The sequence below is a fragment of the Frateuria terrea genome, assembly GCF_900115705.1.
GTDB lineage: Bacteria > Pseudomonadota > Gammaproteobacteria > Xanthomonadales > Rhodanobacteraceae > Frateuria_A > Frateuria_A terrea.
This window is the reverse complement of sequence record NZ_FOXL01000004.1, coordinates 400472-455303: the sequence shown is the minus strand read 5'-3', so window position 1 is coordinate 455303 and position 54832 is coordinate 400472. Positions and strand designations below refer to the sequence as shown.

Genomic DNA, 54832 nt, shown 5'->3' with positions numbered 1-54832 from the left:
CCCCTGGCCGGGTCGATGGCGAGCGATATCCAGTGTTCCTCCCACTGCTCCGGTTCCTGTTGCTTCGGAGCCTGCTCACTGCCAGGAATGGGGGAACATCCCTGTGGGCCTTGCTGGCCGGCTGGCGCGCCGATCGGGACATAGCCATCCGGGCAACCGTCTTCGGCATGTGCAGCACTGAGCGGAAACAAGAGGGCACCGAGCGCGAGGCAGAGGAAGACCAGGGGCGGTGGCAAGGTCATGCCCTTGCACCTTTGATGGTGTCAGCAATGCCTGCGGGTTGGCCCCCCATTGCACCCATCCTTACCGGCATTGGCTGCGCACGTTCGTTGGCCTGCGTCAGGGCGGGTTGATAGCCATAGGAACCTGGCGGCTGTCCCTGCGGCCCAGGCGCATTGCCTCTCTGGTGTGCAAAAGCCGAGTAAGTAAGAAAGTTGCCCAGCGTGCCCTGGAAGAACATGGCCGCCATGGGCGGTATGGATACGATCAATACTGTCAGCAACAGGCCGATGCCGCCCTGCTGCAGCGCTTGGCTCGAAATACCCTCAGCGTCGCTAAGCAGGAAATGGTTGATGATCCGTGCTCCCCACACGGCTTCAGCGATCCGGATCGTCAGTTGGAGAACGATGGACGAGACCGCGGCAAGTGTGGCCATGGAGAAGAGCGTTCCCACTCCGTAGAACAGCCATTTGCGGAACAGATCGCGGGTCTGGTCGAACATCAGGCACAGGATGAAAAGCGGTCCCAGCCCGATGAAAAGGGCCATGGCGAACTGGTAAAGCAAAAGCATGGCGCCCGCCGCCATGGGTGGGCTGGCCGTGCCGAAGCCGGCCAACAACAGCGCCCGCTCTTTCTGCTCGCGGATCTCGGCGTCCTGGAACGGGATCTGGACAGCGTCGATGACGCCCAGCGCCGCCTGGGTCCACGCAAGGTTGCGGTCGATGACGTCCGCCGGCGCATGGTCGCTGCCTGTGAGCACCTGGTTGATCTCCTTGCCGAGATCAACGGTAAGAAACCGATGCAGGTCACTGCCGAAAATTGACATAGTGGTGGCCGCGGTGACGATGATCACCACACGAGTCATATTCGTGACCATGGCCATCATCGATTCACGGGACTGGCCGGTGAGGATGCGGTAGCCCTGGACCATGATCCAGAGGGTGACCAGGGCCAGGGCGATGCCGCTGGCCCAGGCCATTGCCCGACCCATGAGGTCCATCCCGAATCCACTGATCTTGTCTTCCAGATAGTCGTAAACCAGCTTGAAGTAGACAAAGTCCCCAATGGTTGTCGGCATTGCACTGCTTCCTTTGTGTCGCCTGACCGTCAGCGGCCCGTGGGTTACTGGAAGGCCGCCTTGAGCGCGAAGGCATCCACGACCTGTCCCAGCACGTCATGGCTTCCGTTCATCGCGCGATGAGCCAGCGCGCCTTGCATGTTTTGCAGCATGGCAATCTGCGCGTCGGACTGGACCATGTTCGACTGCCATTTCTGCTGCGCGTCGGTGACACGGTTCTGGAAGCGCTCGGCCTCGTTGTCGTTGGCCGCCAGCTTGCCCTGCTCGGTGCCGACCGTGGCACGCTCGCTTTCGATGGCCTCGAGCTCGCTGCTGGCTTTCGACAGTTGCCCGATGTAGTCGACGGTGTCGTTGTACTTCCTGTTCTGCAGCATGACGATCGAGCGGCAGATCTTGAGCTGTTGCTGCGTGGCGCTGCCGCTCAGATCCAGTGCGAGCGACTGCAGTACGTTGGACAGTGAGCCCCCTCCGCCGGACGCACCTGGGCACGCATCGGCGACGTTGTAATCGGCTGGCACCTTCTGGAAGGTGTTCTGCATGGCGAACAATGACGCGTTCAGCTGCTTGAAGCTGATGAGCTGCTGACGGTAGTGCTCCACCGTGTTCCGGTACTGCTGGACGGTTGCAGCCCAGCGCTTGGCCTGTTCTGCGTACTCCTGCACCGCCTTGGCCATGCTCTGCCAGTCGTTGACCAGCCAGTCAGCCCGAGCGGTACTGCATAGGAATCCGCAGCCGAGCGTCAGCACCAGTCCGGTCAGGATGGTGCGTGAACGCACATATCGGGTCTGTCGGCGGATGGCCTTGGTACCCATGAGGTTCTCCCTGGATTGCCTTGCGATTACGGCGACACCGTGCGCGCCAGTTGCGCGGGCGCCGGCGACAAGGCGGCCTTGGCCTTGCCGCTGCCTTTGCGATTGCGATAGAAGCGGTCGAGCCATTGCTCGGGCCGGAGTGCATCCATGTCGGTTCCCTCGCTCGAGGCACAATCACGCAAGACCTGATGCATGATTTCGATGTTGTCCGTGGAGGCGGAGATGACCGCGAGCTCATCGTCCATGCCGCGCAGGTTGAGCTGGCAGACCGCACTGGCGTGGCCCTGCTTGACCAGGAAGAAGCGGGAGCGTTCGTCCAGGCTGACGACTACCTGAAACTCGGCCTCAGTCAGCTTGAGGCCGTTGATGTAGTCATCACGGCTAGCGTTGGGATTGGGCAGCAGGACCATCGTAGCGGTCTGTTCGATGAGTGCTGCGGCGATGTCGCTGGCCAGCGCATCTTCGGGACTCTGCGTGGCGAAGATGCCCAGTCCGTTCTGTTTGCGGATGGTCTTTTGCTTGTTCTTGGCGAATTCCTTGAGTCCGCCCTTGCCATCGAGGATCTTCCAGAACTCGTCCATCACGTAGATCAGAGGGCGTCCGTCGATCAAGGCCTCGAGCCGGTGCAGCAGATAGTTGATTACTGGCACGCGGACTTCCGGGTTGTCGATGATGTCGGTGTAGTCGAAGCCGATGATGTTGGCTTTTTTCAGGTCGATGGTGTCGACCGGGTTGTCGAACACCCAGCCAAGCGAGTGGCCGGCAGTCCACTTGCGCATGCGGATGAACAAGCCGTCGTCGCCCAGGTTGGGCAGGCTCTTCTGGAAGTTGGTCATGTTGCGCAGGCGTACGGGCGTGTCGAGCATGTTCTCGACGGCTCGAAAGATGTCCTCCTCCTCGCGTGAGCTGTAGACGCTCTTGCCGGCCAGCACCTTGACGAGGTCGGCCAGGAAATGCACGTTGGCTTCGGTGCGATCGCAGTGGAACGGGTTGAAGCCGGTCGGCCGACCGTTTTCCAACGCGAGGTAGTTGCCGCCGCAGGCGCGCACGAAGATCTCGGCGCCGCGGTCCTTGTCGAAGAAGAAGACGGTGGGGGCGGGGGTGAATTTCTGCACCTGGCTGAGCAGGAAATTGATCAGCGCGGTCTTGCCGGTTCCGGACTTGCCGATCACCATCGTGTTGGCGATCGCCTTCTCGCCCAGCGAGTTCTCCGCAGGGTGGGTGGCGTGGAAGTTGAAATAATAGGGCTGGCCGTTGGCGCTCTGCAGGGTGGTCACGCAATCGCCCCAGGGGTTGTTCTCCTTCTTGCCCGTGGCGAAGTTGTGCAGAGGGCAAAGGCCAAGGAAGTTCAGTGAGCTGAGGTTGGCCAGGCGGGTGCGGTATTTCCAGTTGCCGGGCAGCTGAGCGTAAAAGGCGGCGGTGACGGCCAGGTCTTCCTTGACCGAGACAAAGCCCGCGTTGGAGAGTTCGGCGCGAGTGGCGGCGATCTGTTGTGAGAGCGCCTCCTGGCTGGGCGCATAGACGGCGATGGAGAAGTGGTACTCGCCAAGCACGAAGTTGCCCGAGGCCAGTTGGTCCATTGCTCGGTCCAGTTCGGCGATCTGGCTGAAAGCCTTGTCGCCGGAGGACACCATCATGCCCTTGGTGCGGTCCAGCACCTTGAGCGCGTCCTGGCGGCCCATCGGGCTAAAGGAGTGCGTGATGACGTATTCGAAATCAAGATACTTCAGTCCGTTGAGGATGCCTGGGTAGGTGCCGTCGGTGTACTCCTTGATGTTGAGGATGGCGCCGAAGTGGTTGGCGCCGTCTGGAGCGGTGACGACGAAATCTCCGGTCTTGGCCGAGAAGCGCTGCTTGCTCACCGGTAGGTAGCGGCAGACTGGGGCGGAAAGCACGGGGACCGGTTCGTCCAGGCGATTGAGCAGGTAGCCGTAGAATTCCAGCGCTTCGGAGAACACCACGCCGTTGGCTGCTTCGTACATGCCAAGGCGGTAGGGTGCGTAATCCTTGAGGACCTCCTCCAGATTGCCGCCCAGCTCAAGCATCGTGCCGACGGCCTGCTGCTGTTCCGCCTCCAGGCGAACGGCGTCTCTGGACTTTTCGGCGAGTTTTTTTCCGCTCACGAGCGGGCGATAGATCATCGTGAGGTAGAGCTCGTTCTGCATCAGCTTCTGGCTGGAAAGCGCGTCGTAGTAAGCATCGGACAACGTCTGGTTGAATGTCTGCGCGAAGCGGCTTTCGTCGATGATGCGCCGGCGGCGACGCACGTCGTGCACCCAGAAAGCCAGGTTGACGAAGTCGGGAGCGCGCAGGGTCTGCAGCATTCGATTGAACGTGGCGTGGCGGTGTTCCAGGTCCCATTCCTCACGCCCGACAAACGGCACGCCGCCCAGCCGCCACACCATCAGGAAATCGCCGCCGGTGGTCTTGAGCACAGTCGGAGAGACGTGGGTGGACAGCGGGACGAGCTCGCTGATGGGGGCATCGGGCAGAAAGGCAGGCTTGGACATGCGCAAGTTCCGGAATGCCTCCCCTGCCGTGGTGGCACGGGCGGCTGTGGCGTTACGGATTGGCCTTGGACTGGCCGCGGTGGATGTTTGGTGTGAAGACCCACATCCCATCGTTCTCCCCCAGGTTCCTGACGCGCGTACGGAACTGCAGGCGCAGACCGAGCAGGCGGAAGATCATCTCGTCGCGCCGGGCCATCTGGCGCATCGCGAAGATCACCGGCGGGATCAGCAACAGGAAGAACAAGTTGAAGTACATCGCCAGCAGCATGCATCCGCCCGCACACATGAAGAACGGGACGTAAGGCACGCCCACGAACATGGCAGGGCGGGTGCAGCCGCGGAACAATGGATCTTTATGCATAGTGGTTGAGCAGGTGGGCCACCAGGCTCGCCGTGCACGCAGTGGCCCCGGATGCGCTGGTGCTTCCGGCCAAGAACATCTTGGCGATCTGGCCCGCGGCGCCGATCAGGACGGCGCCGATCAGTGCCGGCGAGACGTCGGAGATCCGCTTGTGCGCAAAAGCGATCTGATAGCCGGAGAAGACGATCGCGATGGTTACGACGATGATCGAGATCGCGTTTAGGATCTTGTTGATGTTGCTGGCGAAGCCACAAGTGGTGGCAATGGTGTCGGTCGCGTCCTGGCCGAGTGCGATGCTGGGAAGCGCAAGTGCCCCGAACATCGCCAGGCACATGAGAAGCGCAGTGCGACTACGGGCAGCGTGGAGCGAGTTTTGGTTCGCGGACATGTGCATAGCCATCTTCGATTTCCTTACTGGGATGGTTGAAAAGCAGCGGCCATCTGACAATGGACGCGCCAAGGTTGGCTGCAGGACAGTCAGCCGGGTTCGGAGCCGGAAGGGCGGTGGGCCTGGTCGCAATCAGAAAACGAATGCGGCATCGCCCATCTCCTGCGCAGCAGTAGAGGTTTGGCTGGCGGGAACGAAAATGGCAGAGCTGCCTGAAGGCACGGACTGGGCAACGGCAGCCTTGGCGACCACTCGATCCTCCGGTCGGCTCACACGCGGCTCGAAGACCGGCCGTACGCGGTGATCCGGCGTATCGGGTATTTCGGCTCGGGCTATCGACTTGCTGGCGAGCGCTACTTTCGATCCAGTAGGCGAAGCCGCCGCATGCGTGGCGTCGGAAGCCAATGGATCGACGTCCGGATCGAGAGCTACAGACGGGATCGAAACGCGGTATGTAGGAGTATCTGGCGTCGCAGATCGTGGCGCAGCTATGAGAGTGCCGCTAGGCCGTTTTCGGGCCTGCGAGTAGACGACGGGCTTGGAATTCTCAGGAACACCGGCGTCGATTGCAGCGTAGACGCGTTGTACGTAGCCATCTCGGTAGCCTGCAGTGAAGTTTCCCGTGTAGTAGCAGCTGAGCGCCTTGCCCCAGTCGCCTCCGGAGCGGACATAACATTCGGCGAGAATGCGTGAACCCACGGCGAGATTGGCACAGCCATCGAAGGCCTTCGGAAAGGTGTCGAGGCCGTAGCGGACCAGGTTGTTACGGTTGACCTGGGCGATGCCTAGCGAATAGTCGTACCCCTTCGATTCGAGCATGTGCGCGGTGGCAACGGCCTCGCCCAGGTTGCGCGGCTGACGCTCCAGTCGTCCTCCGACCACGCCGATGGCGAATGGGTTGGCACCGGACTCGACCTGTACGACGCGCTGCATCACCACGGCGGGAACCGCAAGGTTGCGGCAGGTCATCGGGTTGAACGTGGGGATCATCCTGTGGCTCCTTCGCTGTCAGCGCGCGGACGCGGTCGATTCCTGCAGGAAAATGCGCGTCGGGTCGAAATCGATCCCGGTGATGTAGCGCTGGCCCGCGTGCGCCTTGATGTGCACGACGACGTCGATGGTCAGCCGCAGCAGGCGCTTGATGGTGGAAAACTCCAAGCCGGCACCCTCGGACGAGGCCTTCACCATCAAGGCAAGCTGGTCCCATGTCTGCTCGGTGCTGCCGGCGTGACAGCTGGTGATCGAACCGGGATGGCCGGATGCGCAGTTGCGAATGAAGTAGAACGCCTCGTCGCCGCGCAATTCGGCCAGGATGATGCGGTCCGGCTTCATGCGCAGGCAGGCTTCCATGCAGCTTTTGGCGGAGACGTTGCTGGCGCTCTGGCCGCCTTTGGAATAAAGCAGGTGTACGACGTTGGACTGGTCGATGAACAGTTCGCGGGCGTCCTCGATGGTTACCAGCCGTTCCTGCGCCGGGATGTGGTGCACCAGAGACTTCATGAAGGTGGTCTTGCCGCTGCCGGTGGCGCCGGATACAACAATGTTTTTCTTGCCGTGCACGGCCGCCTTGAAGAACTCGCCGTAACGACGCGCCGTGCGCAGATCGAGCAGTTCCCGATCCTGCTCGCTGAGCTCGTGTGCGCCCTCCAGGATATGGTCGAAGAATCCTTCGGCCTGATACTGATCGAGCGTGCGGGTCTGCTTGGAGGGAAGGCGAATGGTGATCGACACGTTGCCTGCCTCGCAGGCAGGCGGGATCACGAACTGGGCGCGCTGGCCCGTGGGGAAAGTCAGCGAGACTACCGGGTCGACGTCGGTGATGCGCTGGCCGGTGTTGCTTTCGTTGACCACGGCCGTGCAGAACTGGCGTGCCCGCTCGAACGTCAATGTCGGCACTTCCAGCCGCTGCCAGCCGCCGCGACTTTCGAGGTAGAGCTCGCCGGGGCGGTTGATGCAGATCTCGGTGACTTCGGGCGAGGCCATGAATCCGCTCACGCCCAGAACCTCATACTGGTAGTCGAGGAATTCGTTTGAGACTAGCGCGAGAGTGTCTTCCATGGGTTTCTGCGTTCAGGAGCGCGCGACGACGTCGCTGAAGTCGACGTCGCGGGCGACGTACACGTAGATGACGGTGCCCTGGTTGATGGTGATTGTGGGCGGTCGGTTGGCCGCCTCGCGCACTGCCATGTCCGCCAGGTTCTGGACCGTCCGGGCGGTGTTGCTCTCGAACGGTTCCTGCACCACCACGCCGTTGGCGGCTATCGCCGAGGTCTTCGGACCGTGTTCGGCTGCCTCGTACTTGAAGGCGTCGCTCAGCATGCTTACGAGCAGCGCGGCGCTGATGCGGCTTCGCCAATGGGCGTCGTAGTGGCCGGGCAGGCCGGCGCCGCCCAGGTTGTCGATACCGGGACTGGGCTTGCTGCTCATGTCCACGTCGATGCCCGCCGGAGTGATGATGCGATCCCACACCACGGCGACTCGGCGACCCTTGGGGCCGTTCGAGTACGCGCCAAGCACCTTGGAGCCCTTCGGCAACAGCAGTTTGCGTCCGTTGAACGAATAGACCGGCTCGGTGACCAGGCAGGAGGCGTATCCGGGCACGTCCGTGACGATCCGGGTCTCCAGTACGCAGCGGATGTAGGTTCCCCGCTGCATCAGCGTATCGGCCTGTTCGAGCGGTTTCGCTTTCGCCATCGCAGCATGCCCGGATAACGACGCGCCGGCACCTTGCGGTGCGGCGGCCGGCGGAGGGGAGGACGGCAGGTCGGTTGCAGGATCGGATGCGCCGGCGATTCGTCGTTCGACCAGCGAGGGCTCGTTCCGGGCGTAGCCCTGCGAATCCCGTAGTGGCTGGCTGGCCGCTTGCGGGAGCGGCAAGGTTGGTATGGGATTCCGGGGAGCCAGTGGGATGGACTGGGCCTCGCGCGTGCGGGCGGGCGGCATGAATAGCGGCGGTGGTGCCTCGGCCACCGTGACCTTTTCTTCGCGCGGCTTGTGCGGTTGCTTGCGCGATGTCGCGCCGCTGATCATCCAGTAGGAAACGAACAGCAGCATGGCGGCTGCGACCCCGAGCATGATCAGCGCGCGACGATTCATGCGACGCAGCTCATTGGATTTCAGCACTGGGGCATGACCATCAAGTTCCGGCACCGCAGCTTGTCGGTAGTGCGTGGAATAGGGATTGTGTGCCAGCGCTTCGCCATGACCGGCGTCCGCGTCGTCGGCGGCGGCCGGGTAGGGTGTTTGCGTGCTCACTTGGGGGCGTTCCTTCGCAGGCCGACGACGTTGCCGCCAAGGCGGATGACGAGGTAGGGGTACGTTCCGTGGACGATGATGGTGTTGCCCTCGACGGTGCTGTTGACGAGGGAGTCCTCCCCGTGTTCGGTCTCTCGCATGAAGACCGCGGGGAAGTCGCCAGTGGGGAAACGTTTCAGATCGCTCATCCTGATGTAGGTGAAGCGACCGTCGTCATAGACATGCGCCGGCACCAACCATGGCGCTTTCCTGCTGTGCACCGCATAGTCGTAGTCGAAGTTGTAGCTGCGCCCCGGAACTAGATGCGTATCCAGCGGCGGCGTTTGTTCCACTTTCTTCTTTTCCTTCGAGAAGCTGGAGTCGGCCGGATAGGCGAACGTGATCTTGTACTGCACGCCCTCGCGCTTGGCCTGGTCCAACGCCTTCCAGTCTGTGGCAACCACCTTCAGCTCGAAGATGTACGAGTGGGTAGCGGTGCGCACTATCATGTTGGTGTCCACGTCCACGTTCTTCGGCTTCAGGTAGAACACGTTGTCGCGGCGGGTCAGTTGCCAGCCGCTGCTGAAGCCGGTGCTGTAATCCAGAATTTCCTCGTTGGGGCTGAGCTCGATCTGCGTCGTGATGCCCAGGCCGGTGCGTACCGGGTAAATGTGGTCCGGCTGGTATTTGTATTGCTGCACGACCTGGGCATCTGCGAGAGTGGTCGAACAGAGCAGGATCGCCGCAAGTCCAAGGTGGCACCTGATCACTGCGCTGCTCCGCTGGCCTGCATGCTAGATGCCGCCGCCCCTGTCGCTACGCCTGGCTGCAGATCGGGTGGAGCGGCAGTCGGAATCAAACCCGCTGGGTGGGACATCGCCTGTGCGTTGAACGTGCCTGGGATCTCGGCTGGCGCGGGCGTGGCGTAATCGTTATCCACGCGATAGCTGGTGACCCAGAAGCCCAGCGGATTTTCGATCCGGTTGCGGTCGTCCATTTCCAGGTTTGTCTTGTAGGTGAATTCCATGGTGGCGATCTTGCTGTCCAGCGGTTGCGTGACACCGCTCTGCTTGTCATAGAGGCTTCGCTGGAAGCGCACGGTGGCGCCGCTTGGCGTCCTGCCCCGGCCTCCGCCGAGCAGCACAATGCTCAGCAGCTTGATGCGGATGGCCTTGTCCTTGCCGTAGGTCTTGTAAAGGCCGTCCGGATTCAGCGGCGAGTAGAGCCGCGTGTAATCGGCCTTCACCCCGGGGGAGGCCATGGTTTGAACGGTGGTCCAGTCGCCCAGGTTGAGCAGCGCCAGGTCGTAGGATTCGCGCGCCATCACGAAATGCGCCACGTTGCTGCGGTTGATTGCCTCGCTGGCGCTGATCCTGCGATGGGTAAGGTCTTCGGTCAGGCGAGCCACGGTGCTCGTGCCCGTATAGGCATCGGCCATCACTAGGTAGGGCACTTTCTGTTTCAACGGCAGCATGCAGAAATAGCCGCCGGCCAGAACGACCGACATACCGATGGCAGAGAACGCCACCCACCACGCACGGCGCTCGCTGCGGCGGGCAATATCAGCGATCGAGAGCTCGTAATTGATGGCTCGGGAAACCACTTCGTCGAGCTTAGGGGAGCTGTCTCTCCTGGCGAGCATCAGCGGGCTCTCCCGGTGGTGTCGGACTTCTCGGTGGAGTGCAGTGGGGGCGATTCGGGCGGGTGGCTGGGCGCAGTGTCCGGCCCGACGGATCCCGCGCGGCCGACTCGCAATTTGTTGCCCTCGACGGTTACCCGGACACCTTGGGCGGCGTAGACCGAACTCAGTTCCTGCGCCGCCTGTCTGACGTCCACCGTGCGCACCTTGGTGACGGGCTCGAACAGGGTGAAATCCGAGGGCAGGTGGTAGACCAAAGTCATGCCGGTGTCGGTCGTCCAGCGGACCAGCATGGCCCGCAGCGTTTCGTCTGTCGGCGAGGCGTAATAGGTGTACGGCCGGTTCAGCGGTATCTCGGTAGTAGCAGCCTGGAAGCGGTTGACGGGCTTCCAGTGCCCGCCGAAGTCCTTGGCAGGCGGTGTTCCGCAGCCCGCTAGCAAGAGTGCCGGCAGCAGCGTTCCCAGGACTCTGTTCGAAGGAACCTTGTTCACGTGGTGCTCGCAGGATGAGGGCGGCGTCGGCCGCAGACGAAGGGCTTTGGGCAGCGCGCCGGCGGGCATGACAAGGCGCCCCAGAGCCGACGCTTGCAGCTCACAAGAAGCGGGAGATGGGAATGGGCAGATGCGCCGGCCCGCCGACAGATCGGTGTGCGTGTACGTGGGCGACGGATTCAGCCCTGGGTGGCCGCTCCGTTGCGGCGGCCGCGTGCGGCACGGGTTCCGACGCTGCGCGAGGTAGCGATTCCATTCCGACTCCCCTGTCTGATCCGTCCTTCAAGCGGGTCCCCGGTGTGTGGCCCGGGCCCGTTGGTGGGCTCATATCGATTGAGCGCTTGGCTATTACAGCCATGCCCGCTTGGCGCCACAAGCCTGAAGCGCCGGCTTGCGGCGTAATCCGCATGACCTTCGCGGCGTGGGTCAAAACCTACGGATGAATAGGAGGGGCTGGCGGGTCAGGCCTCTCTCTGCTTTCCCATCATGTCGCTGATGCGAGCGCGGCCTGCGCACGGTTGTCTCATTGGTCGGTTGCGTGTAGAGTTCGCAACCTCATGTAATAGCGCACTAGTACAATATGAAGCGACGAGCGATCGACCCCGAGACCCCGAACGAGTCGGTGGAGCGCAGCCTGTGCGAGGCGCTGGCGGCGCTGCGCGACGTGGACGAGATGCAGGCGTTCCTGCATGACCTGTGCACGCCGGCGGAGCTGGAGGCGCTGGTGGATCGCTGGCGGGTGGTGCCGTACCTGCAGGAGGAGCTGCCTTATCGGGAGATCCACGAGCGCACGGGGGTGAGCATCACCACCATCGGGCGGGTGGCACGCTTCCTCAACCAGGGCAACGGCGGCTACCTCGCCGCGGCGGCGCGTGCGGCGCGCAAGCGCAAGACCGCCAGGGTACCGGCATGAGGCCGCGTGATCGCTTGCGCATCGCGATGCAGAAGTCCGGGCGGCTGACCGAGCCGGCGCAGGACCTGCTCACGCGTTGCGGGTTCACTTTCAGGCAGAGCCGCGACAAGCTGTTCTGTTTCGGTGAGGGCGAGCCGGTGGACCTGCTGCTGGTGCGCGACGACGACATTCCCGGCCTGATCGCGCAGGGCGTGTGCGATCTGGGCATCGTCGGGCGCAACGTGCTCAACGAGTACGAGCTCACCACCGGGCGTGACGACGCCGTGGCGCTGGCGGAGTGGCGTGGGCTGGGCTTCGGGCGTTGCCGGCTGTCGCTGGCAGTGCCGCAGGAGCTGGACTATGCCGGTGTTGCGGACCTGGCCGGCAAGCGCATCGCCACGTCCTATCCCGGGTTGCTCGGCCGCTGGTTGCGCGAGCGCGGGATCGATGCCGGCGTGGTGACGCTGGCCGGGTCGGTGGAGATCGCGCCGCGCCTGGGCACGGCCGACGCCATCTGCGACCTGGTGCAGAGCGGTGGCACGCTGCTGGCCAACCAGTTGCGCGAAGCCGACGTGGTGCTGGAAAGCGAGGCACTGCTGGTCGGCCCCAGGACGTTGCCGGCGGACGAGCGCGGCGACCTGGTCGAGTTGCTGCTCAAGCGCATCGACGGCGTGATCCAGGTGCGCGAATCGCGCCTGCTGCTGCTGCAGACCTCGCGTGGCGCGCTGGAGGCGGTCACGCGCCTGTTGCCCGGCGGGCCGCAGCCGACGCTGCTGCCGCTGGCCGGCCAGCCGGACCAGGTGATGTTGCAGGCGCTGTGCGCCGGCGAGGTGAGCTGGCGCCAGCTGGAAGAGATCAAGAAGGCCGGGGCACGCGAGATGTTCGTGCTGCCGGTGGAGAGGATGCTGGCATGAAGCGGCTGGCATGGAACGATTTGGACGGGCCGGCGCGTGATGCGGCGCTGGCGCGGCCGGTGCAGGCGTGCACGGCGGATCTGCGCGAGGGCGTCCAGCGGATCATCGCCGAGGTGCGCAGGCATGGTGACGCCGCGCTGTTGCGTTTCACCGCGTCGTACGACCGCTGCGAGCTGGATCGGCTCGAGGTCGCGCAGGCGGAGTTCGATGAAGCGGAGGCGGCGCTCGAACCGGCGTTGAAGGCGGCGATCCGGGAAGCTGCCGGACGCATCGAGCTGTTCCATCGCACCGCTGCGCCCCGGCCGGTGGCGGTGGATACCGCGCCGGGGGTGCGGGTCGAGCGGGTGCTGCGGCCGGTGGCGTGTGTCGGGCTGTATGTGCCGGCCGGCAGCGCGCCGCTGCCGTCGACGGCGTTGATGCTCGGTGTACCGGCGCGCATCGCCGGTTGCGCCGAAGTGGTGCTGTGCTCGCCCGCGCGCGCCGACGGCCGGTGCGACCCGGCCGTGCTGTATGCGGCACGCGTAGTCGGCGTGCACCGGGTGTTCAAGCTCGGTGGGGCGCAGGCGATCGCGGCGATGGCGTATGGCACGGCCAGCGTGCCGCGATGCGACAAGCTGTTCGGGCCGGGCAATGCCTGGGTCACGGAGGCCAAGCTGCAGGTGTCGACCGATCCGCAGGGTGCCGCCATCGACATGCCGGCCGGGCCGTCCGAAGTGCTGGTGGTGGCCGATGCACAGGCCGCGCCGGCATTCGTCGCGGCCGACCTGCTTTCGCAGGCCGAACACGGGCCCGACTCGCAGGTGCTGCTGGTCAGCCCGTCGGCCGGGTTGATCGATGCCGTGGCAGCGGAAGTCGAGCGCCAGTGCGCGGCGTTGCCGCGGTCCGGCATCGCGCGCGAGGCGTTGGCCCACAGCCGGTTGATCGAGGTCGACTCGCTCGAGCAGGCACTCGAGGTGAGCAACCGCTACGCGCCCGAGCACCTGATCCTGCAGGTGGCCGAGCCACGCACATGGCTGGCGCGGGTGGAAAGCGCCGGTTCGGTGTTCCTGGGCGCATGGACGCCCGAGTCGGTGGGCGACTATGCCAGTGGCAGCAACCACGTGCTGCCGACCTACGGTTACGCGCGCAGCCACAGCGGCGTGTCGGTGGCGAGTTTCCAGAAGCAGATCAGCGTGCAGGAGTTGACTCCCGCGGGCCTGCGCGCGATCGGGCCCTGCACGGCAACGCTGGCCGCGGCCGAGCAACTGGAGGCGCACCGCCGCGCGGTCACCTTGCGGCTGGCGGCGCTGGATGAGCGCGCGGGGGTGTCGGTCGCATGAGCGTGCTCGAACTCGCGCGCGCGGAGATCCGCGCGCTGGTGCCGTATTCCTCCGCGCGCATGGAGGCCGCCGGCGGCCAATTGCTGCTCAACGCCAACGAATCGGCCTGGGCGCCGTTCGGCGATGCCGGCCTGGATTGCCATCGCTATCCGGACCCGCAGCCGGCGGCGCTGGTCGAGCGCCTTGCCGCGCTCTACGGCGTGCGCCGCGAACAGCTGCTGGTCGGGCGCGGCAGCGACGAGGCGATCGACCTGCTGGTGCGCGCGTTCTGCCGCGCCGGCAAGGACGCGATCCTGGTACAGCCGCCGACCTTCGGCATGTATGCCGTCTGCGCGCGGGTGCAGGACGCCGCGGTGGTCGAGGTGCCACTGTCAGTCGACTTCACGGTGGATGCCGGGGCCGTGCTGGCCGCGGTGACACCGGCCGTGAAGCTGGTGTTCGTCTGTGCGCCGAACAATCCCACCGGTGCCGGCGTGTCGCCGGAGACGATTGAGCGCCTCGCGCGCGGGCTCGCCGGTCGCGCGCTCCTGGTGGTGGACGAGGCGTACGCGGAGTTTGCCGAAGACGCCGGCGCCGCGGCGTTGCTCGATCGCTACGAACACCTGGCCGTGCTTCGCACACTGTCCAAGGCCTGGGCGCTGGCGGGTGCCCGCATCGGTTGCCTGCTGGCGCATGCAGACGTGATCGCCTTGCTGCGGCGGATCCTGCCACCGTATCCGCTGCCGCGCCCGTGCGTGGCCGCGGCAATGGAGGCCCTTTCACCGCAGGGGCAGGCGGCCGCACACGAGCGCATCGAGGTGGTGTGCACCGAGCGCACGCAGATGACCTCGGCGCTCCGGCGGTTGCCTGGCGTGCGCGCGGTGCTGCCATCGCAGGCCAACTTCCTGGCGGTGCGATTCGACGATGTGGGAGCGGTTTATCGGCGGCTGTTCGATGCCGGCATCGTGGTGCGCGACGTGCGCCGCTATCCGGGCCTGGGCGACGCCTTGCGCATCACGTTGGGAACTCCGGAAGAGAACGCACGCGTCCTCGCCGTGCTCGGGGAAGGCGCATGAACCGGAAAGTGCTGTTCATCGATCGCGACGGTTGCCTGATTGTGGAGCCGCCGGACGAGCAGATCGACAGCTACGCCAAGCTCGACCTGCTGCCCGGCGTGATCGCCGCACTGCAGCGTTGCGTGGCGGCCGGCTACGAACTGGTGATGGTGACCAACCAGGACGGGCTGGGCACCGCGAGCTTTCCCGAAGAGGCGTTCCGTGGGCCGCAGGAGCTGCTGTTGCGCATCCTCGCTTCGCAGGGCATCGTCTTCCGTGAGGTGCTGGTGGACCGCAGCTTCCCGCACGAAGGCCTGGATACCCGCAAGCCCGGCATCGGGTTGTTGCGCCACTGGCTCGCCGATGACGGCTGGAGCCGCGCCGCCTCGGCGGTCATCGGCGATCGCGAGAGCGACATGCAACTGGCGGCCAACCTGGGCGTACGCGGTTTTCGGGTCGGGCCGCAGGGCTCGGCTTGGGACGAGGTCGCGCATCGTTTGCTCGATGGACCGCGCGCGGCGACGGTGCTGCGGCGTACGCGCGAGACAACGATCGAAGCGACCGTCGATATCGATCGCACTGCCGAGCCGCGGGCACGGACCGGATTGGGCTTCTTCGACCACATGCTGGAACAGCTGGGCAAGCATGGCGGCTTCGCGCTTACGCTCACCTGCACTGGCGACACGCACGTGGACGAACACCACACGGTGGAAGACAGCGCGCTCGCGCTGGGCCAGGCCTTGCGCCAGGCGCTGGGCGACAAGCGCGGCATCGGACGTTACGGCTTCACCTTGCCGATGGACGAGGCGCTCGCCAGCGCGGCGCTCGATCTTTCGGGACGGGCCTGCTTCGAGTTCGAGGGCCGCTTCCCGCGCGAGCGGGTGGGGGAGCTGCCGACCGAGCTGGTGGGGCATTTCTTCCGTTCGTTGTGCGAGACGCTAGGGGCCAATCTGCACTTGGCCGTGCGCGGCGAGAATGCGCATCACATGGTCGAGGCCTGCTTCAAAGTGGTGGCCCGCGCGCTGCGCCAGGCCTTGCGCCGCGAAGGCAGCGAGCTGCCCAGCACCAAGGGGGCGCTATGAGTACGGCTTTTGCGACTTCTCCACGTGCCGCCACGGTAGGCCCGGGTTCCACGGTCGTGCTCGTGGACGCGGGCGGCACCAACATCGGCTCCGTGCGTTACGCCCTGCAGCGCCTGGGTGTGGAGGCCCCGCTGACAGCCGATCCCGCGGCCATCCGCGCCGCCAGCAAGGTGATTGTTCCCGGCGTCGGCGCGGCCGGTCCGGCCATGGCGCGTTTGCGTGCGCTGGGCCTGGTCGACCTCCTGCGTGGGTTGACCCAGCCTGTACTGGGCGTGTGCCTGGGCATGCAACTGCTATGCGCGCACTCCGAAGAGGGGGACGTGGACTGCCTGGGACTGATTCCCGCCACCGTGCGCCGGCTGCTGCCCGCCCCTGGCCTGCGCGTGCCGCACATGGGCTGGAACCGCTTGCATACGCGCAGTGCGCATCCCTTGCTTGACGGCCTTGCCCACGGTGCGCAGGCCTATTTCGTGCACAGTTACGCAGTGCCGGTGGGCATCGACACGCTGGCGACGGCCGAGCACGGCGCGACGTTTTCGGCGGTGGTGGCGCGCGGCAATTTCTTCGGCATGCAGTTCCATCCGGAACGCTCGGCTGCAGTGGGTGCCCGCCTGCTGCGCAACTTCCTCGCGCTATGAACACTGAAATCATCCCGGCCATCGACCTGCGCGCGGGCCGGGTCGTACGCCTTGCCCAGGGCGACTACGCCCGTCAGACGACTTATCCAGACGACCCGGCCGCGCTCGCCGCCAGCTATGCGGCGGCCGGTGCGCGCTGGCTGCACGTGGTCGATCTCGATGGGGCGCACGCAGGTGGGCTGGTCAACTTGACGGTGATTGAGGCGCTCGCCCGCACCGGCCTGCGCGTGCAGGCCGGTGGTGGCGTGCGCGTTGTCGCCGACGTGCACCGGCTGCTCGACGCGGGCGTCGAGCGGGTGGTGCTCGGCAGCGTCGCCATCCGCGATCCGGCCCGCGTGGCCCGTTGGCTGGAACGCCATGGCGGCGAGCGTTTCACGATCGCGCTGGACACACGCTGGATCGACGACCGATGGATGTTGCCGAGCGCCGGCTGGACCCAGGCCGAGGGGCGCACGCTCGACGAGTTGGCGCCCTGGTACGCGGCACATGGCGCGCGCCACCTGCTGTGCACGGATATTGAACGCGACGGCATGCTGGCGGGCTTCAACCTGGCGCTCTATCGCCATCTGGCCAAGCTGGCGCCCGGCCTTGCCGTGCAGGCTTCCGGCGGCGTGCGCTCGGTCGACGACATCCGTGCCGCGCAGGCGGCGGGCGCGCGTGGGGTGGTCCTCGGGCGGGCCTTGCTGGAAGGCCGCTTTACCCTGGCGGAGGCGCTGGCTGCATGAGCATTCTCCTGCTTGCGGGCTGCCCAGCGACGCTGGCCTTGTGCAGTTGCGGCGAACTTCTCCCGAATCTTCCGTTACAGGCGGGGAAGAGCGTGGGAGGAACACGCGCATGCTGAGCCGCCGCATCATTCCCTGCCTGGACGTGCGGGACGGGCAGGTGGTCAAGGGCGTGCGCTTCCGCGACCACGCGGTGGTGGGCGGTATCGTGGAGCTGGCCTTGCGCTACCGCGACGCCGGGGCCGACGAGCTGGTGTTCTACGACATCACCGCCAGTCCCGAGGCGAGAGCGGTGGATCGTGGCTGGGTCGAGCGCGTGGCGCGGGAGATCGATATTCCGTTCTGCGTGGCCGGCGGCATCCGCAGCGTCGAAGAGGCGCGTGCGGTGCTGCATGCGGGCGCCGACAAGGTCTCGATCAACTCGCCGGCATTGGAGCGTCCCGCGCTGATCGGCGAACTGGCCGATGCGTTCGGCGTGCAGTGCGTGGTGGTCGGCATCGATTCGCTGCGTGATGCCGATGGGCAGTGGCGGGTGCGCCAGTACACTGGCGATCCCTCGCGCACGCAGGCGCTGGCTCGACGCACGCTGGACTGGATCGTTGAGGTACAGCGACTGGGTGCGGGCGAGATTGTGCTCAACTGCATGGGCAGCGACGGCATGCGCGATGGCTACGACGTCGAACAGCTGGCGCAGGCGCGCGCGCTTTGCATGGTGCCGCTCGTCGCCTCCGGGGGCGCGGGCACGCCGGAACATTTCCGCGAGGTGTTCGTGCAGGCCGACGTGGATGGGGCGCTGGCGGCCAGCGTGTTCCATTCCGGCGCGATCGAAGTGGCGGCGTTGAAGCGTCTGCTCGCCGCGCAGGGCGTGGCGGTGCGCGTCGAGGTGTCGCGCGAACGGGAAGGTGCCTGATGATCGATGAACTCGATTTCGCCAAGGCCGGTGGGCTGGTGCCGGCCATCGTGCAGCACTGGCTGACCGGCGAGGTGTTGATGCTGGGCTACATGGATGCGGCCGCGCTGGAAGCCACGCGCACCAGCGGGCTGGTGACCTTCCACAGCCGCAGCAAGGGACGCCTGTGGACCAAGGGCGAAAGCTCGGGAAACGTGCTCCGCCTCAGGAGCCTGCATGCCGACTGCGATGCCGATGCGCTGCTGGTGCGGGCCGAGCCGGTTGGTCCGACTTGTCATCGCGGCACGTCCAGCTGTTTCGACGGTGCGCGGCCGGTGCTGGGTTTCCTTGCCGAGCTCGATGCGCTGGTGGCGCAGCGAGCCGCCGAGCGGCCGTCCGGCAGCTACACCACGCAGTTGCTCGATGCGGGCATCCGACGCATCGCTCAAAAAGTCGGCGAGGAAGGGGTGGAAACGGCACTTGCCGCCGTCGTGCAGGGCGACGCGGAGCTGCTCGGCGAGGCCGCCGATCTCGTGTTCCACCTTACCGTGGCCCTGCGCGCGCGTGGATTGGGGCTTGCGGATGTGGCTGCCGTGCTGGCCGATAGACACGGACAGCGATCCGGGGCTTGATTCGACCGACGCTCCGCGCCCCGCGAGGCAGGCCGGTGGCTACGGACGCTGCGCGGCAGCCACGGGGACCCGTTGCGGCGAGGCAGGCAGGAACGGCACCGCCGGGCCTGGCACGACGCCTTGGCGCCATCGCGCCAACTGCTCGGCGATACCCTTGCCGACCGCCATCTGCGGCTCGGACGGGAGCAGCCGGTCCTGTCGCTCCCACCCGGCGATCTCGTCCTTGGCCTGGCCAAACGCGGCGATGAAATCCGGCGTGCGGTTCAGTGCGTCGACCAGCCAGGCGTGCCCGAAGTAGGTGGCAGCCGAATCGTTGCCGCAGCCGAACGAGCTGCGATCGCTGCGCGCGGCGGTAAGCACGAGGGTGCCTGAGGACTGCAGCGACGGAATGAATCCGCCGGAATAGCAGGCATTGACCACCACCACCTTCCACTTGAACGGGTACGCCGCAAGGATCGCACCCAGGTCCTGCGCGCCGATCTGGTCCAGTGGCAGTGGGTCCATGTCCACCAGCAGAGTGTGGTCCTCGCTGCCGTGGGTGGTCATGTAGAGCAGCAGGATGTCCCGTTGCGGGTCCATGCGCTGCGCCAGGCCGTCGAGCGCACTCTCCAGGTTGCTCCAGGTGGCCAGCGGCCGGGTGGCGAGCGTATCGGGATGGTTTTCCAGCACCAGCGCATGAGCCGTGGGGCCGAAGCGCCGGGTGAACAGTCGCGCGGCGTATTCGGCTTCGTTGTGGAACACGTCTTCGCTGCCGTCCGCGGCGAAGGCGAGCAGGTACAGGTTCGGTTTGCCGGGAACGCGCGGTGCCAACTTGTCCAGCGCGGCACGCAGCAACCGCGGTTGGGTGTAGAGCACCTGCTCGGGGGTGGGGGCCTGCTCGGGCCAGTCGTCCGAGGGGAGCGCCGGGGCCTCCGCGTCGTCTGACGGCGGCATGGCCGTCGCCGGCGCGGCTGGCCGCAACCGCAATGCGTGCGGCGCAGATGTATGAGGCAGCCAACCTTGCACCCACAGCATCGTGAGGATGCCGGCGGCAAAGGCGAGCAGGGCGATCAGGCTGGCGCGCATCGCGGTATCAGGGCTCGATGGAATCGAAATCCAAGTAGGCGCGATGGCGCGGCTGGACCGGCACTGCCTGCGGCGGCCGCAGCAGCCAGCCAGTCTGCAGGCCGGCGGTACGGGCAGCGTCCAGTTCCTCGACGATGTCGGAGAGGAACAGGATGTGCTCCGGGCGCTCGCCGATCGCCTCGGCGATCTTGGCGTAGGACGCGGATTCGCGTTTGGGACCGGTTTCGGTATCGAAATAGCCGGCGAACATCGGCGTCAGGTCGCCCGCGTCGCTGTAGCGGAAGAACAGCCGCTGCGCCGGCACCGAGCCGGAGGAGTAGACATACAGGTGCAGCCCGTCGGCGCGCCATGCATGCAGTCGTGCGGACACCTCAGGGTAGACGTGTGCGCGGTATTCGCCGGCCTCGTAGCCTTCCTTCCAGATCATGCCCTGCAGCGCCTTGAGCGCGGTGGACTTGCGGTCCTGGTCGATCCAGCCCAGCAGCAGTTCGATGATCTCCTGGCGGCTGGCCTCGATGATGCCGGCTTCCTTGGCCGCTTCGTGCAACCAGTGCTGCACCTCGGGCTTGTCGGCGTGCGTCTCGACAAAGGCCGGCAGGCGCTTGCGCGCGTAGGGAAACAGCACGTCCCTGACGAAGTCGATCGAGCTGGTGGTGCCCTCGATGTCGGTGACGATGGCGCGGATGTTGGTCATGGGCGGCACGCGTGCGGGGAGATCGCAAGGATAGCCGCTGCGCCGCCCATGCGGTGCGCAGTGGACTGAGCCATCCTGCCGATCAGCGCGGAGCCGGCTCCATCCGTGGAAAACGCCCGGCGATGTCGGTGCCCGTGAAATTCGCGACCCAGCCTTCCTTGTTGGTGAACAGGCGGATCGCCACAAAGTAGGGCGACTCGCTCATGTCGAACCAGTGCGGGGTGCCATCGGGCACGCCGATCAGGTCGCCCGCCTCGCACAAAACGTCGTACACGCGGCCGTCGATGTGCAGCGTGAACTGACCGCTGCCGGCAACGAAGAAGCGCACCTCGTCCTCGCTGTGCGTGTGCTCGTTGAGGAATTTCTGGCGCAGCGCTGTGCGGTCGGGGTGATCCGGGGCCAGGCTGATCACGTCGACGGACCGATAGCCTTCTTCGTGCATCAAGCGCTCGATGTCGCTCCTATAGGCGGCGATCACTTCTTCCTGGCTCGCGCCGGGGGCAATGGGCGCACCTGCGTCCCATTGTTCGAAACGCACGCCGACCCGGCCGAGCTCGCTGGCGATGTCCCCGGCGGCCGTAATTTCCGACACTGGCGTGTTCGGCTGGTTTTCCTCGTAGATGCGCAGACGGCTCATGCGGAAAATCTCCTGAGGTCGAGCTCGCAGGCGAGCAGGAATTCGAGCGCCTCGAGGTGCCGCCGTGCCTCGGCCATGTCGGCACCCCAGGTGTAGATGCCGTGCCCGTCGATCAGGTAGGCGTGCAATGGCTTCCCCGCATCCAGCCAGGCATCGATGCGCGCGACCAATTCGGGCATGTACTGCGTATTGGGAAAGACCGGGATGTCGAGCACGCTCTCGTGCGTGGTGTAGCCGGTGATGGCCTTCTGCAGTTCCCAGCCTTCCAGCCGTACCACGCCCTCGCGAGCGAACAGCCGCGAGGCGACGCTCTGCGTGCGCGAGTGGGTGTGCAGCACCACCTGGGCGTGCGGCAGGCGGCGGTAGGCCTGCGTGTGCAGCCCGGTTTCGGCGCTGGGCCGGGCATGGGTGCCGACCGCATGCCCGGCCATGTCCACCAGCATGATGTCCTCGCGCCCGAGCCGCCCCTTGTCGCGGCCGGAGATAGTGATCGCGGCCAGTTCGTCGTTGACCCGCATGGAGAAATTGCTGCTGGTCGCCGGCGTCCAGCCCAGCAAGGCAAGTTCGCGGGCGGCCTCGGCGATGGCATCGGCGCACAGCGCAAAACGGGCGGGATCCACGGAGGAGGGGAGTTCCTGCATGTGTGATTTGGACGTCCAAACGGTGGGCGACTATAGCACGCCGGTGTTCACGTCCGACGGCAAATGCGAGTCGTTCTCGCAAGTCAGGTTTCATTGACGCGGCGAGCGTACCATCGCCAAAGGCTGCCGCGTCCGCGGTGGCGGAAACAACGGAGGTTCCTTCCATGTCGCAAGAAAAAGATCTCGAATCGCGCAGGCGTTTCCTGAAAGTGGCCGCGGGCACTGCGGCCGCCGCTGCCGTGGCCGGTGGCCTGCCACGCTTTGCGCGCGCGGCCGACCTGCCGCACGTGGCCGAGTCCGATCCGACCGCCAAGGCGCTCGACTATGTCGAGGATGCCAGCACGTCGAAGAATCCGAAGCACAAGGCGGGCGACGTCTGCGCGAACTGCCAGTTCTACACGGACGCCGGCGCCAAGCCCTACGGTCCTTGCCAACTGTTCCCCGGCAAGTCGGTGAACGCCAAGGGCTGGTGTGTTTCGCACACGACCCGGAAGGCCTGAGCAGGCGCACATGCGGCCGACGCGCCAGGCGCGTTCGATCGATGAGCGTGAAGGAAGAGTGGCCGAACGGCCGGTCTTAAAAGTGCTGCCCAGACGCGTCAGGCTGAGGAGCTGACCCGCCTGACGCGCCGGGCGGCGATCCGGGGCCCACTGCCAAGTGATCAACCCTCGGAGTTCGGATGATACTCCCGCGGTGGGCAGTTCGGGCGACGGGCGGCGGGATTTTTCTCGAAAAAGTTCCGTTAAGCGCTTTAAATTCAGCAATTTGCGAAACAAAATTCTTTGCCGAACTTAAGCGGCAATTTGCAAGAATTTCGTTAAATGTCGCGTCCGCCTGCGAACGTCGGCCAACGTTCGGGTTCCCGAGAAGTCCTCATTGGGAAGGCCTCGGGCCGCCCCGGGCGGAAGGTGGGATGAGGCGGGCGTACTCGGCGGATTACGCCGAAACCTTGCGCAGCTGGCTGTGGCGGCGCCCGTAGCCGAAGTAGATCGCCATGCCGATCACGGTCCAGATGCCCAGCATCAGCCACTGGTACCAGTTTTCCCAGTACAGCAGCGTCAGGCAGCTCAGCACGCCCAGCGTGCAGACCACCGGAGCCCACGGCACGCGGAAGGTGCGCGGCAGTTCGGGCTGGGTGTGGCGCAGGATCAGTACGCCCGCGCACACCGCGACGAATGCGATCAGCGTGCCCATCGAGACCAGGTCGCCGAGGATGTCGAGCGGAAACACCGCCGCCAGCGCCGCGATGCCCAACCCGGTGATCACCGTGTTGATGTGCGGCGTGCGGTAGCGCGGGTGGATCTTGGCGAACACGGGCGGCAGCAGGCCGTCGCGGCCCATGATCATGAAGATGCGCGGTTGCGCGATGATCATCACCAGCACGACCGAGGACAGGCCGATCAGCGCACCCACCTCGACCAGCCAGCGCAGCCATTCCAGCTCGGCGTGCGCCTTGACCGCCGTGACCACCGGCTCGGACGTGCCGAGCAGATTGAAAGGCAGCAGGCCGGTGATGACCGCTGCCATGCCGACGTAGAGGACGGTGCATATCGCCAGCGAGGCAAGCGTGGCGATCGGCAGGTCGCGCTGCGGATTCTTCGCCTCCTGCGCGGCGGTCGAGGTCGCCTCGAAACCGATATAGGCGAAAAACACCAGGGTCGACGCGCGCATGATGCCCGACCAGCCGTACTTCTCGGGCCCTTCGTTGGCCGGGATGAACGGTTGCCACAGTTCCGGATTGACGTAGCGCCAGCCTGCGATGATCACCACCACGATCAGGCCGACCTTGAGCAGCACCATGGCGACGTTGGCACCGCTGGACTCGCGGATGCCGACGTAGCACAGCCAGGTCAGCGCCAGCACGATGGCCACCGCGGGCAGGTTGAACAGGGCGCCGGTAGTGACCAGGTGGCCGCCCTGATAGGCCAGCGGCGCGTTGGTAAGGGCTGCGGGCAGGTGGATGCCGACATGATCCATCAGGCTGACGAAGTAGCCCGTCCAGCTGACCGCCACCGCCGAGGCCGACACGCCGTACTCGAGCACCATGTTCCAGCCGATGAACCAGGCCACCAGCTCGCCCAGCGTCGCATAGGCGTAGGAGTAAGAGCTGCCGGACATCGGGATCAGCGTGGCGAACTCGGCGTAGCACAGAGCAGTGAAGCTGCAGCAGATGGCCGCGAACACAAAGGCCAGGATTACCGCGGGACCGGCATGCTCGGCCGCCGCCTGGCCGGTGATCACGAAAATGCCGCCACCGATCACCGCGCCGATGCCCAGCGCGGTCAGTCCCCAGGGTCCGAGCGTGCGGCGCAGCCCGGGACCGTGGGTGTCGTCTACGTCGGAGAAATCGGTCTTGCGAGCGAGCAACTGCTTCAGCATGTGCGTTCCGGACATGAAACCGGCACGGTTCTCACCGTGCCGGCGGGTTGTCATTGAGTTAGGCGGTGCAAGCGTCAGGCCGGTTCAGTGCCATTGGCCAGGTGGCTCTTGCGGTAGCCGTAGAGGTAGTACACCACCAGGCCGACGGCCGCCCAGCCGAAGAACACGAACATGGTGACCTTCGACAGGTTCAGGAACAGCAGCACGCAGCCGAAGATGGCGAGCGGGCAGACCACCCATGCCGCCGGCGTGCGGAACGAACGCGGCCGATGCGGCTGCTTGACGCGCAGGATCAGCACGCCGAGGGCCACCATCATGAAGGCGAACAGCGTGCCGGAGTTGGTCACGTCCGCCAGCGCACCCACCGGGAACAGCGCGCCGAACAGAGAAACGAAGCCGCCGGTGATCAGCGTGATCACGTGCGGGGTGTGGTAGCGCGGGTGGATCTTGGCCAGCTTGGCGGGCAGCAGGCCGTCGCGCGCCATGGTGAAGAAGATGCGGGTCTGACCGTAGGTCATCGTCAGGATGACCGAGGGCAGCGCGAGGCTGGCCGCCGCACCGATGAAGTTGCCCCACCACGGGTGGTCGAGCAGGCGCACGGCGTGGGCCAGCGCTTCCTTGCTGCAGACCAGCGCCTGGGAGGCCTGGCAGGCAGCCGCCATCGCCGGCGTGCCGGGCTGAATCGCGGAGCCGTCCGGGGCGACCACCGGCTGCGCGCCGACGGCACCGATCGCGCCGTAGCTGACCAGCAGGTAGTAGACGGTGCACACGCCCAGCGCGCCGAGCAGGCCGATCGGGATGTTGCGGTTGGGATTCTTGGTTTCCTCCGCTGCCGTGGAAATCGCGTCGAAGCCCACGTAGGCAAAGAAAATCGATGCGGCGGCGCCGAGCACGCCGATGCCGCCCATCGGGCTGCCCCAGCCGTTGGGGGTGAAGGGCTGGAAGTTGGCGTCCTGTACGCGCGGCAGCGCGATGACGATGAACACGGTAAGCGCGATGACCTTGACCAGCACGAGCACAGCGTTGACCTTCGCCGACTTGCTGGTGCCCACCACCAGCAGCCAGGTGATGACCAGCCCGATGAGGCAGGCGAACAGGTTGAAGCCACCGCCGTCCAGCGGGCCTACCCGCAGGAATGTCGGCAAGCCGAATCCGCGACTGGCCAGCAGACCGTTGAAGTAGCCGGCCCAACCCACGCATACGGTACTGGCGGCAATGGTGTACTCAAGCACCAGTGCCCAGCCCACGACCCAGGCGAGCCCTTCGCCCATCACGCCGTAGGTGTACGTGTAGGCCGATCCCGCCACCGGCACCATCGAGGCGAGTTCCGCGTAGGCCAGCGCGGCCAGGCCGCAGACCACGGCGGCGATGATGAACGAGATCATCATGCCTGGGCCCGCCTTCTGTCCGGCCTCGGCGGTCAGCACGAAGATGCCGGTGCCGATGATGGCGCCGATGCCGAGCATGGTGAGCTGGAAAGGGCCGAGCTGGCGAACCAGGCTTTTCTTTTCGGCGGTGGCGAGGATCTGGTCGAGCGGCTTGACGCGCTTGAAAAGCATGTATGGGTTCCCCGTAGAACAGAAGGACTGCATCCCCTCGACCCCGACGTTAGCGACGCGTCGAGCCGGTGTGACGGGCAACCTTAGCCGAGCGTGACTGGGGGTACAAGCGCCACAAGGCATGCGCGGCCATCGCTAGAATGGCTGTTTGCCGCTTCACTCCAGACGATGCCGGAACCCTGCACCCGCGACCTTGGCGATGCCCTTCGCCACCATGCACAGGTCTGCCAGCACGAGTCAGCTGCCGAGGTTTTCCTGCGGTTCCTCGCCAGCGCACCTCAGGTGTTCGAGCGCAGCCACGCACCGGGGCATTTCACCGGCTCGGCCTGGCTGGTCAGCGCCGACGGCGAACGCGTGCTGCTGACCCATCACCGCAAGCTGGGTCGCTGGTTGCAATTGGGCGGGCATGCAGATGGTGACACCGACCTGGCGCGCGTCGCGCTGCGCGAAGCGGAAGAGGAATCCGGCTTGCGGGATCTGACCGTGGAGCCGGGCATCTTCGATCTGGATTGCCATCTGATCCCGGCGCGCGGCGCGGTGGCTGCACACTGGCATTACGACGTGCGTTACGTCGTTCGCGCGACCGGGAGCGAGGCGTTCGCGGTCAGCGAGGAATCCCTCGATCTTGCCTGGCGGCCAATACGCGCGATCGCACAGGATGCGCAGGCCGACGAGTCACTGCGCCGCATGGCCCGACGTTGGCTGGCTCGCGAAGGCTGAAAGCTCTGAGCTGGCCGTCGAATCAGGCGGGCGCGTAGCGCGGCGGAGCCGGATTCAGGTGTCCGCACGCATCGCAGGTACGCGCCTGGTGCGAACGGTAGAAGCGCTCGAATACGGGCGGGAAATCCTGCTCGATGCTGGCGAGGGTGAAGTACTCCTCGTAGAGCTTGTGGTTGCAGCGCTCGCAGAACCACAGCAGGCCATCCCGCTCGCCAGCCAGGCGCCGCCGCTCGATCACCAGCCCGACCGATTCGGGCATGCGCTGTGGCGAATGCGGCACGCGCGGGGGCAGGTAGAACAGTTCGCCGGCGCGTATCGGTATGTCGCGTGCGACTCCTTCGTCCTGCACCTTGAGCACCATCTCGCCCTCGAGCTGGTAGAAGAACTCCGGACCTTCGTCGTAGTGGTAGTCGGTGCGCGCGTTGGGGCCACCCACGATCATGACGATGAAGTCGCCATCGACGATGCACTTGTTGCCTACCGGCGGCTTGAGCAGGTGGCGGTGTTCGTCGATCCAGCGTTGCAGGTCGATGGGGGGAAGCAGGGACATGGGCGTCTCGCTTTTTTCCTGGCGTCGAGGCCGCGTGCGAAAGCGGTTTCGGCGCAACCTTATCGCAAGAGCGGCCGCTCAGCTCCGGCGAAGTAGGAGGGCAGGGCGTCAGACCTCGAGCGTGGCCAGATCGCCCTTTTCCTCCAGCCAGCTCTTGCGATCGCCGGCGCGCTTCTTGGCCAGCAACATGTCCATCAGCTTCGCCGTGCCTTCGCTGTCGTCCACGGTCAGCTGCACGAGGCGGCGCGTATCCGGGTGGATGGTCGATTCGCGCAGCTGTGCCGGGTTCATCTCGCCGAGGCCCTTGAAGCGGGTGGTGCTGACCGCGCCCTTCATCTTCTCGCGCTCGATCTTCTGCAGCATCGACTGCTTCTCGGCCTCGTCCAGGCAATAGAACACCTGCTTGCCCACGTCGACGCGGAACAGCGGCGGCATCGCCACGAACACGTGGCCCTCGCGCACCAGCGCGGGGAAGTGGCGCAGGAACAGCGCCGAGAGCAGGGTGGCGATGTGCAGCCCATCCGAATCGGCATCGGCCAGGATGACGACTTTGCCGTAGCGCAGCCCGGTGAGGTCATCCTTGCCCGGGTCGCAACCGATGGCGACGGCGAGGTTGTGCACTTCCTCGGACGCCAGCACCGAAGTGGACTCGACCTCCCAGGTGTTCAGGATCTTGCCGCGCAGCGGCAGTATGGCCTGGAACTCCTTGTCGCGCGCCTGCTTGGCGCTGCCGCCGGCCGAGTCGCCCTCGACCAGGAACAGCTCGGTGCGGGTGAGGTCGGTGGCGGTGCAGTCGGCCAGCTTGCCGGGCAGGGCCGGCCCTTGCGTGATCTTCTTGCGCACCACCTGCTTGGCCGCCTTCAGGCGCGCGCTGGCGCGCTCGATGGCGAGCTGGGCGATCTTCTCGCCCAGGTCGACATGCTGGTTGAGCCACAGGCTGAAGGCATCGTGCACCACGCCCTCGACCAGTGCGGCGGCCTGGCGCGAGGACAGGCGCTCCTTGGTCTGGCCGGCGAACTGCGGATCGAGCAGCTTGGCGCTGAGTACGAAGGCCAGACGCTCCCACACGTCCTCGGGTGCAAGCTTGACGCCGCGCGGCAGCAGGTTGCGGATGTCGCAGAACTCGCGGATGGCGTTGGTCAGGCCGGTGCGCAGGCCGTTGACGTGGGTGCCGCCCTGCGCGGTGGGAATCAGGTTGACGTAGCTTTCCTGCACCAGCTCGCCTTCGGGCAGCCAGGTGAGCGCCAGGTCCAGCCCTTCGGTATCGCGAGCCACGTGGTGCACGAACAGGTCGGCGGGGATCGCCTCGGCGCCATCGAGCTCGCCGCGCAGGTAGTCGCGCAGGCCGTCCTCGTAGTACCACTGGCTGGTCTCGCCGCTGGCCTCGTCGACCAGTTTGACGTTGAGGCCTGCGCACAGCACGGCCTTGGCGCGCAGCAGGTGCTTGAGCTTCGGCACCGAGATCTTCGGCGAGTCGAAGTACTTCGGATCGGCCCAGAAGCGGACGGTGGTGCCGGTCTTCTTCTTGGGCACCGAGCCGATGACTTCCAGCTCGCTGACGCGATCGCCGTGCTCGAACGCCATGCGGTATTCGCTGCCATCGCGGCGGATGGTCACTTCTACGCGCTGCGAGAGGGCGTTGACCACCGACACGCCTACGCCGTGCAGGCCGCCGGAGAAGTTGTAGTTCTTGCCGCTGAATTTGCCGCCGGCGTGCAGGCGGGTGAGGATCAGCTCCACGCCCGGCACGCCTTCCTCCGGATGGATGTCCACCGGCATGCCGCGGCCGTCGTCGCTGACCTCGACCGAGCCATCGTTGTGCAGCACCACCTCGATCGCCTTGGCGTGGCCGGCCAGTGCCTCGTCCACGGAGTTGTCGATCACCTCCTGCGCCAGGTGGTTCGGGCGCGAGGTGTCGGTATACATGCCGGGGCGGCGTTTGACGGGATCGAGGCCCGAAAGGACTTCGATGTCGGCGGCGTTGTAGCGACTGCTCATGCGTGGGGTCGGTCAGGGAACGGAAGCGTTGCAGGATGGCGAGAGGCGGGCGGGGCGGTCAAGCACCAAGGCCTCTCTCCGCGCAGAGAGCGCGAAGTCACAGCGGCGCGCAGTGCCGCTCCAGCCAGGCGAGGTCCGCATCCTCCAGCAAGGGGGCCAGCGCTGCGCGTACGGTGGCGTGGTAGTCGTCCAGCCAGGCGCGCTCCTCCGGATTGAGCAGGCCCGGCTCCAGTGCCCGCCGATCGAACGGGCACAGCGTCAGCGTCTCGAAAGCGTAGAACTCGCCAAACTCGGTCTGGTCCGCCTGTACCACGACGGCAAGGTTCTCGTGGCGGATGCCATGGCGCGCGGGCTTGTACAGCCCGGGCTCGATCGAAGTGATCATGCCTGGCTCCAGCGGCACCAGCGCGCCGTTGGGCACCGGCGGTCGAATCGCGTGCGGGCCTTCGTGCACGTTGAGGAAGTAGCCCACGCCATGCCCGGTGCCGTGGCCGTAGTCCAGGCCGCTGGCCCACAACGGCGCGCGGGCCAGCGCATCCAGTTGCGGACCGCTGGCGCCCTTGGGGAAGCGTGCGCGGGAGAGCGCGACCAGGCCCTTCATCACCAGCGTGGCGTCGCGGCGCTGCTCGGCGGTGGTCTCACCCAGCGCCAGCACGCGGGTAATGTCGGTGGTGCCTCCGGCATATTGGCCGCCGGAGTCGACCAGCAGCAGGCCCTTGCGCTGCAACGTGCTGTGCGCTTCGGGCGTCGCACGGTAATGCGGCAACGCGCCGTTGGCCTGGTATCCGGCGATCGTGGCGAAGCTCTCGCCGATGAAGTCCGGCTGCGCGGAGCGCTCCTCGCGCAGCAGGGCATCGACGTCCAGCTCGGTCTGCGCCATGCCGGCGGCCAGCCGCTCTTCCAGCCGTCGGAAGGCACGCGCCAGAGCGGCGCCGTCGCGGCGCATGACGTCGCGGATGTGCTCAAGCTCGGACTCGGTCTTGCGCGCCTTGTAGGCCGTCGATGGATTGGCCGCTTCCACGCGGGCAGCGTCCGCAGCGATCGCGCCGGCCACCGCACAGACCACGCGCGCCGGATCGAACAGCAGGCGTGCCCCCTTGCCCAGTTCGCCCAGTGCATCGGCGACGGTGGCGTAATCGGCGATATGAACGCCGTCGGCCCTGAGTGCGGCAACCAGCTTGTCCGAGAGCTTGCTCCGGTCGACGAACAGGGTGGCCGGGCCCTCGGTCTCGACCAGCAGATGAGCCAGGAACACCGGGTTGTACTCGACGTCGCTGCCGCGCAGGTTGGTCAGCCATGCGACGTCGTCCAGGCTGGACACAAGGTGATGCGTGGCCTCCTGGCGGCGCAGGTGGGTGCGCAGGCGCTCCAGCTTGTCCGCCCTCGTCGCGCCCGGATAGCCGGTCGCGTGCTCGAACACCGCCGCCTTGGGAAGCGGCGGGCGATCCGTCCAGACCTCACCCGGCAGGTCCAGGTCGGTGCGTACGCTGGCACCAGCCTCGCCCAGCAGGCGCTCGATCTGCCGGCTGGCGGCAAGGGACAGGCTGTCGCCTGCCACCGCGAGTACCCCGCCCTCGTCCAGGTGCTGCTGCAGCCACTGCAGGTGTTCGGGGGCGTGGGAGACCTTCTGCTTCTTGAGCGCGATGCCGCTGCCGGCCAGCTGTTGCTCTGCCTGGGAGAAGTAGCGCGAGTCCGTCCACAGGTCCGCTTCGCTGGCGGTCACCACCAGCGTACCGGCCGAGCCGGTGAAGCCGGACAGCCATTCGCGGGCGGCCCAGTGTGCGGGCAGGTACTCGGAAAGATGCGGGTCGGCGGTGGGAACCAGGCAGGCGGCGACGCCGTGGCGTTGCATGGCCTGGCGCAGGGCGGCCAGGCGGGTGGGGATGGGGTTGGTCATCCGCGCATGCTAGCGCCTTCCACGAGAGCCGTTCAGGCGGGGGGCGAACCGGTATGGGTGCTCAGGCCTCTGCTCCACTGCGATACCGAACCCTCTGCCCGCAGCGAGGGCTCGAGCGTGAACCGCTTCGACGGAACGTCTCGCCGCCGGCCCCGTCACCCGCTAAAATGCCGATTTCCAGCACGGCTGCATCCCATGACCCCCCTGATTTTCGTCACCGGCGGTGTGGTGTCCTCGCTTGGCAAGGGCATCGCGGCGGCGTCGCTCGCGTCCATTCTCGAGGCGCGCGGGCTCTCGGTCACCATGATGAAGCTCGATCCGTACATCAATGTGGATCCGGGCACCATGAGTCCCTTTCAGCACGGCGAGGTCTACGTCACCGACGACGGCGCCGAGACCGACCTGGACCTGGGCCACTACGAGCGCTTCGTCCACACGCGGCTGACCGGCAAGAACTCGATCACCACCGGCAAGATCTACGAGAGCGTGATCCGCAAGGAGCGCCGCGGCGATTACCTGGGCGCGACCGTGCAGGTGATCCCGCACATCACCGACGAGATCAAGCACTGCGTGCACGAGGCCACCCGCGGCTTCGACGTGGCGCTGGTGGAGATCGGCGGTACCGTCGGCGACATCGAGTCGCTGCCGTTTCTGGAGGCGATCCGCCAGCTGCGCATCGAGCACGGGCCGGAGAAGTGTCTGTTCATGCACCTGACCCTGGTGCCGTACATCAAGGCCGCCGGCGAGATCAAGACCAAGCCGACCCAGCATTCGGTGAAAGAGCTGCGCTCTATCGGTATCCAGCCGGACATCCTGCTGTGCCGCTGCGAGGAAGCGCTGCCGGAAAGCGAGCGGCGCAAGATCGCGCTGTTCACCAACGTGCCGGAGAACGCGGTCATCAGCGCGATCGACGTGGACGTGATCTACAAGACCCCGCTGTGGCTGCACAGCCAGGGCCTGGACGACATCGTCGTCCGGCGCCTGGGGCTGGACGCCAAGCCGGCCGACCTATCCAGCTGGCGGCGCACCGTCGAGGCGGTGGAGCACCCGAAGGACGAGGTCACCATCGCGATCGTCGGCAAATACGTGGAACACAAGGACGCCTACAAGTCGCTGGGCGAGGCGCTGCGCCATGGCGGCATCAAGCAGCAGACCCGCGTCAACCTGGACTGGATCGACTCCGAAGAAGTCGAATCCAGGGGCGCGCAGACAGTGCTGGGCAAGGCCGACGCCATCCTGGTGCCCGGCGGCTTCGGCAAGCGCGGCTTTGAGGGCAAGGTGCTCTCGGCCAAGTACGCCCGCGAGAACGGCGTGCCGTACTTCGGCATCTGCTATGGCATGCACGCGGCGGTGGTGGACTTCGCCCGCAACGTGGCCGGTCTGCAGGATGCCGATTCTAGCGAGAACGACCGCAATACGGCCAACCCGGTGATCGCGCTGATCACCGAGTGGACGACTGCCGCCGGCGAGACCGAGCAGCGCAGCGAACACTCGGACCTGGGCGGCACCATGCGCCTGGGTTCGCAGGAGGCCCGCCTGAAGACCGGCTCGCTGGCGCGCGAGACCTACGGCCACGAGGTGGTGCGCGAGCGCCATCGCCATCGCTACGAGTTCAACAACCGGTACCGGCAGGACTTCGAGGACCTGGGCCTGGTGGTCTCCGGCAAGTCGATGGACGACCTGCTGGTGGAGATCGTCGAGCTGCCGCAGCAGAAGCACCCGTGGTTCCTGGCCTGCCAGGCGCACCCGGAATTCACTTCCACGCCGCGCGACGGGCATCCGCTGTTCATCGGTTTCGTCGAAGCGGCGCGCGAGTACAAGGCGATGCGCCAAGGGGAAAAGCTGGCCGGGGCGCAGGCGAGGGCCTGATCTCTCCGCGAAGCGTTTGCAGCTCGCATACAGGCGAGCGTCACCAGGAAAGAATCCATGAAGCTCTGCGGTTTCGAAGTCGGCCTCGACCAGCCCCTGTTCCTGATCGCCGGCCCCTGCGTGGTCGAGTCCGAACAGCTGCAGCTGGATGTCGCCGGCAAGCTGAAGGAAATCACCGGTCGGCTGGGCGTGAACTTCGTCTTCAAGTCCAGCTTCGACAAGGCCAACCGCTCCTCCGGCCAGAGCTTCCGCGGCCCCGGCCTGGAGGAAGGGCTGCGCGTGCTCGCCGAGGTCAAGCGCCAGATCGGCGTGCCGGTGCTCACCGACGTGCACGAATACACGCCGATGAATGAGGTCGCCGCGGTGGTCGACGTGCTGCAGACCCCCGCGTTCCTGTGCCGCCAGACCGATTTCATCCAGAACGTGGCGCGCGCCGGCAAGCCGGTGAACATCAAGAAAGGCCAGTTCCTCGCGCCATGGGACATGAAGCACGTGGTCGCCAAGGCCAAGGCCGTGGGCAACGACGACATCATGGTGTGCGAGCGCGGCGCGAGCTTTGGCTACAACAACCTGGTCTCGGACATGCGTTCCCTGAGCGTGATGCGCGAGACCGCCTGCCCGGTGGTCTTCGACGCCACGCATTCGGTGCAGCTGCCGGGCGGGCAGGGCGCCAGTTCCGGCGGGCAGCGCGAGTTCGTGCCGGTGCTGGCGCGCGCGGCGGTGGCGGTCGGTGTGGCCGGCCTGTTCGCCGAGACGCACCCGGACCCGAGCAAGGCGCTCTCTGACGGTCCCAATGCATGGCCGCTGGGCAAGATGGAGGCTTTGCTGGAAACCCTCATGGAGCTGGACGCCGCCACCAAGCGGCACGGCTTCCTCGAACAGACGCTTTGACCGGCGGCAATGCCGGTTCCGGACGACCGGCGTTCCCAACAAAGACATTGATGCCACTCCCGACAGAACGGACGACCATGACCACGACGATCACCCGCATCCACGCCCGTGAAATCCTCGACTCGCGCGGCAACCCCACGCTGGAAGCCGAAGTCACCCTGGGCGGTGGCGCATTCGGCCGGGCCGCGGTACCCAGCGGCGCCTCGACCGGGTCGCGCGAAGCGGTCGAACTGCGCGACGGCGACAAGGCGCGCTACGGCGGCAAGGGCGTGACCAAGGCGGTGGCCAACGTCAACGGCGCCATTGCCGATGCTTTGAAGGGCTTCGACGCGGCCGACCAGAAGGGCCTGGACGCCAAGCTGATCGCGCTGGACGGCACCCCGAACAAGGGCAAGCTCGGCGCCAACGCCCTGCTGGGCGTATCGATGGCCGCGGCCCACGCCGTGGCCGCCTCGCGCGGCGAGCCGCTGTGGAAGTACCTCTCGCACGGCAAGCCGGGCAGCCTGCCGGTGCCGATGATGAACATCGTCAACGGTGGCGCGCACGCGGACAACAACGTCGACGTGCAGGAATTCATGATCCTTCCGGTGGGCGTGGCGAACTTCGCCGAAGCGCTGCGCGCAGGTGCCGAGATCTTCCATGCGCTCAAGAGCGTGCTCAAGGGCAAGGGCCTGAACACTGCGGTGGGCGACGAGGGCGGCTTCGCGCCGAACCTGCGCTCCAACATCGAGGCGCTGGACACGATCCTCGAGGCGGTCGGCAAGGCCGGCTACAAGGTCGGCTCCGAGATCCTGCTGGGCCTGGACGTGGCAAGCTCCGAGTTCTTCAAGAGCGGCAAGTACGACCTCGAAGGCGAGGGCAAGGCCTACGCGCCGGAGCAGTTCGTCGACCTGCTGGCCGGCTGGGCCAAGCAATACCCGATCGTGACCATCGAGGATGGCATGGCCGAGGGCGACTGGGACGGCTGGAAGCTGCTCACCGACAGGATCGGCAAGGAAGTGCAGCTGGTCGGCGACGACCTGTTCGTGACCAACCCGTCGATCTTCCGCGAGGGCATCAAGAAGCACATCGCCAACGCGATCCTGATCAAGGTCAACCAGATCGGCACGCTGTCCGAGACGCTGGAAGCCATTGCCATGGCGGACGCAGCCAAATACGCGGCGGTGGTCTCGCACCGCTCGGGCGAAACCGAGGACACCACCATTTCGGACATCGCCGTGGCGACCACCGCCACGCAGATCAAGACCGGCTCGCTCTGCCGCACCGACCGCGTGGCCAAGTACAACCAGCTGCTGCGCATCGAAGAGGCCCTGGGCAACGCCGCCCGCTACGCCGGCCGCGACGCTTTCCCCAACCTCGCCCGCCTGCCGGGCTGACGCGGAGCCTGCACCGTCCATGCTGCGCTGGATCGCCCTGGTCCTACTCCTGATCCTGATCGGCCTGCAGCTGAAGCTGTGGACCGGCAGCGGCGGCATGCACGAAGTGCAGGCGCTGCGCACGGCGGTGACCCGGCAACACGCCGACAACGAGCGGCTGACGCAACGCAACCAGGCGCTGGCGGCAGACGTCAGCGACCTGAAGCACGGCGAGCAGGCGGTCGAGGCGCGTGCCCGCGCCGAGCTGGGGCTGATCAAGCCCGGCGAGACTTTCTACCAGGTAGTCGAACGACCGGCGGGAAGCGCCAGTGCCAGTGCGCCGACATCCGGCGACAACGGCGGACACTGACGTGGCCCCGCTGTGGTGCGTGATACCGGCCGCCGGACGCGGCACCCGGGTCGGCGGCGACTGCCCCAAGCAGTACCTGCCGCTGGCGGGGCGCGCCTTGATAATGCACACGATCGAGCGGCTGGCGGCGCATCCGCGCATCGCCGGTCTGCTGGTAGTGCTGGCGGCCGACGACGCGCGCTGGCCGGGCGTCGACAGCCTGCACGGCAAGCCGGTGTTCACCACGATCGGTGGCGGCGAGCGTGCCGATTCGGTGCTGGCCGGCTTGCGCGCGTTGCCGATCGGGGTGGGGGCCGGCGATTTCGTGCTGGTGCACGATGCAGCGCGTCCCTGCGTGCGTGCCACCGACATCGACCGGCTGCTCGACGCTGCTTCGGCCGGTGACGGTGGGCTGCTTGGCGCGCCGCTGCGCGACACCCTGAAACGCGCCGACGAGCAAGGCTGTAGCCGCCTCACCGAGCCGCGAGAGCATCGCTGGCGCGCCTTCACGCCGCAGATGTTCCGTCGCGGGCAGCTTGTGGTGGCACTCGAGGCAGCCAGCCAGCAGGGTGTGCTGGTCAGCGACGAGGCGATGGCAATGGAGCGGGCAGGTTACGCGCCGTTGCTGGTGGAAGGCGCAGAAGACAACATCAAGGTGACCACGGCAGCGGACTTTGCGCTGGCCGAGTTCCTGCTGACGAGGACCGCGTGATGCGCATAGGCCAGGGCTTCGACGTGCACGCATTCGGTGAGGGCGACTTCGTCGTGCTCGGCGGCGTGCGCGTGCCGCACCATCGCGGCGTGGTCGCGCACTCGGACGGCGACGTGGTGATCCATGCCCTGTGCGACGCCATTTTCGGCGCGCTGGCGCTGGGCGACATCGGCAGGCACTTCCCGCCATCGGACGAGCGCTGGCGCGGTGCCGACAGCCGCCGGTTCCTGCGCCACGCGGCCCTGCTGATGTCGCACCACAACTACGCGCTGGGCAACGCCGACGTGACCGTCATCGGCGAGTCGCCCAAGGTCGGCCCTCATGCGGAGGCGATGCGCGCCATCCTGGCCGAGGACCTTTCTTGCGACGTCGGGCGCATCAGCATCAAGGCCACCACCACCGAAAAGCTCGGCTTCGCCGGCCGCGGCGAGGGCATCGCAGCGCAGGCCTGCGTGCTGCTGGAGCGCGCGTGAGCGAGGCCGAGGCCCGCGGCACACACCGGCTGCACGAGCAGCTCGAAGCCATCACCGCCTTGCTCGCGCGGCTGGTCGAGGACCCCACGCCAGCGCACCATGCCGAGCTGCAGCAACGGCTCGATGAGCTGCACCCGGCCGACATTGCCTTCGTGCTGGAGGCGCTGCCGCTGGATGAGCGCCTGGCCGTCTGGCAACGGGTGAAGGCCGATCGCGATGGCGAAATCCTGCTGGAAGTCTCCGACGCGGTGCGCGAATCGCTGATCGCGGACATGGACCCGCGCGAGATCCTCGCCGCGGTCGAGCCGCTGGACGCGGACGAGCTGGCCGACCTGGTCGAGGACCTGCCGACCGAGGTGCTGCCCGAGCTGATGGCCAGCCTGGACGCGCAGCAGCGCGAGCGGGTGCAGTCGGCGTTGTCGTGGGAGGACGACCAGGTCGGTGCGCTGATGGACTTCGAGATGGTCACGATCCGCGAGGACGTGAGCCTGGAGACCGTGCTGCGCTACCTGCGCCGCTTCGACGAGCTGCCTGCGCAGACCGACAAGTTGTTCGTCATCAACCAGGACAACCTTCTCACTGGCGTGCTGCCGCTGCACTGGCTGCTGGTCAATCCGCCCGAGACGATGGTAAGCGCCGTGATGGCGCCGGACGTCAACACGTTCCATCCAGGCGACGACGTCTACGAAGTGGCGCAGGCGTTCGAGCGCTACGACCTGGTGACCGCGCCGGTGGTGGACGATGCGGGCCGGTTGATCGGGCGCATCACGGTCGATGCGATGGTCGACGTGATCCGCGAGGAAAGCGAAAGCGAGGCACTGAGCCGCGTCGGCCTGCGCGAGGAGGAAGACATCTTCGCCTCGGTGTGGGCATCCTTGCGCAACCGGTGGTCATGGCTGGCGATCAACCTGGTGACCGCGTTCATCGCCTCGCGCGTGATCGGCCTGTTCGAGGGAGCGATCGAGAAGCTGGTGGCGCTGGCGACGCTGATGCCGATCGTCGCCGGCATCGGCGGCAACTCCGGCAACCAGACCATCACCATGATCGTGCGTGCGCTGGCGCTCAACCAGATCACGCCCGACAGCGCCAAGCGGCTGTGGCGCAAGGAACTGGCCGTATCGCTGTTCAACGGCCTGGTCTGGGGCGGCGTGATCGGCGTGGTGGCGTGGCTGCTGTACGAGAACGTCGCCCTGGGCGTGGTGATGACCGCCGCGATGACGCTCAACCTGCTGCTGGCGGCTTTCTGCGGTGTCGGTATACCGATGCTGATGATGAAGGCCGGGCGCGATCCGGCGCTGGGGTCCAGCGTGCTGATCACGGCGATGACCGACAGCGGTGGGTTCTTCATTTTCCTGGGGCTGGCAACGTTGTTCCTGATGTAGCCGGCCATTGCGCCGCGTCAATGTTGCGTCCGCCGACCACAGCTTCCGCCTTCGAGCGTTGCCCCGGAAAGGCGAAGACCCTTCATCTCAGCCACACGTCACCATGCGTTCTCCCGCTTTTGTGGGGTGACGTCCCCGCGAACGAAGAAACGAACGAAGAAACTTTACTTATGCACGAGCTCCCCTACGCCCACGGCAACCCCCCACTCACCGCCCGCCTGCGCACGACGCCGGAGGACTTCCAGGTCGAGGAAATCCTCGGCTACGACGCCGACGGCACGGGCGAACACGCGCTGCTGTGGGTGGAAAAGCGCGGCGCCAATACCGACTGGGTGGCACGTGAGCTGGCGCGCTTCGCCGGCGTGGCGCCGGTGGCCGTGGGCTACGCGGGCCTGAAGGACCGCCACGCAGTCACCCGCCAGGCATTCACCGTCCAGTTGGCCGGCAAGCCCGATCCGGACTGGTCGGCCTTCCCGCACACGGAAGTGAAGGTGCTTGCGTCTACCCGCCACAGCCGCAAGCTCAAGCGCGGCGCGCTGCGCGGCAACCGCTTCGGGCTGGTGCTGCGCGACGTGCAGGGTGATCGCGCCGTCGCCGAACGGGTGCTCGGGGCCATCGCCGCTCGGGGTGTGCCCAACTATTTTGGCGAACAGCGTTTCGGCCGCGAAGGCGGCAACGTAGCCCAGGCACGGGCGATGTTCGCCGGCCGTCGCGTCGATCGGGACAAGCGAAGCTTCCTGCTCTCGGCTGCCCGCTCGCACATCTTCAATGGCGTGCTGGCCGCCCGCGTGGAGCAGGACGCCTGGGAGGCGCCGCTGGAGGGCGAGATCTGGTCGCTTGCCGGGTCGCGCTCGTGGTTCGGCCCGGAACCGTTCGATGCCACCCTGGCCGAGCGCCTGGCGCGGGGTGATATCCATCCTTCCGGCCCGCTGTGGGGCCAGGGCGAGCCGCCCACCACCGGCGAGGCCGGCGCACTGGAGCGCGAGGTGGCTGCGCGCGACATCGACCTGGCCGAAGGTCTGGCTGCCGCGCGCATGGATCAGGAGCGCCGGCCAACGCGCCTGCTTCCGCAACAGCTGACTTGGCGCTGGTCGGGTGACGATGCGCTGGAGGTCGCCTTCGAACTGCCCGCCGGCGCGTACGCCACCGTGGTGGTGCGGGAGCTGGCGCAGGCCTGATCTTGCGCGCCGCGATGCGTGGGAGTCCTCCCGTGCGGGCGCCGGTGCTCCCGGCTCAGGTGCGCTCCGACAGGGGATCAGCTGTTCTTCAGCAGCACAATCACTGCGCCGGTGCCGCCTTGCGCGGGTTTGGCCGAGGCGAAGGCGACCACGTCGTCGCGCCGGCGCAGCAGCCGGTCGGTGAGCGCCTTCAGTACCGGGCCGGCGGCCTTCGAGCGCAGGCCCTTGCCGTGCACGATGCGCACGCAGCGCAATCCGTGCTGGCGGGCCTCGGCCAGGAAGCTGGCGATGCTCGATTGCGCGGCGGCGGTGTTCATGTGGTGAAGGTCCAGTTCGTCCTGGATGCTGAACTGGCCGCGCTTGAGCTGTCGCAGCAGGCGCGGCTGGTAGCCGTCACGCAGGTAGCTGAGCTCTTCGCCGACCTCCATCACTGCGGGATCGAAGGCCAGTTCGAGCAGCTCGCCGGGCACGGCGGCCTCGTCCGCTTCCAGCATGTGTGCACGCGGCTCCGGCCGCGGCGCGGGCGGCGGGGGCGTGTCCGCGCGGATCTCGCGCACCGGCCCGATGGCATCGCGGAACAGGCGGATGTCGTCCTCGTCGGGCTGGATGGGCGTGAGCCGCTTCTTCATGGGGGCATGCTAGCAAGTGCGTACGACGGCGACTTTGTATCGTGCCGTGAAACAGGTGGGCCGCTCCGGTAGACTCGCAAGGATTCGGAGCGCGTCCGACGGGTGCGCGTTCGTGCACTTGTCGACGGAACATCATGCGAGTCCTGGTAAGCAACGACGATGGCGTGGATGCCCCTGGCATTCGCGTGTTGGCCGAATGTCTGGCCGCGGTGGGGCAGGTGACGGTGGTGGCGCCCGATCGCGACCGTTCCGGCGCCAGCAATTCGCTCACCCTGGATGCGCCCATCCGCGCGCTGAGGATGGAGGACGGCCGCTATCGCGTCGCCGGCACCCCCACCGATTGCGTGCACCTGGCGCTGGCCGGGCTGCTCGACCACGAGCCGGACATCGTGGTTTCCGGCATCAACAATTCCTCCAACCTAGGCGACGACGTGATCTATTCGGGCACGGTCTCGGCCGCGATGGAGGGGCGCTTTCTGGGCTTGCCGGCGATCGCCGTGTCGCTGGTCAGTCGTGACCACAAGGGCGAGCACTATGAGTCCGCCGCGCAAGCGGTGCTCATCCTGATGCGGCGGCTGCTGGTCGATCCGCTGCCTGCCGACACCATCCTCAACGTCAACGTCCCGGACCGGCCCTGGCGGGAGATCCACGGATTCGAGGTGACGCGGCTGGGCAAGCGGCACCGTTCGGCGCCATGCATCGCGCAGACCGATCCACGCGGCAAGCCGATCTGGTGGATCGGGCCCGCCGGCGGCGCCGAGGACGATGGCCCGGGCACCGACTTCGACGCGGTCCGCCGCGGCTATGTCTCGGTGACGCCGATCCACGTCGACCTCACCCGCTACCAGGCGCTGGAAAAGATCAGCGGCTGGATGCAGGCGATGACGGACGCGATGGACGAGAAGGCGGCCTGAAGCGATGACGATGAACATCCATCCGTTGCCGCCTTCGGCATTCAAGGGCGAGGGGATGACCTCGCAGCGTGCGCGCGACCGGCTCGCCGCGACGCTCAAGGAAAGCGGAATCCGCGACCCGCGCGTCATCGAAGTGATCCGCAATACGCCGCGCCATCATTTCATCGACCAGGCGTTGCACTCGCGCGCGTACGAAAACACCGCGCTGCCGATCGGCCACGGCCAGACCATTTCGCAGCCGTGGGTGGTGGCGCGCATGACCGAGGCGCTGCTCGAGCACTTCAACGGCGGCGTGCCGCAGAAAGTGCTCGAGATCGGCACGGGCTCGGGCTACCAGGCGGTAGTGCTGGCGGCGCTGGTCGGTCAGGTGTTCACGGTCGAGCGCATCGAGGAGCTGCTGCGCCAGGCGCGCCGGCGCTTCCGTCAGCTGGGCCTGGCCAATGTGCGTTCGCGCCACGACGACGGCAAGCTGGGCTGGCCCGACCAGGCGCCCTTCGACGCGATCATCCTCACCGCCGCGGGTGATGCGATCCCGAGCCAGGTGCTCGACCAGCTCTCCCCGGACGGTGTGCTGGTGGCGCCGGTGGGGTCGCCGAGCAGCCAGACGCTGTTGCGCATCCGTGGCGACGGACAAGGCGACTTCATCCAGGAAGAACTCGGCGCGGTCAGCTTCGTGCCGCTGCTCGGCGGCATCGGCTGATGCCACCCCTCCGGCGAGAAGGAATCCTCTAGATGCGCCTGTTTGGGACGCTCTATTCGCGTGCGCTGAGCTGGGCACGCGATCCACGGGCCGTTTACTACCTGTGCGGATTGAGCTTCGTCGAAGCCTTCATTTTTCCGATCATGCCGGAAGTGATGTTGGCGCCGATGATGCTCGGCAAGCGGCACAAGGCATTCTTCTACGCCAATCTGAGCCTGCTGTTCTCGCTGCTCGGCTCGCTGGTGGGTTACGCGCTCGGGCATTGGGCGTTCCAGGCGCTGCAACCGCTGCTGGCCTCGCTGCATCTGCTCGATCCGATCGAGCAGGGCGTGGCCAGCCTGCGTGCGCAGATGAACCAGCACTGGCTGGGCCTGCTGCTGGTGCTCACGCTGGCCGCGCTGCAGCCGGTGGTACCGATGAAGTTCGTCACCTGGGCGTCGGGCATCGTCGGCGTGCCGGTGATCCCATTCCTGCTCTGCATGGCGGTCGGCCGTGGCAAGCGCGTGTGGTTGCTGGCGCTGCTAATCCGCCTGTTTGGCGAACGCGCCGAACGGCTGTTGCACAAGCACATCGAGCGCATCGGCTGGGCAGCGATCGTCGTGCTGGCGTTGCTGCTCGCGTGGTGGATCTGGCTGCGTTGAGCGGCGGTCGTTTCGTGAAATCGGCGTGTCGGCTGGGTATGCTGGTCGGTATGACGAAATGGACGCGCTTCGCGGCGGCATGCATGGCCGCGCTTCTCCTAGCCGCTTGCGGCCGGTCGGTCGTGGTCCAGCCCAACGGCCGTGCCGAGCCGGCGCGTACTTCAGTGGCGGCGCCTCGAATCGCGGCGGCCGGCAGTTACCGCGTGGTGCGCGGGGATACGTTGTATTCGATCGCGTTCCGCCATGGGTTGGATTTTCGCGACCTGGCGGCGTGGAATGGCATCGCTGCGCCATTCATAATATGGCCTGGCCAGGAGTTGCGGTTGTCGCCCGGCAGCCGCAGTAGCGGGCGGCGGCCCGTTGCATCCGCACCACAGGTCGTCCGTCGCCCGGCGCCGGTGTTCAAGCCGGTCAAGCCGATGCCGTCGCACGCGGCACCGGCCGTGGCGGGTACCGCACCCGTCCCGGCGCCGGCGGCTGCCACTCCCGCGCCGCCTGGAGCGCCCGTATCGCCCGCGCCCACGGGCGCCACGCACAGCGCCGGCGGTGTGAACTGGCGCTGGCCGGCCGATGGCGCGCTGATCAAGAAATTCCAGAGCGGGGATGCCATTCCCGGCATCGAGCTGGCCGGCAAGGCTGGCGATCCGGTGCGGGCGGCGGCCGATGGCGTAGTGGTCTACAGCGGCAATGGCCTGGTCGGCTACGGCGAGCTGATCATCATCAAGCACAACGACGACTTCCTGTCGGCGTACGGCCACAACCGCAAGCGGCTGGTGAAGGAAGGCCAGCGGGTGAGCGCCGGGCAGCTGATCGCCGAGATGGGCTCGACCGGAGCGCCACGCGATGAACTGCAGTTCCAGATCCGGCGCGACGGCAATCCGGTCGATCCGCTGGATTACCTGCCGACGCGGTAAGGCGGGGGATCAGTCCGAGGACTCGGTCCGCGGCAGGATAAACGCGGCCACCACCCGCCGCCCCTCGCTGGCGAGCAGATCGTAGGTGCGCGCCGCCGCGGCGTTGTCCATCACTTCGATACCGACGCCCTTGCGCAGGAAGCCGGCCATGAAGGCGGCCGACGGGAAGCGCTGGCGCACGCCGGTGCCGAGCAGCACCAGTTCCGGCTCGAGCGCGCGCACCGCTTCGCCAGCGCCTTCGTCGAGCGCCGTCACGTCGTCGACCGCCCATGGCTCGACCACCTTGTCGGGAGCCAGCAGGAAACTCGTCTGCAACTCCCGGTCCACCACCGTGATCGAGCGCTCGCCCACACGACGGATGAACAGGTAACCCTCGGGGCGTTCGAGCGAAAGATCCATCAGCGGGGCAGGGCGAGCTTCGGCTCGTCCTCGTTGCGTCGGAACAGGGTCACGGTGTGGCCGATTTGCTGCACGTTCTCCGCGCCGGTACCTTCGATCAAATAGCCGATCTGCGCGTCGCGCTCGTCCTTGTCGCCACCGGAGAGCTTGATCTTGACCAGCTCGTGGTGGCTCAGCGCCAGGTCCAGCTCCTTGAGCACGGCCGGCGTCGCGCCCTTGGCACCGAGCAGGATCACCGGGTGCAGGTCGTGGGCGAGGCTGCGCAGGTAGCGACGCTGGGAAGGAGAGATCGGCATGCGGGAAGGGTCCACGATTCGCGGTCAGGGGGCCGTAAAGGGTATCATGCGGGCGTCTTTCCCCCATCGGTGGCCCCTGCCGCATGTCCCGCAGCAAAAGCAGCTCCCGATGGCTTCGGGAGCACTTCGACGACGTCTACGTGAAGAAGGCGCAGGCCGAGGGGTTGCGTTCGCGCGCGGTGTTCAAGCTGGAGGAGCTGGTCGATCGCGACCGCCTGCTCAAGCCGGGCATGCGCGTGGTCGACCTGGGTGCGGCTCCCGGGGGCTGGTCGCAGCTGGTGCGCCAACGGCTGGGCGACACCGGGACGGTGATCGCGCTGGACATACTGCCGATGCAGGGCATCGCCGGCGTCGATTTCATCGAGGGCGACTTTCGCGAGGATGCCGTGTTGCGCCAGCTGGAGCAGCACCTGGGTGGCCAGAGCGTCGATCTTGTACTGTCGGACATGGCCCCCAATATGAGCGGAGTGGCGCTCGCCGATCAGATCCGTGCGATGGACCTGGCCGAACTGGCGCTGGATTTTTCCCGGCAGTGGCTCAAGCCGGGCGGCGCCTTCCTGATCAAGCTGTTCCAGGGCGCTGGCTTCGACGACTACCTGCGCAACTTGCGCGCGCAGTTCGCGCGCGTAACCATGCGTAAACCCAAGGCTTCGCGCGCACGTTCGCGTGAGGTATATGCGCTCGCCACCGGCAAGAAGGCCGGCGGCGGGCAGACGGACGAGACCCGCGCATGAACGAAATGGCTAAAAACCTGTTGCTCTGGCTGATCATCGCGGTGGTCCTGCTGACGGTGTTCCAGAGCTTCAATCCGCACGGCGGCTCCTCTTCCGATCTGCCGTATTCGAGCTTCGTGCAGAGTGTGGACAGCGGCAACGTCGCCAGTGCCACGATCAGCGCCGACAACCCGGCCACCATTACCGGCAAACTGAAGGACGGCAGCGCGTTCCGCACCGTCGCGCCCGTGCTCGGCTTCTCCACCAACGGCGTGGTCAAGCAGATGCAGGACAAGAACGTGGTGGTGACGCAGGAGCCGTCCAACAACGGCTTCTCGCTGCTGGGCCTGCTGGTCAACTGGTTGCCGATCATCCTGATCGTGGGCGTGTTCATCTGGTTCATGCGCCAGATGCAGGCCGGCGCTGGCGGGCGCGGGGCGATGAGCTTCGGCCGTTCGCGCGCCAAGCTGCAGGGTGAGGACCAGGTCAAGGTCAATTTCAGCGATGTCGCCGGCTGCGACGAGGCCAAGGAGGAGGTCGGCGAGCTGGTCGAGTTCCTGCGCGACCCCGGCAAGTTCCAGAAACTCGGCGGCAAGATTCCCCGCGGCGTGCTGATGGTCGGCCCGCCGGGCACCGGCAAGACCCTGCTGGCCAAGGCGATCGCGGGCGAGGCCAAGGTGCCGTTCTTCTCGATCTCCGGCTCGGACTTCGTCGAGATGTTCGTGGGCGTGGGCGCCAGCCGTGTGCGCGACATGTTCGAACAGGCCAAGAAGCATGCACCCTGCATCATCTTCATCGACGAGATCGATGCGGTCGGCCGCCATCGCGGCGCTGGCCTGGGGGGTGGCCATGACGAGCGCGAGCAGACGCTCAACCAGTTGCTGGTCGAGATGGACGGCTTCGAGGGCACCGAAGGCATCATTGTCATCGCGGCTACCAACCGTCCGGACGTGCTCGACCCTGCGCTGCTGCGCCCGGGCCGATTCGACCGCCAGGTGGTGGTCGGCCTGCCGGACGTGAAGGGCAGGGAGCAGATCCTCAAGGTGCACCTGCGCAAGGTGCCGACGGCCAGCGACGTCAACTCGATGGTGATCGCGCGTGGCACGCCTGGTTTTTCCGGTGCCGACCTGGCCAATCTGGTCAACGAGGCGGCGCTGTTCGCCGCGCGCGAGAACGCGCGCGAAGTGCGCATGAGCCACATGGACAAGGCGCGCGACAAGATTTTGATGGGCACCGAGCGCCGCTCGATGGCGATGAGCGAGGACGAGAAGCGCCTGACTGCCTACCACGAGGCCGGCCACGCCATCATCGGCCGCCTGGTGCCCGAGCATGACCCGGTCTACAAGGTCACCATCATCCCGCGCGGTCGTGCGCTGGGCGTGACCATGTACCTGCCCGAGGCCGACAAATACTCGATCAACCGCGTGGCCATCCAGTCGCAGCTTTGCTCGCTCTACGGTGGGCGCGTCGCGGAGGAATTGATCTTCGGCGCAGACAAGGTCACCACCGGCGCCTCCAACGACATCGAGCGGGCCACCAAGATGGCGCGCAACATGGTTACCAAGTGGGGCCTGTCCGATGAACTGGGACCGGTCACCTACGGTGAGGACGAGGACGAGGTGTTCCTGGGCCGCTCAGTCACGCAGCACAAGAACGTGTCCAACGAAACGGCGCGCCGGATCGATGAGGTGGTACGGGACATCCTCGACCGCGCCTACGCACGCAGCAAGCAGTTGCTGACGGACAATCTGGACAAGCTGCACGTCATGGCCGATGCGCTGTTGCAGTACGAAACCATCGATGCACGCCAGATCGACGACATCATGGCCGGGCGCCAGCCGGCCGAACCGGCGGACTGGTCCAAGCCTTCCACCGGTGGTTCGGTGCCGCCGAACCTGCCTCCGCGCGGTGACGCGGGAGCCCCCAAGCTCGGGGATCCGGCCACCCAGCCGCACGGCTGACGTATCGCGCCTTGCCGGCACGCAGGCAGGGCGCGGGAGGAATGCGCGACCCGTGCGGTGCGAGTGCGTTTGGACGTCCAAATGTATGGACGATGCGGAGGTCGCGGCGACGATCCACAGACGCGAAAGCGAAGAATTTTTGAAAAAGGTGTTGACGCCGTCGCGTCCGATCTGAATAATTCCGCTTCTTGCTTCGGCACCCATCGCTTCGGCGGCGGAGCCATCGCAAACAAGTTTTACCGCGCGCCCGTAGCTCAGTTGGATAGAGTACCAGGCTACGAACTTGGTGGTCGGGAGTTCGAATCTCTCCGGGCGCGCCATTTACATCGCAAGTCATGCTGTTCGCAACCTGACTTGTCCATCGGCGCTGTGGCGTCGGTGGGACCGGAACGGAAGTCCGGTGCGCTGGACACGGATTGACGAGGTGATGCGTCGCCCGTAGCATCCGAGGGCTTGGGTACGCGAAAGCGACCACGGGTTTGCTACGGGGTATAGCTCAGTCTGGTAGAGCGCCAGCTTTGGGAGCTGGATGTCGGGGGTTCGAATCCCTCTGCCCCGACCAGCAGGCGTTATGCTTCGGACATGCGCCTGTAGCTCAACCGGATAGAGCATCGGCCTTCTAAGCCGACGGTTGCAGGTTCGATTCCTGTCGGGCGCGCCAGCTTCATTTGAGTTTTATGGTGGGCGTAGCTCAGCTGGTTAGAGTCCCGGATTGTGATTCCGGATGTCGTGGGTTCGAATCCCATCGCTCACCCCAATTTCCAAGTTGCAAGGGCCGTTAGCTCAGCTGGTAGAGCAGTTGACTCTTAATCAATTGGTCGTAGGTTCGAATCCTACACGGCCCACCAATTAGGACAGGCGCCCGGGAAACCGGGCGCCTGTTTTCTTTCCGGCCTTGCCCTTCTCCCTTGAGCGAGGCCAGGAGGGGCGAGGTAGGGTTCTCGCGGGATGCGCTCCGGGACGGTTCCTGGCTAGCCTTGGGCCGTCAACCGGCGCTCTCTCCCGCGGAGACAGGGACCGACACCGCCGTGGAGACGGCATCAACAACCTGACGCCGGCCGGCTTGTGCTGGCCTGCCGCGCAACCGTAAAATGGCCTGCTTTGGCGTAAGGGAATCATCAACTTAGCGGGCCTGGGGTGCTTGGCCGAATTCCGTTTGGAATCCGCCGCTTCCAGCCGCGGGCGCGACGCGAAAGTGGCGGAACTGGTAGACGCACCAGATTTAGGTTCTGGCGGGTAACACCGTGCGGGTTCGAGTCCCGCCTTTCGCACCATTCCCTTATCAGTTTCTGCAAGGCCGGCGCGCACGCCGGCCCACTACGAGAGTCACCAGGAGTCGTCATGCAGTTTTCGGTTGAGAACGTCGGCAAGCTCGAGCGCAAGCTCACGGTGCGGTTCCCGGCGGAGCGGTTCGAATCGCAGGTCAGCGCGCGCATCGCCGAAATGGGCCGCACGGTCCGGCTGAAGGGCTTCCGTCCGGGCAAGGTGCCGGCGGCCGTGATCCAGCAGCGCTTTGGCTCGCAGGTGCGTGGCGAGGTCCTGTCCGACCTGATCGGCAGCACCCTGCGTGAAGCCTTCGAGAAGGAAAATCTGCGCCCGGTCGCCAACCCTTCGATCGATACCACCGGCAAGCCGGAAAACGGCGAGATCGCCTATACCGCCACCTTCGAGGTAATGCCGGAATTCCCCGAAATCGACGTGGCTGGGCTCGAAGTCAACCGACCGGTCGCTGAAGTGACGGATGCCGACATCGAGAAGATGATCGAAACCCTGCGCCTGCAGCGCCGCAGCTTCGACGTGGTCGAGCGCGCGTCGGCCGAGGGCGACTTCGTGATGTTCGAATACGCCGCCACCGCGGGCGACTACCGCTTCCCGGCCGAGGGCCTGGAGCGTGCCGGCAGCGTGCTCGGCTCGGGCACGCTGTTCAAGGCGCTGGACGAGGCGCTGGCCGGCCGCGCCGCAGGCGACGAATTCGAAACCGAAATCAACTTCCCGGCGGACTTCGGCAACCCGCAGCTGGCCGGCAAGACCGCCCAGGTGAGTTTCAAGATCGTCAAGGTGCAGGCGCCGAACCTGCCGGAAGTGAACGAAGAGTTCGCCAAGCTGTTCGGCATCGCCGACGGCAACCTGGACACTTTCCGCAAGGAAGTGCGCGCCAACCTCGAGCGCGAGCTCAAGGCGACCCTGATGGGCCGTCTGAAAGCCGAAGTGGCCGAAAGGCTGGCCGATGTCCACGGCGAGCTGGAGGTTCCCAACTTGATGGTGCAGTCCGAGGCGCACAATCTGGCCGCCGGCAGCGTGCCGCGTGGTCAGCAACCGCCGCCGCAGCTGATCGAAGCGGCCATGCCGATGGCCCGCAAGCGCGTGATCGCCGGTCTCCTGATGGGCGAGATTGCTCGCAAGCAGGAACTGAAGATCGACCGCAAGCGCGTAGCCGAGCAGCTGGCCGCGATCGCCTCGACCTACGAGGAGCCCGAAAAGGTCGTTGAACTCTACAACGCCGACCCCCAATTGATGTCTGGGCTGCAGAACCGCGTGATGGAAGACCAGGTGGCCGAGTGGGTGGCCGAGCACGCCAAGACCACCGAACAGCACCTGGCCTTCGACGAAGTGATGCGCCCGGCCGGCGCCTGAGCGACACTGCCAGGCACCATCATCAGGCCCGCCTGCGCGGGCCTCATCCGGAGAACAAGCACGCATGGCCATGGCCCCGATCCAGAACCTCAACCTGGTGCCGATCGTCGTCGAGCAGACCGCTCGCGGCGAGCGTTCCTATGACATCTACTCGCGTCTGCTGAAGGAGCGGGTGATCTTCCTGGTGGGCGAGGTCAACGACCAGGTCGCCAACGTGCTGATCGCGCAGATGCTGTTCCTGGAGTCGGAGAACCCCGACAAGGACATCCACCTGTACATCAACAGCCCCGGCGGTGCGGTCACCGCGGGCCTGGCGATCTACGACACCATGCAATTCATCAAGCCCGACGTCAGCACCATGTGCATCGGCCAGGCGTGCAGCGCCGGGTCGCTGCTGCTGATGGCAGGCGCCAAGGGCAAGCGCTTCTCGCTGCCCAACTCGCGCATCATGATCCACCAGCCCTCCGGCGGCGCCCAGGGGCAGGCCACCGACATCGAAATCCAGGCACGCGAGATCCTCTACATCCGCCAGCGGTTGAACCAGCTCTACGTAGACCACACTGGGCAGCCGCTGGAGAAGATCGAGCGCGACATGGAGCGCGACCGTTTCATGAACCCGGTCGAGGCCAAGGATTACGGCCTGATTGACCAGGTGCTCGACCGTCGCGGCGTCGAGACAGTCAAGTCGGCCTGATTCCCCACTGATCCGGTCGATCCACTTCACGGAAACGGACTCCGCGTCGGCGCTGGCTGGCGCGGGGCCGTATGCTATTCTCGCGATGCAACCGAAACACGGCAGGACCTGATATGAGCGACGAGCGGCAGGGCCGTTCCAACGACAGCGGCAAGATTCTCTACTGCTCCTTCTGCGGAAAGAGCCAGCATGAAGTGCGCAAGCTGATCGCGGGTCCATCCGTGTTCATCTGCGACGAGTGCGTGGAGCTCTGCAACGACATCATCCGCGAGGAGCTGGAGGAGAAGGCCGCCTCTGGGCGCAACCACCTGCCCAAGCCCCGCGAGATCATGGAGACCCTCGACCAGTACGTGGTCGGCCAGACCCGCGCCAAGAAGGCGCTGGCAGTGGCGGTGTACAACCACTACAAGCGCATGGAATCGCGCCAGAAGAGCGACGAAGTCGAGCTGGGCAAGTCCAACATCCTGCTGATCGGTCCGACCGGTTCGGGCAAGACGTTGCTGGCCGAGACGTTGGCGCGCCTGCTCAACGTGCCGTTCACCATCGCCGACGCCACCACGCTGACCGAAGCTGGCTACGTGGGCGAGGATGTGGAAAACATCATCCAGAAGCTCCTGCAGAAGTGCGACTACGACGTCGACAAGGCGCAGTCGGGCATCGTCTACATCGACGAGATCGACAAGATCTCGCGCAAGAGCGAGAACCCCTCGATCACCCGCGACGTGTCGGGTGAGGGCGTGCAGCAGGCGCTGCTCAAACTGATCGAGGGCACGCTGGCCTCGGTGCCGCCGCAGGGCGGGCGCAAGCATCCGCAGCAGGAATTCCTGCAGGTGGACACCAAGAACATCCTGTTCATTTGCGGCGGTGCGTTCGCCGGCCTGGAAAAAGTCATCCAGCAGCGCTCGGAAACCACCGGCATCGGCTTCTCGGCGGAGGTCCGCTCAAAAGAGCGCACCGAGAACCTGGGCAAGGTGCTGGCCGAAGTGGAGCCCTCGGACCTGGTCAAGTTCGGCCTGATCCCGGAATTCGTCGGCCGCCTGCCCGTCGTGGCGACCCTGGATGAGCTGGACGAGCCGGCGCTGGTGAAGATCCTTACCGAGCCGAAGAACGCCGTCACCAAGCAGTTCAAGCGCCTGTTCGAGATGGAAGGCGTGGAACTGGAGTTCCGCCCGGAAGCATTGCAGGCGATCGCCAAGAAGGCGCTCAAGCGCAAGACTGGCGCGCGCGGTCTGCGCACCATCCTCGAGCAGGTATTGCTGGACACCATGTACGAACTGCCCTCGCTGGAGCACGTCAGCAAGGTAGTGGTCGACGACGCGGTGATCGAAGGCCAGGCCGAGCCCTACCTGATCTATCGCGGCAACCTGCAACAGCAGCGCGTGGCGGGCGAGGGCGGCGACGCCGCCTGACCGACGCATGGCGTCAAGAACCAGCGGCCCCGGCAATTGCCGGGGCCGTTTGCTTTTTGAGCCAGGCACACAGGCGCTTGTCTCTTGATCGACCGCGTAGCGCGTCGCGTCGCGGTTTTCATCCTGTTCCCGGAACTCCCGCGGCCTTGGCTTGAAAACTGCAAGCCACGGCTCAAGCCGCTTCGGCATGTCGCGTGCGACTTGAGGGCGGCCCGGGTCGACTCCACTTGACCTATCGCAAGCCCTGGCTCAGTGTCGGGGTAAACCTTACAAACCCCGGGACCTTTTTCGATGGCAAAACACGCCTCCGTTTCCGCTACCGGCGCCACGCTCGACGCACTCCCGGTGCTGCCGCTGCGCGACGTGGTGGTCTACCCCCATATGGTCATCCCGCTGTTCGTCGGACGCGACAAGTCCATGCGCGCGCTGGAACATGCAATGGAAGGCGAGCGGCAGATCCTGCTGGTGGCGCAGAGGAGCCCCGACATCGACGATCCCGCAGCGGACGACCTGCACGAGGTTGGCACCCTGGCTGGCGTGCTGCAGCTGCTGAAGCTGCCCGACGGCACGGTAAAGGTGCTGGTCGAGGGCCAGGCACGCGTGTCCATCGAGGAATACCGCAATGAAGGGGGCATGCTCACGGCCCGCTCGCGGGTGATCGAGCCGGTCTACAGCGCCAAGGAGCGCGAGCTGGACGTGATCTCGCGCACGCTGGTCTCGCTGTTCGAGCAACTGGTCAAGCAGAGCCGCAAGCTGCCGCCGGAAGTGCTGGCGACGCTGTCGGGCATCGACGACCCTTCTCGCCTGGCCGATTCGATCGCCGCGCACCTGTCGGTGCGCATGGGCGAGAAGCAGAAGGTGCTGGAAACCGCCGACGTCGGGCAGCGTCTGGAACTACTGATCGGCCTGGTCGATGGCGAGATGGACCTGCAGCAGGTGGAAAAGCGGATCCGCGGCCGGGTCAAGTCGCAGATGGAAAAGAGCCAGCGCGAGTACTACCTCAACGAACAGATGAAGGCGATCCAGAAGGAGCTGGGCGAGGGCGAGGAAGGCGTCAACGAGATCGAGGAGTTGCAGCGGAAGATCGAGGACGCCGGCATGCCCAAGCCGGTGCTGGCCAAGGCCAAGCAGGAGTTCTCCAAGCTCAAGCAGATGTCGCCGATGTCGGCCGAGGCCACGGTCGTGCGCAACTACCTGGACTGGCTGATCGGCGTACCGTGGAAGAAGAAGACCAAGGTGCGCAAGGATCTCGCCGTGGCCCAGGAAGTGCTCGACGCCGATCATTTCGGCCTGGAGAAGGTCAAGGACCGCATCCTCGAATATCTCGCCGTGCAGCAGCGCGTGAACACCATGAAGGGCCCGATCCTGTGCCTTGTCGGCCCGCCCGGCGTGGGCAAGACCTCGCTCGGCCAGTCGATCGCCAAGGCGACCAACCGCAAGTTCGTCCGCATGAGCCTGGGCGGTGTACGTGACGAGGCCGAGATCCGCGGCCACCGGCGCACGTACATCGGCTCGATGCCGGGGCGCATCGTGCAGAACCTCAACAAGATAGGTACGCGCAACCCGCTGTTCGTGCTCGACGAGATCGACAAGATGTCGATGGACTTCCGCGGGGATCCATCGTCCGCGCTGCTGGAAGTGCTCGATCCGGAGCAGAACCACGCCTTCAACGATCATTACCTGGAAGTCGATCTGGACCTCTCCGAGGTGATGTGGATAGCCACCGCCAATTCGCTGAACATCCCAGGACCGCTGCTGGACCGCATGGAAGTGATCCGCGTGCCGGGCTATACCGAGGACGAAAAGCTCGCCATCGCTCAGCGCTACCTGCTGCCCAAGCAGCTGAAGGCAAACGGCCTCAAGGCGGACGAACTGGGCATCGCCCCGGACGCGATCTGCGACATCGTGCGCTACTACACGCGCGAATCGGGTGTGCGCAACCTGGAGCGCGAGATCGCCAAGGTCTGCCGCAAAGTGGTCAAGGAGCTTGCGCTCGGCCAGGTAAAGCAGGCCAAGGCAAAGGCCGCCTCGAAGGCGGCAGCCAAGCCGAAGAAGAAGCCGGGCGCTCCGCACGTCGTGGTCACGGCCGAGAACATCGAACACTACCTGGGCGTGCGCCGCTTCGATTTCGGCCGTGCAGAGCAGGAGAACGAGGTCGGCCTGGTGACCGGACTGGCCTGGACTTCGGTCGGCGGCGACCTGCTCAGCATCGAGGCATCGGTAGTGCCGGGCAAGGGGCGGATGGTGCACACCGGCCAACTGGGCGACGTCATGAAGGAGTCCATCCAGGCGGCGACCTCGGTGGTGCGCGCGCGCGTGGACCAGTTGGGCATCGACCCGGACTTCTACCAGAATCTCGACGTGCACATCCACGTGCCCGAGGGGGCGACACCCAAGGACGGTCCCAGCGCAGGCATCGCCATGTGCACTGCGCTGGTGTCCGTGCTGACCAAGGTGCCGGTGCGCTCGGATGTGGCGATGACGGGCGAGATCACCTTGCGCGGTCGCGTGCTGCCGATCGGCGGCCTCAAGGAAAAACTGCTGGCCGCACATCGTGGTGGCATCACCACGGTGATCATCCCGGAAGAGAACAAGAAGGATCTGGCGGATATCCCGGCCAACGTCACTTCTTCGCTCGATATCCATGCGGTGCGCTGGATCGACGAAGTGCTGGACATCGCGCTGGAGCACCCGCTGCGTCCGGCCAAGCAGGCAGTCGAGACTGCCCCGGAAGAGCATGCAACGGTCGAGCCGGCGACCGAGGAAACGGCTGAGAACCGTACCCGCGCACACTGATACGCAAGGACTTTCTCCGACGAGGCCGCCCGCAACTGGGCGGCCTCTTTCGTTTTCACGGCAAGGCTTGGTCGAGGGCTTTCGCCGTAGCGGTTGCGGCGCTTGTTTGCAAGTGGTTCCGATTGGCCGCAAATCGCCGGAACCGTTGGTATTGCTTGTATTGCGGACCGCCGTGAGGCACTGGTATAAAGGCGGCACCGCAGTCAAAGCGCCGTGCATTTGGCGTAGCGATGCGGGGTTGCGGGGGGATGCCGGTCATGCCATTTCATGGCGGTGTTTTCTCGTCCCAGACCGATCACGCGGGCAGCAAACCGTTTAAGGGAGTGTCTCAATGAATAAAACCGATCTGATCAATGCCATCGCCGAGAAGGCCGAGCTGACCAAGGCCGACGCCGGCCGTGCCATTGAAGCCTTCTTCGAGACCGTGCAGAAGGCCCTGAAGAAGGGTGACGACGTCTCGGTCGTCGGCTTTGGCACCTTCACCGTGCGCAAGCGCGCGGCTCGTACCGGTCGCAACCCGCGCACCAACGAGACGATCAAGATCAAGGCTTCCAAGGTGCCGGCGTTCAAGGCTGGCAAGACGCTCAAGGATGCCCTAAACTGAGCGGCTAGTTCGCTCGGTTTCGGGTGCTTAGCTCAGCGGTAGAGCGTCGCCCTTACAAGGCGAGGGTCGTAGGTTCGATCCCTACAGCACCCACCAGAATCGCGGAGTGGTAGTTCAGTCGGTTAGAATGCTGGCCTGTCACGCCGGAGGTCGCGGGTTCGAGTCCCGTCCACTCCGCCAGTAGTTCCAAGGGCGCCCGCGTGGCGCCCTTGTCATTTATGCTTTGCCTCTTGCAGGGCTTTAAATCGCGGGAATCCATACATGCTGCAGTCGTTGAGAGACAAGATGCACGGCTGGCCGTCCATCGTCGTGCTGGGCGTGGCGG

At 66.0% G+C, this 54832-nt stretch carries 55 protein-coding genes and 8 tRNA genes (2 of these 63 cut by a window edge); 39 read left to right on the top strand and 24 right to left on the bottom strand.

What is annotated here, in order from left to right; all coding sequences use genetic code 11:
• The 12 genes from BMZ38_RS08615 to BMZ38_RS08560 all read right to left on the bottom strand — a co-directional run.
• Positions 1-242 carry the beginning of a DUF4189 domain-containing protein gene (locus BMZ38_RS08615; protein ID WP_091336366.1) on the bottom strand. Its footprint begins 283 nt before the window's first position, so 242 of the gene's 525 nt are visible here — the first part of the coding sequence; the start codon lies at positions 240-242; its stop codon lies off the left edge, out of view.
• A complete protein-coding gene (locus tag BMZ38_RS08610; protein ID WP_091336365.1) occupies positions 239-1297 on the bottom strand; it encodes a TrbL/VirB6 family protein in 1059 nt (352 codons plus the stop codon). Before BMZ38_RS08610 ends, BMZ38_RS08615 begins: the two co-directional genes overlap by 4 nt.
• 44 nt (positions 1298-1341) lie before the next feature.
• Positions 1342-2109: a hypothetical protein gene (locus tag BMZ38_RS08605; protein ID WP_091336363.1), complete on the bottom strand. Its 768-nt coding sequence runs from the start codon at positions 2107-2109 to the stop codon at positions 1342-1344.
• A 26-nt stretch (positions 2110-2135) separates the two neighbouring features.
• Positions 2136-4619: a VirB4 family type IV secretion/conjugal transfer ATPase gene (locus BMZ38_RS08600; RefSeq protein ID WP_091336361.1), complete on the bottom strand. Its 2484-nt coding sequence runs from the start codon at positions 4617-4619 to the stop codon at positions 2136-2138.
• Positions 4620-4671: 52 nt separating this feature from the next.
• Entirely contained in the window at positions 4672-4980 is a 309-nt protein-coding gene (locus BMZ38_RS08595; protein ID WP_091336359.1) for a VirB3 family type IV secretion system protein, read from the bottom strand.
• The gene (locus BMZ38_RS08590) at positions 4973-5368 is read right to left on the bottom strand and encodes a TrbC/VirB2 family protein (protein ID WP_281243883.1); all 396 of its coding nucleotides are present in this window, start codon (positions 5366-5368) and stop codon (positions 4973-4975) included. Before BMZ38_RS08590 ends, BMZ38_RS08595 begins: the two co-directional genes overlap by 8 nt.
• A 132-nt stretch (positions 5369-5500) precedes the next feature.
• A complete protein-coding gene (locus BMZ38_RS08585) occupies positions 5501-6358 on the bottom strand; it encodes a lytic transglycosylase domain-containing protein (RefSeq protein WP_091336355.1) in 858 nt (285 codons plus the stop codon).
• 18 nt (positions 6359-6376) lie between these two features.
• Entirely contained in the window at positions 6377-7426 is a 1050-nt protein-coding gene (virB11, locus tag BMZ38_RS08580; RefSeq protein ID WP_091336353.1) for a P-type DNA transfer ATPase VirB11, read from the bottom strand.
• A gap of 12 nt (positions 7427-7438) precedes the next feature.
• The gene (locus BMZ38_RS08575) at positions 7439-8623 is read right to left on the bottom strand and encodes a TrbI/VirB10 family protein (RefSeq protein WP_091336351.1); all 1185 of its coding nucleotides are present in this window, start codon (positions 8621-8623) and stop codon (positions 7439-7441) included.
• Positions 8620-9372, bottom strand: coding sequence for a TrbG/VirB9 family P-type conjugative transfer protein (locus tag BMZ38_RS08570; RefSeq protein ID WP_091336349.1), 753 nt, complete (start codon positions 9370-9372; stop codon positions 8620-8622). Before BMZ38_RS08570 ends, BMZ38_RS08575 begins: the two co-directional genes overlap by 4 nt.
• On the bottom strand, positions 9369-10244 hold the full coding sequence (locus tag BMZ38_RS08565) for a VirB8 family type IV secretion system protein (protein ID WP_091336348.1): 876 nt from the start codon (positions 10242-10244) through the stop codon (positions 9369-9371). Before BMZ38_RS08565 ends, BMZ38_RS08570 begins: the two co-directional genes overlap by 4 nt.
• Positions 10244-10732, bottom strand: a complete 489-nt coding sequence (locus tag BMZ38_RS08560; protein ID WP_245747208.1) for a toxin co-regulated pilus biosynthesis Q family protein — start codon at positions 10730-10732, stop codon at positions 10244-10246. Before BMZ38_RS08560 ends, BMZ38_RS08565 begins: the two co-directional genes overlap by 1 nt.
• 580 nt (positions 10733-11312) lie before the next feature.
• Between BMZ38_RS08560 and BMZ38_RS08555 the strand changes: the two genes are divergently transcribed.
• The 9 genes from BMZ38_RS08555 to hisIE all read left to right on the top strand — a co-directional run bounded on the left by BMZ38_RS08555 (position 11313) and on the right by hisIE (position 18854).
• A complete protein-coding gene (locus BMZ38_RS08555) occupies positions 11313-11645 on the top strand; it encodes a YerC/YecD family TrpR-related protein (protein ID WP_091336346.1) in 333 nt (110 codons plus the stop codon).
• Positions 11642-12538, top strand: a complete 897-nt coding sequence (gene hisG, locus BMZ38_RS08550) for an ATP phosphoribosyltransferase (RefSeq protein ID WP_091336344.1) — start codon at positions 11642-11644, stop codon at positions 12536-12538. Before BMZ38_RS08555 ends, hisG begins: the two co-directional genes overlap by 4 nt.
• On the top strand, positions 12535-13857 hold the full coding sequence (hisD, locus tag BMZ38_RS08545) for a histidinol dehydrogenase (protein ID WP_091336342.1): 1323 nt from the start codon (positions 12535-12537) through the stop codon (positions 13855-13857). Before hisG ends, hisD begins: the two co-directional genes overlap by 4 nt.
• A complete protein-coding gene (hisC, locus tag BMZ38_RS08540) occupies positions 13854-14912 on the top strand; it encodes a histidinol-phosphate transaminase (RefSeq protein ID WP_091336341.1) in 1059 nt (352 codons plus the stop codon). The genes hisD and hisC overlap by 4 nt, the downstream gene beginning before the upstream one ends.
• Positions 14909-15973: a bifunctional histidinol-phosphatase/imidazoleglycerol-phosphate dehydratase HisB gene (hisB, locus tag BMZ38_RS08535; RefSeq protein ID WP_091336340.1), complete on the top strand. Its 1065-nt coding sequence runs from the start codon at positions 14909-14911 to the stop codon at positions 15971-15973. The genes hisC and hisB overlap by 4 nt, the downstream gene beginning before the upstream one ends.
• Positions 15970-16611, top strand: a complete 642-nt coding sequence (hisH, locus tag BMZ38_RS08530) for an imidazole glycerol phosphate synthase subunit HisH (RefSeq protein WP_091336338.1) — start codon at positions 15970-15972, stop codon at positions 16609-16611. Before hisB ends, hisH begins: the two co-directional genes overlap by 4 nt.
• Complete coding sequence (gene hisA, locus BMZ38_RS08525) at positions 16608-17336, top strand: 1-(5-phosphoribosyl)-5-[(5-phosphoribosylamino)methylideneamino]imidazole-4-carboxamide isomerase (RefSeq protein ID WP_091336336.1); 729 nt, start codon at positions 16608-16610, stop codon at positions 17334-17336. The genes hisH and hisA overlap by 4 nt, the downstream gene beginning before the upstream one ends.
• Positions 17337-17445: 109 nt before the next feature.
• Positions 17446-18243 (top strand): imidazole glycerol phosphate synthase subunit HisF, encoded by a 798-nt coding sequence (gene hisF / locus BMZ38_RS08520; protein ID WP_091336334.1) that lies wholly within the window; start codon positions 17446-17448, stop codon positions 18241-18243.
• Positions 18243-18854, top strand: coding sequence for a bifunctional phosphoribosyl-AMP cyclohydrolase/phosphoribosyl-ATP diphosphatase HisIE (hisIE, locus tag BMZ38_RS08515; protein ID WP_091336331.1), 612 nt, complete (start codon positions 18243-18245; stop codon positions 18852-18854). Before hisF ends, hisIE begins: the two co-directional genes overlap by 1 nt.
• A 39-nt stretch (positions 18855-18893) precedes the next feature.
• On the opposite strand, the gene BMZ38_RS08510 is transcribed toward hisIE, so the two are convergent.
• From BMZ38_RS08510 to BMZ38_RS08495, 4 genes are all read right to left on the bottom strand, one after another.
• On the bottom strand, positions 18894-19919 hold the full coding sequence (locus BMZ38_RS08510) for a C13 family peptidase (protein WP_091336329.1): 1026 nt from the start codon (positions 19917-19919) through the stop codon (positions 18894-18896).
• 7 nt (positions 19920-19926) lie between these two features.
• Positions 19927-20613, bottom strand: coding sequence for an acireductone synthase (gene mtnC / locus BMZ38_RS08505; protein WP_091336327.1), 687 nt, complete (start codon positions 20611-20613; stop codon positions 19927-19929).
• 82 nt (positions 20614-20695) lie between these two features.
• A complete protein-coding gene (locus BMZ38_RS08500) occupies positions 20696-21250 on the bottom strand; it encodes a 1,2-dihydroxy-3-keto-5-methylthiopentene dioxygenase (protein WP_091336325.1) in 555 nt (184 codons plus the stop codon).
• Entirely contained in the window at positions 21247-21891 is a 645-nt protein-coding gene (locus BMZ38_RS08495; protein ID WP_091336322.1) for a methylthioribulose 1-phosphate dehydratase, read from the bottom strand. The genes BMZ38_RS08500 and BMZ38_RS08495 overlap by 4 nt, the downstream gene beginning before the upstream one ends.
• Positions 21892-22055: 164 nt before the next feature.
• Here BMZ38_RS08495 and BMZ38_RS08490 point away from each other — a divergent pair, with 164 nt between their 5' ends.
• Positions 22056-22391 (top strand): high-potential iron-sulfur protein, encoded by a 336-nt coding sequence (locus BMZ38_RS08490; protein WP_091336320.1) that lies wholly within the window; start codon positions 22056-22058, stop codon positions 22389-22391.
• A 436-nt stretch (positions 22392-22827) separates the two neighbouring features.
• Here BMZ38_RS08490 and BMZ38_RS08485 read toward each other — a convergent pair whose 3' ends face one another.
• Together BMZ38_RS08485 and BMZ38_RS08480 are read right to left on the bottom strand one after the other, a co-directional pair.
• Positions 22828-24270, bottom strand: a complete 1443-nt coding sequence (locus tag BMZ38_RS08485; protein WP_091336318.1) for an amino acid permease — start codon at positions 24268-24270, stop codon at positions 22828-22830.
• Positions 24271-24344: 74 nt separating this feature from the next.
• Positions 24345-25829 (bottom strand): amino acid permease, encoded by a 1485-nt coding sequence (locus BMZ38_RS08480; protein WP_091336316.1) that lies wholly within the window; start codon positions 25827-25829, stop codon positions 24345-24347.
• Between the two features lie 168 nt (positions 25830-25997).
• Here BMZ38_RS08480 and BMZ38_RS08475 point away from each other — a divergent pair, with 168 nt between their 5' ends.
• Positions 25998-26549 (top strand): NUDIX hydrolase, encoded by a 552-nt coding sequence (locus BMZ38_RS08475; protein WP_091336314.1) that lies wholly within the window; start codon positions 25998-26000, stop codon positions 26547-26549.
• Between the two features lie 22 nt (positions 26550-26571).
• Here BMZ38_RS08475 and BMZ38_RS08470 read toward each other — a convergent pair whose 3' ends face one another.
• From BMZ38_RS08470 to BMZ38_RS08460, 3 genes are all read right to left on the bottom strand, one after another.
• The gene (locus BMZ38_RS08470; RefSeq protein ID WP_091336312.1) at positions 26572-27099 is read right to left on the bottom strand and encodes a 3-hydroxyanthranilate 3,4-dioxygenase; all 528 of its coding nucleotides are present in this window, start codon (positions 27097-27099) and stop codon (positions 26572-26574) included.
• Between the two features lie 108 nt (positions 27100-27207).
• Positions 27208-29097, bottom strand: a complete 1890-nt coding sequence (gene parE / locus BMZ38_RS08465; protein WP_091336311.1) for a DNA topoisomerase IV subunit B — start codon at positions 29095-29097, stop codon at positions 27208-27210.
• 97 nt (positions 29098-29194) lie between these two features.
• Complete coding sequence (locus tag BMZ38_RS08460; protein ID WP_091336308.1) at positions 29195-30994, bottom strand: aminopeptidase P family protein; 1800 nt, start codon at positions 30992-30994, stop codon at positions 29195-29197.
• A gap of 195 nt (positions 30995-31189) precedes the next feature.
• Here BMZ38_RS08460 and pyrG point away from each other — a divergent pair, with 195 nt between their 5' ends.
• The 8 genes from pyrG (at position 31190) to truD (ending at position 39203) form a co-directional block, all read left to right on the top strand.
• Positions 31190-32863 (top strand): CTP synthase, encoded by a 1674-nt coding sequence (gene pyrG, locus BMZ38_RS08455; RefSeq protein ID WP_091336306.1) that lies wholly within the window; start codon positions 31190-31192, stop codon positions 32861-32863.
• A gap of 57 nt (positions 32864-32920) precedes the next feature.
• On the top strand, positions 32921-33754 hold the full coding sequence (kdsA, locus tag BMZ38_RS08450) for a 3-deoxy-8-phosphooctulonate synthase (RefSeq protein ID WP_091336304.1): 834 nt from the start codon (positions 32921-32923) through the stop codon (positions 33752-33754).
• A gap of 77 nt (positions 33755-33831) precedes the next feature.
• Positions 33832-35130, top strand: coding sequence for a phosphopyruvate hydratase (eno, locus tag BMZ38_RS08445; RefSeq protein ID WP_091336302.1), 1299 nt, complete (start codon positions 33832-33834; stop codon positions 35128-35130).
• A gap of 19 nt (positions 35131-35149) precedes the next feature.
• Positions 35150-35479: a cell division protein FtsB gene (gene ftsB, locus BMZ38_RS08440; RefSeq protein ID WP_091336300.1), complete on the top strand. Its 330-nt coding sequence runs from the start codon at positions 35150-35152 to the stop codon at positions 35477-35479.
• A gap of 1 nt (position 35480) precedes the next feature.
• Positions 35481-36170, top strand: a complete 690-nt coding sequence (gene ispD / locus BMZ38_RS08435) for a 2-C-methyl-D-erythritol 4-phosphate cytidylyltransferase (RefSeq protein ID WP_091336297.1) — start codon at positions 35481-35483, stop codon at positions 36168-36170.
• A complete protein-coding gene (gene ispF / locus BMZ38_RS08430; protein WP_091336295.1) occupies positions 36170-36643 on the top strand; it encodes a 2-C-methyl-D-erythritol 2,4-cyclodiphosphate synthase in 474 nt (157 codons plus the stop codon). The genes ispD and ispF overlap by 1 nt, the downstream gene beginning before the upstream one ends.
• Entirely contained in the window at positions 36640-38025 is a 1386-nt protein-coding gene (gene mgtE / locus BMZ38_RS08425; protein ID WP_091336294.1) for a magnesium transporter, read from the top strand. Before ispF ends, mgtE begins: the two co-directional genes overlap by 4 nt.
• A gap of 170 nt (positions 38026-38195) precedes the next feature.
• Positions 38196-39203 carry a tRNA pseudouridine(13) synthase TruD gene (gene truD / locus BMZ38_RS08420; protein ID WP_091336292.1) on the top strand — a complete coding sequence of 336 codons (1008 nt, stop codon included), beginning with the start codon at positions 38196-38198 and terminating at the stop codon, positions 39201-39203.
• Between the two features lie 77 nt (positions 39204-39280).
• On the opposite strand, the gene BMZ38_RS08415 is transcribed toward truD, so the two are convergent.
• The gene (locus BMZ38_RS08415) at positions 39281-39832 is read right to left on the bottom strand and encodes a Smr/MutS family protein (RefSeq protein ID WP_091336290.1); all 552 of its coding nucleotides are present in this window, start codon (positions 39830-39832) and stop codon (positions 39281-39283) included.
• A gap of 134 nt (positions 39833-39966) precedes the next feature.
• Between BMZ38_RS08415 and surE the strand changes: the two genes are divergently transcribed.
• The 4 genes from surE to BMZ38_RS08395 all read left to right on the top strand — a co-directional run bounded on the left by surE (position 39967) and on the right by BMZ38_RS08395 (position 43001).
• Positions 39967-40746, top strand: a complete 780-nt coding sequence (gene surE, locus BMZ38_RS08410) for a 5'/3'-nucleotidase SurE (RefSeq protein WP_091336288.1) — start codon at positions 39967-39969, stop codon at positions 40744-40746.
• Between the two features lie 10 nt (positions 40747-40756).
• Positions 40757-41446 (top strand): protein-L-isoaspartate(D-aspartate) O-methyltransferase, encoded by a 690-nt coding sequence (locus BMZ38_RS08405; protein WP_091336561.1) that lies wholly within the window; start codon positions 40757-40759, stop codon positions 41444-41446.
• A 32-nt stretch (positions 41447-41478) separates the two neighbouring features.
• Complete coding sequence (locus BMZ38_RS08400) at positions 41479-42087, top strand: YqaA family protein (RefSeq protein WP_091336285.1); 609 nt, start codon at positions 41479-41481, stop codon at positions 42085-42087.
• An 83-nt stretch (positions 42088-42170) separates the two neighbouring features.
• Positions 42171-43001, top strand: coding sequence for a peptidoglycan DD-metalloendopeptidase family protein (locus BMZ38_RS08395; protein WP_245747210.1), 831 nt, complete (start codon positions 42171-42173; stop codon positions 42999-43001).
• Positions 43002-43010: 9 nt separating this feature from the next.
• Here BMZ38_RS08395 and BMZ38_RS08390 read toward each other — a convergent pair whose 3' ends face one another.
• Both BMZ38_RS08390 and yhbY read right to left on the bottom strand, forming a co-directional pair.
• A complete protein-coding gene (locus BMZ38_RS08390; RefSeq protein ID WP_091336281.1) occupies positions 43011-43400 on the bottom strand; it encodes an Mth938-like domain-containing protein in 390 nt (129 codons plus the stop codon).
• On the bottom strand, positions 43400-43696 hold the full coding sequence (gene yhbY, locus BMZ38_RS08385; protein ID WP_091336279.1) for a ribosome assembly RNA-binding protein YhbY: 297 nt from the start codon (positions 43694-43696) through the stop codon (positions 43400-43402). The genes BMZ38_RS08390 and yhbY overlap by 1 nt, the downstream gene beginning before the upstream one ends.
• An 83-nt stretch (positions 43697-43779) precedes the next feature.
• On the opposite strand from yhbY, the gene rlmE reads away from it, so the two are divergent.
• The 16 genes from rlmE to BMZ38_RS08305 all read left to right on the top strand — a co-directional run.
• Positions 43780-44430: a 23S rRNA (uridine(2552)-2'-O)-methyltransferase RlmE gene (gene rlmE / locus BMZ38_RS08380; RefSeq protein ID WP_091336278.1), complete on the top strand. Its 651-nt coding sequence runs from the start codon at positions 43780-43782 to the stop codon at positions 44428-44430.
• The gene (gene ftsH, locus BMZ38_RS08375; protein ID WP_175483703.1) at positions 44427-46370 is read left to right on the top strand and encodes an ATP-dependent zinc metalloprotease FtsH; all 1944 of its coding nucleotides are present in this window, start codon (positions 44427-44429) and stop codon (positions 46368-46370) included. The genes rlmE and ftsH overlap by 4 nt, the downstream gene beginning before the upstream one ends.
• Positions 46371-46613: 243 nt before the next feature.
• Positions 46614-46690 (top strand) — tRNA-Arg (locus BMZ38_RS08370).
• Positions 46691-46855: 165 nt separating this feature from the next.
• Positions 46856-46932, top strand: a tRNA-Pro gene (locus BMZ38_RS08365).
• Between the two features lie 22 nt (positions 46933-46954).
• Positions 46955-47031: transfer RNA gene (locus BMZ38_RS08360), tRNA-Arg, on the top strand.
• 19 nt (positions 47032-47050) lie between these two features.
• Positions 47051-47127: transfer RNA gene (locus BMZ38_RS08355), tRNA-His, on the top strand.
• 15 nt (positions 47128-47142) lie between these two features.
• Positions 47143-47218, top strand: a tRNA-Lys gene (locus BMZ38_RS08350).
• A 341-nt stretch (positions 47219-47559) separates the two neighbouring features.
• Positions 47560-47644 (top strand) — tRNA-Leu (locus BMZ38_RS08345).
• 67 nt (positions 47645-47711) lie between these two features.
• Positions 47712-49004 (top strand): trigger factor, encoded by a 1293-nt coding sequence (gene tig, locus BMZ38_RS08340; RefSeq protein ID WP_091336276.1) that lies wholly within the window; start codon positions 47712-47714, stop codon positions 49002-49004.
• 64 nt (positions 49005-49068) lie between these two features.
• Positions 49069-49698 carry an ATP-dependent Clp endopeptidase proteolytic subunit ClpP gene (gene clpP, locus BMZ38_RS08335; protein ID WP_091336274.1) on the top strand — a complete coding sequence of 210 codons (630 nt, stop codon included), beginning with the start codon at positions 49069-49071 and terminating at the stop codon, positions 49696-49698.
• A 113-nt stretch (positions 49699-49811) separates the two neighbouring features.
• Positions 49812-51107 (top strand): ATP-dependent Clp protease ATP-binding subunit ClpX, encoded by a 1296-nt coding sequence (gene clpX / locus BMZ38_RS08330; protein WP_091336273.1) that lies wholly within the window; start codon positions 49812-49814, stop codon positions 51105-51107.
• A 291-nt stretch (positions 51108-51398) separates the two neighbouring features.
• A complete protein-coding gene (gene lon, locus BMZ38_RS08325) occupies positions 51399-53903 on the top strand; it encodes an endopeptidase La (RefSeq protein ID WP_091336271.1) in 2505 nt (834 codons plus the stop codon).
• Positions 53904-54234: 331 nt separating this feature from the next.
• Positions 54235-54507: an HU family DNA-binding protein gene (locus tag BMZ38_RS08320; RefSeq protein ID WP_091336270.1), complete on the top strand. Its 273-nt coding sequence runs from the start codon at positions 54235-54237 to the stop codon at positions 54505-54507.
• Positions 54508-54528: 21 nt separating this feature from the next.
• Positions 54529-54603, top strand: a tRNA-Val gene (locus BMZ38_RS08315).
• Positions 54604-54610: 7 nt separating this feature from the next.
• A tRNA-Asp gene (locus tag BMZ38_RS08310) sits at positions 54611-54687 on the top strand.
• Between the two features lie 81 nt (positions 54688-54768).
• Positions 54769-54832 carry the 5' portion of a SurA N-terminal domain-containing protein gene (locus BMZ38_RS08305; RefSeq protein ID WP_091336268.1) on the top strand. It continues 1844 nt past the right edge of the window, so the window shows 64 of its 1908 coding nt (coding positions 1-64); the start codon lies at positions 54769-54771; its stop codon lies beyond the right edge, outside the window.

What these genes read in the sequence shown, in the direction of transcription:
- BMZ38_RS08610 (WP_091336365.1), bottom strand. Translation starts at nt 1,297, where the DNA reads ATGCCGACAACCATTGGGGACTTTGTCTACTTCAAGCTGGTTTACGAC.
- BMZ38_RS08605 (WP_091336363.1), bottom strand. Translation starts at nt 2,109, where the DNA reads ATGGGTACCAAGGCCATCCGCCGACAGACCCGATATGTGCGTTCACGC.
- BMZ38_RS08600 (WP_091336361.1), bottom strand. Translation starts at nt 4,619, where the DNA reads ATGTCCAAGCCTGCCTTTCTGCCCGATGCCCCCATCAGCGAGCTCGTC.
- BMZ38_RS08595 (WP_091336359.1), bottom strand. Translation starts at nt 4,980, where the DNA reads ATGCATAAAGATCCATTGTTCCGCGGCTGCACCCGCCCTGCCATGTTC.
- BMZ38_RS08590 (WP_281243883.1), bottom strand. Translation starts at nt 5,368, where the DNA reads ATGTCCGCGAACCAAAACTCGCTCCACGCTGCCCGTAGTCGCACTGCG.
- BMZ38_RS08585 (WP_091336355.1), bottom strand. Translation starts at nt 6,358, where the DNA reads ATGATCCCCACGTTCAACCCGATGACCTGCCGCAACCTTGCGGTTCCC.
- virB11 (WP_091336353.1), bottom strand. Translation starts at nt 7,426, where the DNA reads ATGGAAGACACTCTCGCGCTAGTCTCAAACGAATTCCTCGACTACCAG.
- BMZ38_RS08565 (WP_091336348.1), bottom strand. Translation starts at nt 10,244, where the DNA reads ATGCTCGCCAGGAGAGACAGCTCCCCTAAGCTCGACGAAGTGGTTTCC.
- BMZ38_RS08555 (WP_091336346.1), top strand. Translation starts at nt 11,313, where the DNA reads ATGAAGCGACGAGCGATCGACCCCGAGACCCCGAACGAGTCGGTGGAG.
- hisG (WP_091336344.1), top strand. Translation starts at nt 11,642, where the DNA reads ATGAGGCCGCGTGATCGCTTGCGCATCGCGATGCAGAAGTCCGGGCGG.
- hisD (WP_091336342.1), top strand. Translation starts at nt 12,535, where the DNA reads ATGAAGCGGCTGGCATGGAACGATTTGGACGGGCCGGCGCGTGATGCG.
- hisC (WP_091336341.1), top strand. Translation starts at nt 13,854, where the DNA reads ATGAGCGTGCTCGAACTCGCGCGCGCGGAGATCCGCGCGCTGGTGCCG.
- hisB (WP_091336340.1), top strand. Translation starts at nt 14,909, where the DNA reads ATGAACCGGAAAGTGCTGTTCATCGATCGCGACGGTTGCCTGATTGTG.
- hisH (WP_091336338.1), top strand. Translation starts at nt 15,970, where the DNA reads ATGAGTACGGCTTTTGCGACTTCTCCACGTGCCGCCACGGTAGGCCCG.
- hisA (WP_091336336.1), top strand. Translation starts at nt 16,608, where the DNA reads ATGAACACTGAAATCATCCCGGCCATCGACCTGCGCGCGGGCCGGGTC.
- hisF (WP_091336334.1), top strand. Translation starts at nt 17,446, where the DNA reads ATGCTGAGCCGCCGCATCATTCCCTGCCTGGACGTGCGGGACGGGCAG.
- hisIE (WP_091336331.1), top strand. Translation starts at nt 18,243, where the DNA reads ATGATCGATGAACTCGATTTCGCCAAGGCCGGTGGGCTGGTGCCGGCC.
- BMZ38_RS08510 (WP_091336329.1), bottom strand. Translation starts at nt 19,919, where the DNA reads ATGCGCGCCAGCCTGATCGCCCTGCTCGCCTTTGCCGCCGGCATCCTC.
- mtnC (WP_091336327.1), bottom strand. Translation starts at nt 20,613, where the DNA reads ATGACCAACATCCGCGCCATCGTCACCGACATCGAGGGCACCACCAGC.
- BMZ38_RS08500 (WP_091336325.1), bottom strand. Translation starts at nt 21,250, where the DNA reads ATGAGCCGTCTGCGCATCTACGAGGAAAACCAGCCGAACACGCCAGTG.
- BMZ38_RS08495 (WP_091336322.1), bottom strand. Translation starts at nt 21,891, where the DNA reads ATGCAGGAACTCCCCTCCTCCGTGGATCCCGCCCGTTTTGCGCTGTGC.
- BMZ38_RS08490 (WP_091336320.1), top strand. Translation starts at nt 22,056, where the DNA reads ATGTCGCAAGAAAAAGATCTCGAATCGCGCAGGCGTTTCCTGAAAGTG.
- BMZ38_RS08485 (WP_091336318.1), bottom strand. Translation starts at nt 24,270, where the DNA reads ATGCTGAAGCAGTTGCTCGCTCGCAAGACCGATTTCTCCGACGTAGAC.
- BMZ38_RS08480 (WP_091336316.1), bottom strand. Translation starts at nt 25,829, where the DNA reads ATGCTTTTCAAGCGCGTCAAGCCGCTCGACCAGATCCTCGCCACCGCC.
- BMZ38_RS08475 (WP_091336314.1), top strand. Translation starts at nt 25,998, where the DNA reads ATGCCGGAACCCTGCACCCGCGACCTTGGCGATGCCCTTCGCCACCAT.
- BMZ38_RS08470 (WP_091336312.1), bottom strand. Translation starts at nt 27,099, where the DNA reads ATGTCCCTGCTTCCCCCCATCGACCTGCAACGCTGGATCGACGAACAC.
- parE (WP_091336311.1), bottom strand. Translation starts at nt 29,097, where the DNA reads ATGAGCAGTCGCTACAACGCCGCCGACATCGAAGTCCTTTCGGGCCTC.
- BMZ38_RS08460 (WP_091336308.1), bottom strand. Translation starts at nt 30,994, where the DNA reads ATGACCAACCCCATCCCCACCCGCCTGGCCGCCCTGCGCCAGGCCATG.
- pyrG (WP_091336306.1), top strand. Translation starts at nt 31,190, where the DNA reads ATGACCCCCCTGATTTTCGTCACCGGCGGTGTGGTGTCCTCGCTTGGC.
- kdsA (WP_091336304.1), top strand. Translation starts at nt 32,921, where the DNA reads ATGAAGCTCTGCGGTTTCGAAGTCGGCCTCGACCAGCCCCTGTTCCTG.
- eno (WP_091336302.1), top strand. Translation starts at nt 33,832, where the DNA reads ATGACCACGACGATCACCCGCATCCACGCCCGTGAAATCCTCGACTCG.
- ftsB (WP_091336300.1), top strand. Translation starts at nt 35,150, where the DNA reads ATGCTGCGCTGGATCGCCCTGGTCCTACTCCTGATCCTGATCGGCCTG.
- ispF (WP_091336295.1), top strand. Translation starts at nt 36,170, where the DNA reads ATGCGCATAGGCCAGGGCTTCGACGTGCACGCATTCGGTGAGGGCGAC.
- truD (WP_091336292.1), top strand. Translation starts at nt 38,196, where the DNA reads ATGCACGAGCTCCCCTACGCCCACGGCAACCCCCCACTCACCGCCCGC.
- BMZ38_RS08415 (WP_091336290.1), bottom strand. Translation starts at nt 39,832, where the DNA reads ATGAAGAAGCGGCTCACGCCCATCCAGCCCGACGAGGACGACATCCGC.
- surE (WP_091336288.1), top strand. Translation starts at nt 39,967, where the DNA reads ATGCGAGTCCTGGTAAGCAACGACGATGGCGTGGATGCCCCTGGCATT.
- BMZ38_RS08405 (WP_091336561.1), top strand. Translation starts at nt 40,757, where the DNA reads ATGAACATCCATCCGTTGCCGCCTTCGGCATTCAAGGGCGAGGGGATG.
- BMZ38_RS08400 (WP_091336285.1), top strand. Translation starts at nt 41,479, where the DNA reads ATGCGCCTGTTTGGGACGCTCTATTCGCGTGCGCTGAGCTGGGCACGC.
- BMZ38_RS08395 (WP_245747210.1), top strand. Translation starts at nt 42,171, where the DNA reads ATGGCCGCGCTTCTCCTAGCCGCTTGCGGCCGGTCGGTCGTGGTCCAG.
- BMZ38_RS08390 (WP_091336281.1), bottom strand. Translation starts at nt 43,400, where the DNA reads ATGGATCTTTCGCTCGAACGCCCCGAGGGTTACCTGTTCATCCGTCGT.
- yhbY (WP_091336279.1), bottom strand. Translation starts at nt 43,696, where the DNA reads ATGCCGATCTCTCCTTCCCAGCGTCGCTACCTGCGCAGCCTCGCCCAC.
- rlmE (WP_091336278.1), top strand. Translation starts at nt 43,780, where the DNA reads ATGTCCCGCAGCAAAAGCAGCTCCCGATGGCTTCGGGAGCACTTCGAC.
- ftsH (WP_175483703.1), top strand. Translation starts at nt 44,427, where the DNA reads ATGAACGAAATGGCTAAAAACCTGTTGCTCTGGCTGATCATCGCGGTG.
- tig (WP_091336276.1), top strand. Translation starts at nt 47,712, where the DNA reads ATGCAGTTTTCGGTTGAGAACGTCGGCAAGCTCGAGCGCAAGCTCACG.
- clpP (WP_091336274.1), top strand. Translation starts at nt 49,069, where the DNA reads ATGGCCATGGCCCCGATCCAGAACCTCAACCTGGTGCCGATCGTCGTC.
- clpX (WP_091336273.1), top strand. Translation starts at nt 49,812, where the DNA reads ATGAGCGACGAGCGGCAGGGCCGTTCCAACGACAGCGGCAAGATTCTC.
- lon (WP_091336271.1), top strand. Translation starts at nt 51,399, where the DNA reads ATGGCAAAACACGCCTCCGTTTCCGCTACCGGCGCCACGCTCGACGCA.
- BMZ38_RS08320 (WP_091336270.1), top strand. Translation starts at nt 54,235, where the DNA reads ATGAATAAAACCGATCTGATCAATGCCATCGCCGAGAAGGCCGAGCTG.